Here is a 55,892-nt window from a genome sequence, read left to right on the forward strand (position 1 = left end):
GCCGATATAAACACGAAGCCAGCGGCAAGGCGTTCACTCACGATCGTCTGCGCGGCCACCGGCGCGATGCACGCGTGGCGTTTGTCAGTGGTGACGACGCGCGCTTGCAGCCGGGCATTGCTTTCGCACTCACGGGCCACCCGCGCGAGGACATGAACCGGAGCTGGCGTCCGGTGAGCCTGGTGCATCACGGCAAGCAACACACCAGCCAGGCGGAAGAAAGCGCCGACGCACAACACGGCACGTACTACAGGTACGAAGCGGTACTGGTGCCGGACGATGCCGAATGGCGCGCCGAGCCGCTGCCCCACCCGCGCATCGAGGGCCCCCAGCCGGCGGTGGTCGTGGGCCCGGAGGGTGAAGAGATCTACACCGACGAGTACGGCCGAGTGAAGGTGCAGTTTCCGTGGGATCGTCAGGGCCGGCACGACGAGCACAGCTCGTGCTGGATCCGCGTCGCGCAGAACTGGGCGGGGGCGCTGTGGGGACATATGGCGATTCCGCGCATCGGTCAGGAGGTGATCGTCGACTTCTTCGACGGCGATCCGGACCAGCCGGTCATCACCGGCCGCACCTACAACCGCTTGCAGCTACCGCCGTACGAACTGCCGCGACACAAGACGCGGATGACGATCAAGAGCCAGACGCACAAGGGCGAAGGGTTCAACGAGCTGCGTTTCGAGGACGAGGCCGGGCAAGAGGAAATCTACGTTCACGCGCAGCGCGATCAGAACATCCACGTCAACCACGACGAAACCACGTTCGTCGGTCACGACCGCAGCGAGCAGGTCGAGCACGACGAGACGATTGCGATCGGTAACGACCGCAAGGAGACGGTGGGGCATGACGAACAGGTCACGATCGGACGGGATTGCCGACACGACATTGGGCGGGATGATTTCCTCACCATTGGTCGCAAGCACACGATCACGACGGGCAAGGACCGCACGGAAGAGGTGGGCAATAACCGCCGCGACAAGACGGCTGCCAACCACACTGTGGACATTGGGGGACACCTGAAGCAGCAGGTACAGGGCCGTATCGACATCGAGGCCGGACAGACCATGACCACACGAACCAAGGTCATCGAGCTACAGGCCGGCGACGTGTTCCGGCTGCGCGGCCCGGGCGGCACCATCACGCTGGACGACCACGGAGTGGAACTCGACGGTGTGGCGATTCGCATAAAAGGCCCGATGACGCAAAACAGTAGTGGCGCGGGACAGGCTTTCTCCTTGTCCAGTGCGTCCTCGTTCGGCGATCCGCCCGACGATGCATTTCACCTAACCTTCTCGGGCGACGCCTGAGCGTACGGAACCACATGGCTGCATTCAAATACCCATTCAAGGACAAGGCTGGAAAGGACGTGGTTGACGCCGATGTCTACTACGGCGCGCTTGGTATGGCCACTGGTGGCTACTACGTGTTCGGACCATCCGGCGTGCACGGCGGTATTCACTATGAAGCTGCGATGGCCAATGTCCTGTCTCTCGATGACGGTATTGGCGCCATGACCAAGGGCGAAATCGTTGCGTACCGCATCAACCGCGACTATCCGACTGTCCCGGGGCCGGCTAAAGGGCCGGTGACTAACGAGTCCGCATCGGTTGCTTTTAGTACGGGCTTTGTCCTGACGCGGCATACGCTGGAGTATCCAGCGGGGAACACGCTGACCTACTTCTGTTTGGTCATGCACCTGCGTGCTTTCAACGATTACGAGCGCTTGGGTACCGCGGTCAAGCGGCCAGGCTACTGGCGGGCCAAGGTCTATCGAGTCAAGGAAGCCGCCAAGGAGCAGCAGGTCGTTGCGAAAGGCACTACCGATCAGCCTGTCATTGGTCTGAGTGTGCGCGAGAAACCTTCGGCTGCCAAAAGTTCACCAGCGCTCGGCATCCTTCCACACGGGGCACGTATTACCGTGCTCGAGACCGACAAGACCAGGCAGTGGGTCAGGATCAAACGCGTCATCGAAAAAGCGATCGTGCCTATCTCAACCGCGCAGACGGAGGTACCGGCCATCGCGCATAGCGGATGGGTTGCGGCCAGTGGGCTCCAGGCGCAAGGCCAGGCACCTGACGATTTCGACGTCGTGGTTACACCTGACAGCCCGCCGGGAGTCAAAGCTGGAGAACTGCTGGGTCATATGGGTGAATACCGTCGGGTCCAAGACCCGGGGCAATCCCGCAAGCTGATGCATCACGAGATCATCGCCGGTCCGGAACTGCGCTCCTTTCTGGATAAGAGTCGCGCCGCGGCGGTACAGGCCAGGCTCGAGCAGAAAACCCTGCTGAGAGTTGCGCCGGGTACACAACTACACAACGCTGTGCTGGCGCCACTACAAGCTGGCTTGCTACCGGTCAACACAATCGTCACATTGGATGGAAATCCGCACGCAGATGCTTTGTATATCAAAGTGAAACCGACGGGTACGGTGCAATGGATCGAACGCACCAGCAAACTACCTAAAGGGGCGCGGGAAACTGATCTATTCCGTCACGGCGATGGTGCCGCCTACACTGCGGCAGACATTATTCGTGTGCCTAGACAGGGGACAGTTGGCAAATCCGGGGCGACGCGTTTCCGCGGCGTGATGGCCGAAGCCACTGGTCAAGCGTCGGTCTGGATTGCAAAAGGCACATATGCTTCGCTGGTTGGTATGAAGTCAGGCAAGTTGCTGACTGCCGACCTGGCGCAAGGTTGGGTGGGCTTTCCGTTGACCTTCGCCGCAACGGGTTCCAAGACCGGCTCACTCCCTCACCACTTTTCGCGGCTCGCGTTGGAACAAGCGCGCCCCGACCAACAAAATCCTGCTGAATTACCGAAGATCTTTGCTCTGGATGATGCTGGCCATACGTGGTGGCAAGTGCAGTTGACTAGTGGCAGCACTACTGCCATCGGATGGGTCGGTGAGGTTGGACACACCGGCATTTCTCTGCATTCTCCGCATGAGTGGGTGGATTTCTCCCTGATTGAGACCGAGCCGACCACGGCGGCATACGGCAGCTACTTTGCCGACTACAGGCAAATGGAGGCATTTCAACGCGGGCAGATGGGATTGAAGGATGCGGATCTTGACGCTCCGCTGCGCGAAGTGCTTGCGATGCTCGATGCCAACCACGACGGACAACTGACGTTGGCGGAGTTGAAAGCGGCGCAGCGTGATCGCGATACCAGCCGCCAACTGTCGCGCGTCATTCTGCGCTATCCCTGTGAATGGAAAGCCGACAGGAAAGCATGGGATGCATACGATTCGCTGATACCGCCGGAATCGAAGAGCGTATGGGAAGCAGAGAAGGCGCGTATTGAGCGATTAATGTGGTGGGATGATGTGGTTGGAAAAATAAACTCGCTCCCTTCGGATTCTCTTGTTTTTCATTTTCATCCGATTGGATTTGTGGGGAATTTATTCTATCCCTCTCCGGAGATTAAGGCGGGGCAACTGACATTTGATGCGGAAGGCAATGACATTGAGGAGTCTCTATATTTTAGTAGAGTTGTGCACTGGCCGGGTAACGCTCTATCTGGGGTGACTCTTGGCAGAGGTTACGATATGGGGAGTCGTGACGGGCGAGAAATATCTTCTCATTTGATATCGGTGGGCTTGCTGGAGGAAAAGGTAAATAAAATATCGAAGGCTGCGGGGCTGAGGGGGGCAAAGGCTCGAGATTTCGTCGCGTCTAATAAGAGCGATATCGGGAAAATATCTTGGGATCAGCAAATTCAATTGTTTAATTTGATCTACCCGGAGTATGTGGCTAGGGCGGTCGCGAATTATGATCGCTGGACAGCTGGGGCATCTGGAAAGGTTGCTTGGGGGCAGCTCCATCCCTTGATAAGAGATGTCTTGGTTGACTTCGTCTATCAGGGTTTTACGATGGGCCCTAAACCGATGGAGGCAGGTATGGGGAATAATATCGATGAGTTGATTAAATATATCGAAAATACTCCTGCTATTAATCAGTATGAGCCGGGTCGGCGGCGGGCACGGTATTTGAGGGAAAATCGTTGACTGCTATGCACGGGATAAATTTATACGTTGTTGTGATGATATGTGTGTTTCTTATATTTTATGAGGAGGGGTGGGCGGTCGAGCCGGATTGCATGTGCACATATACTAGTCAGGAAATTTTCGAGTGCTCGCGGCTGACAAGGCAGGCAATGGAACGAGAGGTTTTGCTTTCCAAAAATAGTCTTCTGAAACGAATAAAAAAGCAATACGTCAACGAAGTATCGATCGGTATTGAATATTCTGAGGTTGTTATTGAATCGCAAAGACTGTGGGGGAGGCTGATGGATAAAGACTGCCGTGTGGAGGCTGCTGAAATTGAGTCGGGGACACAGGCGTATGAAACGACGAAAAATAATTGCTTTGCCCGAAAATTGAAGGAGCGTTCGGCGTATCTGGATTCTTTGATGAAATAGATTGAGCGCGATCGGTGATTATTGTGAGTTTTGTGTGGATTTTTTGAGGAGTCCGGCCACTTGAAATTGTATTAACATTGACGAGGGTTTGTTGTTGTGTGTGGTAATCAAGATGGGATGTCGCGGGGCCTCTATTATTTGACGTCCCTTGTGAGTGTATAGGGTGATGATGAGGATTTTTGGCTATATTGTGCTTGGTTGTCTTGTTTTTGTTTTTTGTTTTGGTAGTGCGCTTTCTGATGTTGGAGATGAGGTGATCGCGTTCAGCGGAAGCTCCACTAAAATCAAGGTTAGATGTCGAAATGCAAGTGATCGTATGGATTGCGGAATTTATATGTTTCGAGGCGGTGATGAGAGGAAAATATTAAATTTCCCAGGTAGGCCGAACATCGTATCTTTTGATTCGGGAGTATTTGTTATAGTGTTTTCATGTGGAACGCAATGTTCGGCAACCTATTTTTATAGCGAGCGAAATGGGCTGGGTGGGCCGTTCCCTTTCGTTGAGGCGTACGATGTGAGTCGAGGAGTGGTTCTGCTCAGCAAGAGGAATCCACTTCCTATGTATTCTATTTTTTCAAAGAAATCCCGCATCGTTGGGGAGATTAATTTGAATTTGCCTAAGGGGGTAGAGGCCTTTGCATCGATTAAGAGGGTTGTTGTTAATGATCATGGATTCATCGTTTACTATGTCGATCGCGGTGGGAGTGTTGTGAAGGTTAGTCGCCAGATTCCAATGTTGGAAGCTGGTTCGATGCGCTAGGGTAAGTGGTCTTATACTTGTTGGGATGACGGTTGATTTTTTTGAAATTTCTCGGAAATTTATTTCTGGGTTGGTGCGTCGGATTGTTGATGTGAGGTGGGGTTTGTATAAATTGCTTATTGTAATTTTTACTGCTTTATTGATTCCTGTGGCCAGCGCAGCGGGTCTCCCTCTTGCTTTGGTTGGGAAATGGAAGGTGATTGAAGTTCATGTCGATACGGCATCTGGACGTACGATGCATTATGGATGGAATGATCCGAGGCTTCGGTGGCGGATTTTCACCTTCAATAATGCAGAAATTTCCCATAATTCGCCGGAACAAGGGAGGTGCGCAGCGCCGACTACTTCTGCCGAGCGCGTCCATCTTGACGACTTCCTGAGTATGAATCTCGGTGGCTACGGGGAAGGTTCTTCGAGGTCGCCGTCAAAAGATTTTGGGCTAGGTTTGCCTGGAAATCGAGAAATAGAAGTGATACGTGTGCTTTGTGGACAAGAGCGTTGGAATGCCGCACTTGGTGCTGTCTACGATGAGGGAGACTCAGGTGGCTACGGATCGTGGCTGCTTATCATGAGCGGGAACCGTGTGATGTTGCGCTGGTACGATGAGACAATTCTGGTGCTCAAGAAGATAGAACCGCAAGAGGAGCCAGTACCTACTTTCGCTTGCGCAAAGGCGGTGCTCCTAACGGAGCGAGTCATTTGCGGATCGTTTGACCTGGCGGGTTTGGACAAGAGCGTTGATTTTTCTTATCGACAGGCATTGCGTGAAGCGCGGCAGAATCCAGCCGATGTAGTCGAAATTCGGCGACAGCAGAGCGCTTGGCTTGGTGAGCGGAATCGCTGCGGAAGTGACGCGGACTGCATCCAAGCGGCGATGAAAAGGCAACTCGAATGGTACGCGTCGAAATCTTTCTGATTGATGCGACGATCGAAAGTAGGGGCCGGCGGTGGAAGAATGCTGACCGTCAGGGGATTCTGTACGATTCGTCTCGGTTGTCGCGCGAGTGGGCGTGAACACGGGCTGTGAGCCAGCCCGTGTTCACGCCTATGCCTTACTTGTCGACCGGCCGTGTTAGCGCCGATGGCGCCAGCAGCCCGCAGCGCCGCGCAATCTGCCCCGAACGCCATTCAGCCTTCGAGCATGTTGTTGTTCGTTGCGGGCCGCGCTATGCACCGAGCTTGCGCAGCAGGTCGTCCTCGTTCGCGACGAACCACACCGATGCACCGCGATTGGACTCGCGAACGAGCGCGCGAAGCGCTTCGCTGCGCGCGAGCCAGCGGTCGATATCACCGACCACACCGAGCCGGACGCCGTAGTTGACGAGCTTCTGCAGCACCGCGCCCGCCAGCCCGCTGTCGAGCCGGTAGAAATCGTCGTGCAGCGCGTCGGCGGGGAGCGCGATCCAGTCGGCTTCATGCTCGTGCGCGAGCGCGACGAGGTCGAGCGCATCGCTTTCGCGCTGGACGAGGCTGGCGGCAGGATCGCGGACCAGCACGCGATGGCCGGCTGCCTGGACGATTCGGTGGTGCATGCGGGTTGGCTCCGTCGACATGAGAAATGCGAGCACGGTGTCGCGCTGCCCGCGGATGAAGTGGTGTTGATCGGGTAGAAACCTGACCTGCGCGTGCGGCACGAGACGCATCAGGCGATCGCACGTATCGCGCGAATCGAGCATGACGTCGCGACCGCCGACGATCGCCAGCATCGGCGGGGACAGCGTGCGCAGCGCGCCGTCGCTGAACACCGGGATCGTTTCGAGGCGCGGCCGAAGGCCGCGATCCACGGCACGCATGAGCGCGAATGCGTCGCGCTCGGCCGGCGTCGACGCGGGCGGCAGACGGCCGAGCACGCGCCGTCGTACGCACGCGCGTCCGGCATCGCCGAACAGCAACAGCGGCAACGCCCACCACAGAAACGGCTTCTGCCTGCCGATGCCGGACGGACAGAGCAGTGCAAGCCGCGTGACGCGCGCCGGCCGGCGCAACGCGAAATCGAGCGCGGTTCGCGCACCCAGCGAGATGCCGACGAACGCGGCGCGCGACACGCCCAGGGCGTCGAGCACGTCGTCGAGCCATTGCGCGTACGCGTCGCTCGCGAGCGATGGTCGCGACGGGGCGCTGGGTCCTGCTTCACCGATCACGTCGATCGCGTAGAGCCGGAAGTGCGTCGACCATTCGGCCGCGAAGTGCTGCCAGCTTGCCGCCGTCGTCTGCGCGCCGTGGATCAGCACGACCGGCGGCGCGTGCTCGGGGCCGCAGGCGATCATGTGCGTTGCGCCATGGCGCGTCTGCACCGTGACGCGCCGATGCCCGGCCGGCCAGTGCGACAGCGCCGCTTCGTAAGCCGCGCGAATCGCGCGGGCGTGGCGGGGCGACCTGAAGATTGCGCTCATGTCCCGCTTTGCTGCAGCAAAGCGTCGAGCGACGACATCAGCGCGGCCGTGTCGGCCGGCGTCGCGGCGACGATGATCTTGACCAGGCTCGCGGCGGGATCGAACGTGACGTCGATTCGCACCGGGTCGACGTACGACGTGCGGCCGGACGCCATCGCTTGCAGCGATCGCGACAGGTACTGGTGCAGCGATTGCGACGCGTCCGGAACGTCGACGATGCTGGTGACGCGCACCGCACGCGGCACGGGCGCGGCCGGCTTCGTTTGCGCGAACGCGGCGAGGTCGGTGTCGAGGATGCGGTATGCACGGCCGACCCGCGTGGCGTGCAGCTTGCCCTCGCGGATGAAGCGCAGGACGGTCTTCGGGTGGAGGCGCAGGTGTGCGGCGGACTCTTCGACGGTACGGAACATGATCGGCTAGCGGTGTTCAGAATGTTCCTCATTGTTCCATGATGAATGGAGTAATAGGGAATATTTTGAGAGAGGTGCATCACTATTGGCGAGTCACCGAACCGCATCGTCCGGGCGGCGTGCGTGGAAGCAGAAACGCCCCGCCGACCGGAGCGGTTCCGGCCAGCGGGGCGTTTCAGGTGCCGGTCATCAACCGGCGGGCGCCCGTGCGCCCTGCGTCATTTGTCGACCAGCCGCTTCGGCACCGACAGCGCCAGCAGCCCGCCGAGCACGAGGAACCCGGCGAGCATGTACATGCCCGAATCGTTGGCCCCGGTTGCCTGCTTGAGCCAGCCCATCATGTACGGGCTGAGGAAGCCGGCGAGGTTGCCGATCGAGTTGATCATCGCGATGCCGGCCGCGGCTGCCGTGCCGCCGAGGAACGCGGTCGGCAGGCTCCAGAACAGCGGCAGCGTCGTCAGGATGCCGATCGTCGCGAGCGTGAGGCCGAGCATCGCGAGCGCGGTCTGGTGCGCCCAGATCACCGACAGCACGAGCCCGAGCGCGCCGATCGCGGCCGGAATCGCGACGTGCCAGCGGCGTTCGCGGTGCTTGTCTGCGCTACGTGCGATCAGGATCATCGCGACTACCGCCGCTGCATACGGAATCGCCGACAGCAGGCCGATCATGAACGTGTCGGTTACGCCGGTGGCCTTGATGATCGTCGGCAGCCAGAAGCCGACGCCGTAGAGTCCCATCACGAACGAGAAGTAGATCAGCGCCATCAGCCACACGCGCGGGCTCGACATCACGGCGCCGAGCGGCAGGTCTTCCTTGGTCGCTTCTTCCGCATCGACGTTGCGCGTGAGCAGCGCCTTTTCGTCGTCGGTCAGCCAGTTCGCCTTCGCGATCCGCTCGTCCAGCTTGAGGAACACGATCACGCCGACCAGCACCGACGGGATCCCCTCGAGCAGGAACAGCCATTGCCAGCCGTGCCAGCCGCTCATGCCGTCGAACGCCTTCAGGATGAAGCCCGAGAGCGGCCCGCCGATCACGCCGGACAGTGCGACGGCCGTCATGAAGAATGTCGTCATCCGGCCGCGCCGGTGCGCGGGATACCAGTAGGTGAGGTAGAGGATCACGCCGGGGAAGAAGCCCGCTTCGGCGACGCCGAGCAGGAAGCGCATCACGTAGAACATCGTGGGCGTCGTGACGAACATCGTCAGGATCGAGATCACGCCCCACGTCGCCATGATCCGCGCGATCCACACGCGCGCGCCGACCTTGTGCAGGATGATGTTGCTCGGCACTTCGAACAGGAAATAGCCGAAGAAGAAGATCCCGGCGCCGAGCCCGTAGACGGTGTCGCTCAGGTTCAGGTCGCTCGCCATCTGCAGCTTCGCGAAGCCGACGTTCACGCGGTCGAGATACGCGACCACGTAGCACAGCAGCAGGAGCGGCACGAGCCGCCACGACACCTTGCGGTAGGTTGCTTCCTCGAATGCGCCGGACGAACCCGGCAGCGACTGCGTCGATATTGCCATGTTGTCTCCTGTCCTTGTAATTGACCGGGGCAGGCGTATCGGCGCCAGGCCCGGTTTCGTGCGAAGCAATGCGTGGATGTCGTGCCGGCCGGTGAAACCCGGCACGGCGCGCGAACAGCACGGTGTGGCTAGATGCAGCGCCCGCCGTCGACTTCGAGGCAGACGCCCGTGATGAATTCAGCTTCGTCGGATGCGAGGTAAAGCGCCGCGTTCGCGATGTCCTGCGGCGTCGAGAAGCGGCCGAGCGGGATCGTCGCGAGGAAGCGGCTGCGGTTCTCGGGGGTATCCTCGCAGCCCATGAATTCGGTCATCAACGCCGTCTCGCCGAGCACGGGGTTGATGCAGTTCACGCGGATGCGGTCGGCACCGAGCTCGGCTGCGAGCGACTTGCTCGCGGTGATCATCGCGCCTTTCGTGCTGTTGTACCAGACGAGGCCCGGCCGCGGCCGCACGCCGGCCGTCGATGCGACGTTCACGAACACGCCGCCGCCCTGTTCGCGGAAGTACGGCACGAAGGTTTGCACGCACCAGAACAGGCTCTTCATGTTGACCGCGTACACGCGGTCGAATTCGGCTTCCGTCACGTCGAGCACCGGCTTGTTGCGGTGCGTGGTGCCCGCGTTGTTCACGACGATCTGCACCGTATGGAAATCGTCGAGCGCGGCCTGCAGCAGCGCATGCCAGTCGTCCTCTTTCGATACGTCGCCAGCCACCGCGATCGCCTTGCCGCCCGCGAGCGCGATCTCGCTCGCGACGCGCTCGGCTGCCGCGCCGTTCAGGTCGTTGACGACGACGTTCGCGCCTTCGCGCGCATACGTCTTCGCGATGCCTTCGCCGAACCCCGAGCCGCCGCCCGTGACGATTGCCGTCTTGCCGCTCAACCGCATGGTGTGTCTCCTCTGCTGGATATGAGTGTCGTCGTGCTTCGGCATGCGGCCGGGCGCTGCCGGCCGCGTGCCGCTTGCCGTTTTCCGCGCGTTCAGCCGTGCCGGATCGCGATCGTCTTCAGCGCGGTGAAGCCGTACAGTGCCTCGAAGCCCTTCTCGCGGCCATGCCCCGAGTGGCCGACGCCGCCGAACGGCAGCTCGACGCCGCCGCCCGCGCCATAGTTGTTGATGAACACCTGGCCTGCGCGCAGTCGTCGCGCAAGACGCATCTGGCGCGCGCCGTCGCGCGTCCAGATGCCCGCGACGAGGCCGTACGGCGTGCCGTTCGCGAGCGCGACGGCTTCGTCTTCGTCGACGAAACGCATCGCGGCGAGCACGGGGCCGAACACTTCCTCCTGCGCGAGCCGGTGCGACGGCGGCACGTCGCGCAACAGCGCGGGCGCCTGGTAGAAGCCGCTTTCGGGCGCGTCGGCGACGACCTGCCCGTGCGCGGCCATCGGAATGCCGTCGTGCTGCGCGTCGGACAGGAAATCCCATACGCGCTGCTGCTGTTTCGCGTTGATCAGCGGGCCGCAGTCGAGATCGGCGCGGCTCGGGCCGACGCGCAGCCCGTTGAATGCGGTGGCGAGCCGCTCGACGAGCGGCTCGTACACCGCGCGCTCGATCAGCACGCGGCTGCCGGCCGAGCAGGTCTGCCCGCCGTTCTGCACGATTGCCGACACGAGCACGGGCAGCGCCGCTTCGAGGTCGGCGTCGGCGAACACGATCTGCGGCGACTTGCCGCCGAGTTCGAGCGTGACGGGCACGTGGTTCTCGGCCGCCATCTGCGTGACCAGCTTGCCGGTGGCCGGCGAACCCGTGAACGAGATGTGGTCGATGCCGGGATGACGAGCGAGCGCGGCGCCCGCTTCATGGCCGTAGCCGGTGACGATGTTGAGCGCGCCGGCCGGCAGCCCGGCCTCGGCGGCCAGCTCGGCGACGCGCAGCAACGACAGGCACGCATCCTCGGCCGGCTTGACGACGCAGGCGTTACCGGCCGCGAGCGCAGCGCCGACGCTGCGCCCGAAGATCTGCATCGGGTAGTTCCACGGCACGATGTGGCCCGTGACGCCGTGCGGCTCGCGCACCGTCAGCACGGTGTAGCCCGCTTGATAGGGGAGGGTTTCGCCGTGCAGCTTGTCGGCGGCGCCCGCGTAGAACTCGAAGTAGCGCGCGAGCGCGGCTGCGTCGGCGCGAGCCTGTTTCAGCGGCTTGCCGGTGTCGCGCGCCTCGATCGCGGCGAGTTCCTCGAGGGAATTAGCCACGCGCGCCGACAGTCGCATCAGCACGCGGCCGCGCTCGGCGGCGCTGGCGGCACCCCACGGGCCCGCGAATGCGTCGCGGGCTGCGGCGACCGCACGCTCGATGTCGGGCGCCGTGCCGCGGGCGATCGACGCGAATGGCTGGCCGTCGGATGGATCGACGACCGCGATGGTTTCCAGTTGTGCGGGCAACGTCCATTCGCCCGCGATGAAGTGCTTCGCCTCTTCCATGCCAGCTCCTGTCGACCCGAGTTAGCGCTTCAGCGCTTACTCGGGTCCCATGCTTCGCGGTCGACTCGAGTTAGCGCTTTAGCGCTTACTCGGGTCCCATGCTTCGCGGTCGGCCCGAGTTCGCGCTTCAGCGCTTACTCAGGTCCCATGCTTCGCGGTCGACCCGAGTTGGCGCTTCAGCGCTTACTCGGGTCCCATGCTTCGCGGTCGACTCGAGTTAGCGCTTCAGCACTTACTCGGGTCCCATGCTTCACGGTAGCCCCGAGTCAGCGCTTCAGCACGTACTCAAGCCCCAAAACTTCACGGTCACCCGGCGACGGCGCATCAGCGCCGACGCCGATTCCACATAACGCGGCCAGTGGTTCGACGGCCGGGCATCCGGAACGATTATCGGCCGATCGTCATTCGGACGCCACCGGTCGATTGGCTATAATGGCGCATTCCTTTGCGGGACGCCTGCGGCGATGCATCGGCCGCGGCGCCCTGTCCCGAATTCCCATCGACCTACAGAGAGTGCTCATGAGCTTCAATCATGTTCCGGCCGGCAAGGACCTGCCGCAAGATTTCAACGTGATCATCGAGATTCCGGCGCAAAGCGATCCGGTGAAGTACGAGGCGGACAAGGAACTGGGCCTTCTCGTCGTCGACCGCTTCATCGGTACGGGCATGCGCTATCCGGTGAACTACGGCTACATCCCGCAGACGCTGTCGGGCGATGGCGATCCGGTCGACGTGCTGGTGATCACGCCGTTCCCGCTGCTGGCCGGCTCGATCGTGCGTTCGCGCGTGCTCGGCATGCTGCAGATGACCGACGAGTCGGGCGTGGATGCGAAGCTGGTCGCGGTGCCGCACGACAAGGTCTGCCCGATGACGGCAAACCTGAAGTCGATCGACGACGTGCCCGAGTACCTGAAGGACCAGATCAAGCACTTCTTCGAGCAATACAAGGCGCTCGAGAAGGGCAAGTGGGTGAAGGTCGAAGGCTGGGCCGGCATCGAAGCCGCGCACAAGGAAATCACCGACGGCGCAGCGAACTACAAGAAGTAAGCGGCGTACCGGCCGACGGCCGGTTCGTGCGAAACGCAAACCGCGCGTGTCTCCTCAGGAGGCCGCGCGGTTTTGTTTTGTGCGCGGCGGGCGTTTGCGCGCGGCGGTGGGCACGGACGCTGGCGACGTGGCGGTGGACGGCGCGTCCTTCGTGCGCTTCGTGCGGCGAGGGGCAACGGAGGCCGCAGTGGTTTCGGCGGCTTTGGTTGCTTTCGAGGCAGACGGGCGGCGGCGGGCCGGTACGGGCGCGGCGCCTTCGCGTCCGTTCGTGGCGGGTTTGCGGCTGGCTGCCGATGTTTTTCCTTTCGACGAAGCGGGCACGGCCGGCTTGTCCTTTTTTACCGGGGTGTCGCGCGATGCAGTCTTTCTTGCGACCGCATCGCTGTCCGGCTTCGTGCGCTTCGTGACCGGTGTGGCTTTTGTTGCCTTGGGCGGCTTCGCGGCCTGCCGGGTCTTGGCGGTCTTTCCGGACTCGTCTACCTTCCCGGCTTTCCCGGCTTTCCCGGCTTTCCCGGCTTTCCCGGCTTTCCCGGCCTTTCCGGTGCTTTTATCCGTCTTCGCCGCGCGCTCGACGTTCTCCGCCTTCGCCTTCTTCCGCCCGCGCGCACCGACCTTCTTCAACCCGGCCGCATCACCACTCGTATCGACGGCCACCACGGCAGGCAGCACCGACTCCAGCGTTCGCACACCGGCGGCCAGTTCCCGCTTCTGCGCAGCCGTGAGCCGCTTCACCCAGTATTCGGCGCGCGACGCGCTCGACCGGTCGGGCAGCGGAAACGACGCGAGCACCGCACGCGGCTTGCGCGAGCGCGTGTAGCGCGCACCCTTGCCGGATGCGTGCTCGTCGAAGCGCGCGGCGACGTCGGTCGTGATGCCCGTGTAGACGCTGTCGTCGGCGCATTCGATCAGATACAGAAACCAGGACATGGGAGGGCGGCGGGATGCGAAGCCGCCAGTGTCTCAGAAAAATTGCCCGTCAACGCCACCGATCGCTGTGTCCGTCACGGAAGCGGCTCGGCGCCGCGCCGAGTTCGCGCGTGAAGAAGCGCGTGAACGCGCTCGTCGAGCGGAAGCCGACCCGCACGCCGATCTCGCCGATCGGCAGTTGCGTGTTCAGCAGCAGGTCGCGCGCTTCACCGAGCCGTGCCTGTGCGACGAGCGCGTGAAACCCGACCGCTTCGCGATGCAGCCGCCGGCGCAGCGTCCAGCGCGACATCGCGAAGCGCGTGCACACGTGCTCCATCAGCGTGTCGGCCGGCACGTCGACTTCGTCGGACGTGCGCAGCCAGTCGCGTACGCATTGCTCGACCGACGAGCCGAACGTCGAGCGGGCGCGCACGCGCTCGCGTGCGGTGTCGGCCGCGTGACGCTGGATGCCGGCGAGCGGCGCGTTGTAGCGCTCGAACGGCGTGTCGAAGCGCGTGGAGCGCAGCACGAGGCGGTTGTGCGCGGCGTCGAACGACACCGGCGCGCCGAGCATGTCGCGCAACGCGGCGGCGGGTGCGAACGCGCGGCCGGCGAATGCGGCGTCGTCGATGTACACGTGCGGATCGTACAGGCGCGCGAGCGCCGCAAGGATCGCGAGGTTGGCGAACGCGCTGCCCGCGTGCCGACCGTCCCCTTCGTTCACGTACTCGAGTGCGATCGCGTCGCCGTTGTCGTGCGCGAAGACCCAGTCGACGTTGCCGATCAGCTCGCGATAGTGCAGGTAGCCGTGCAGCGCGTCGCGCAGCGTCGCCGCGTTGCACGTGACGCCCGCGAGTTCCGGAAACGGCACGAGCCACGGCACGGCCTGCGGCGGCGGGCGATGCCACGACAGCGGCCATTCGCTCGTCAGCTGCATCGCGGCGACGTGCCGGTCGCCCGCGACGCGTCGCGTGTCGTCCGCCAACTCGGCCGGGCCGATGCCGAGCGTCTCGTAAAGCGGCGCGAGATCGATGCCGTTCGCGCGCGCGTCTTCGCACAGCCAGCGGTAGATCCGGACGGATACCGATTTCTGTCGCAACTCCATGTCTGTCTCCCTGTCGTCATGCCGTTCGGGTTTGTCCCCGCTGCGAGAGGTCAACGCATGCTCCTGCCGGTCAAGCATGGTGACCGGTCGATTTTTAGACTCGGACGCTGGAGTTTGGCGACAAGTACAACAGATCGATTCAGGAGGATCAATGAAAACTTCGCTGTTCCGGTGTTCGACGATTGCGTCCGCGTGCGCGCTCACGGTGCTGCTCGCGTCGTGCGGCGGCGACGACATTCACGCAAGCCCGGCCGCGCCGGCCGACCCCGATGCCACGGCCGACCAGCGCGCGGCCGCGCTCGTCGCGCAACTGACGACCGACGAGAAACTGCAGCTCGTACACGGCACGGGCATGCCCGCGCTCGACATGGGCGGCCCGTTCCCGGCCGACGCGCTGAACGGCGCGAGCTACATCCCGGGCGTGCCGCGGCTCGGCATTCCGGCCGTCAGCAGCGCTGATTCGGCAGGCGGCGTGAACGTGAAGAACGCGCGCGTGACCGCGCTGCCCGCGCCGGTCGCGCTCGCCGCGACGTGGGACCCGGCGCTGGCCGGCACCTACGGCACGCGCATCGCGCTCGAGTTGCGCGCGCTCGGCTTCGCGGAAGGGCTCGGCGGCGGCGTGAATCTCGCGCGCGAGCCGCGCAACGGCCGCACGTTCGAATACATGGGCGAGGATCCGGTGCTGGCAGGCACGCTGAGCGTCGCGCGCACGCAGGCGACGCAGGCGCAGAAGGTGATCGCGACGATCAAGCATTTCGCGTTCAACGACCAGGAAACCAACCGGATGACGATCGATTCGGTCGTCGACGAGCGAACCATGCGCGAGGCCGAACTGCTCGCGTTCGAGATCGGCGTGAAGGACGGTCAGCCGGGCAACGTGATGTGCTCGTACAACAAGCTGAACGGCGTGTATGCGTGCGAGAACCCGTATCTGCTGACCACGGTGCTGAAGAACGAATGGGGCTTCAAAGGCGTCGTGCAGTCGGACTGGGGCGCGACGCATTCGACGGTCGCGGCCGTGCAGGCGGGGCTCGACGAGGAGGAGCCGGGCGCGGCGGACGACAACAACGCGCCGCTCGGCTCGTTCTTCAACACGAAGTTGCGTGCCGCGCTGCAGGCCGGCAGCGTGTCGGCCGCGCGGCTGAACGACATGGTGCAGCGCAAGCTGCGCACGCTGATCCGCATCGGCGTGATGGACGCGCCGCCGAAACCGGGCGGCGCGATCGACGAAGCGGCCGGCAACGCCGATGCGCTCGCGATCGCGCGGCAATCCGCGGTACTGCTGAAGAACGCGGCCGCGCCGGGCGATGTGCAGCCGGTGCTGCCGCTGGCGGCCGGCGCGCTGAAGTCGGTCGTCGTGATCGGCGGGCATGCGGACGCGGGCGTGCTGTCGGGCGGCGGCTCGGGCGCGGTGCCGGCGATCGACGGCAATGCGGTGACGTCCTGCCAGCAACCGGCCGACATGCTGTTCGGCGGCTGTGCGACCTGGTACAAGTCCGCGCCGCTCGCGGCGATTCGCGCGAAGGCGCCGAACGCGTCGGTCAGCTATCTCGACGGGACCGACGCGAATGCTGCGGCGAGCGCGGCCGCGCAGGCCGATGTCGCAATCGTGTTCGCGACGCAGTGGCAGACGGAAGGGCTCGACCTCGCGAGCCTGTCGCTGCCCGATGCGAAGGCCGATCCGTACAACCAGCAATACGACCAGAACGCGCTGATTGCCGCGGTCGCGGCGAAGGCGAAGCGCGTGATCGTCGTGCTCGAGAACGGCAGCCCCGTGCTGATGCCGTGGCTCGCGAACGTGCATGGCGTGCTCGAAGCGTGGTATCCGGGCGCGCAGGGCGGTCAGGCGATCGCCGACCTGCTGTTCGGCGACGCGAACCCGTCGGGCCGGCTGCCGCTGACGTTCCCGAAGCAGGAGGCCGACCTGCCGCAGGCGACGATCGATCCGGCGCGCACGCAGACCGTCTATGCGGAAGGGCTCGCGTATGGCTATCGCTGGTTCGACGCGAAGGCGATCGAACCGTTGTTCCCGTTCGGCTACGGGCTGTCGTACACGACGTATGGTTTGTCGGCGATGTCCGCGCAGGCCGATGCAGCGGGCAACGTGACGGTCGGCGTGACGGTGAAGAATACCGGCGCGCGAGCCGGGGCGCAGACGGTGCAGATCTACGCGGCGCTGCCCGCGTCGCTCGGCGAGCCGCCGAAGCGGCTCGTCGGCTGGACCAAGGTTGCGCTGCAGCCGGGCGAGGCGCGTACCGTCAGCGTCGCGGTGCCGGCGCAGCGCTTCGCGGTCTGGGATGCGAATGAGCATGCGTGGCGGATCGCGGCGGGCAGCTACGGGCTGTCGGTGGCGGCTTCGTCGCGCGATCCGCAGGCGTTGTCGCAGACGGTGACGCTCGCCGCGCACTGAACCTGACGCGGCCGTATGGCTTGCGGCGAGGCCGGTCGTGGTCTCGCCGCAGGCCGGTGGGCGTAATGACGCTACGCGGTGCCGCGCCGGAACGGATCGTGTTCGCGCAATTCGTCGACGTATGCGTGGATATGATCGGTCTCGCGTTCGAGAAAGCGCGCGACGGCGTCCGAGAACGCCGGGTGCGCGAGCCAGTGCGCAGAGTGCGTGACGGTCGGCAGGAAGCCGCGCGCGAGCTTGTGTTCGCCCTGCGCGCCGCCTTCGAACGTGTCGAGCCCGGCCTCGATGCAGAATTCGAGCAACTGGTAATAGGCCGTTTCGAAATGCAGGCACGGCACGTGTTCGACCGCACCCCAGTAGCGGCCGTACAGCGTGCCGCCGCCGTGTTCGCCGCGCCGGTAGACGGCGAGCGCACTCGCGATCGGCTGGCCGCCGGCTTCCGCGATCACGAGCAGCAGGTTCTCGGGCATCGTCGCGCCGATCGTGCGGAAGAAGTCGAGGTTCAGGTACGGGCTCGAATAGTGTTCGCGATAGGTTTGCCGGTAGCAGCGCGAGAAGAAACGCCAGTCGGCGTCGGTGATCTGGTCGCCGGTGAGCCGCCGGAACGTCACGCCCGCGTCGTGCACCTTGCGCCGCTCCGCGCGGATGTTCTTGCGCTTCTTCTGCTCGAGCGTGCCGAGGAAATCGTCGAAGTGACGGTAGCCGTCGTTGATCCAGTGGAACTGCACGCCTTCACGCAGCATCATCCCCATCGATTCGAGCAGTGCCGCTTCGTCGCCGGTCGGGAACAGCACGTGCAGCGACGACACGTCGCTCTGCTCGGCGAACGCGAGCAGCGTGGCCGCGAGCCGGCGGCGCGCGTCGTCGTCGGCCGCGAGCAGGCGCGTGCCCTGCACGGGTGTGAACGGCACCGCGCACAGCAGCTTCGGGTAGTAGGGCAGGTCGTTGCGCTGGTACGCGTCGGCCCAGGCCCAGTCGAACACGTATTCGCCGTACGAATGCTGCTTCGCGTAGACGGGTGCGGCGGCCGCGAGGCGGCCGGTGCGCTCGTCGGTCAGCGTGACGAAGTGCGGCGACCAGCCGGTATCGTCGACTGCGCAGCGCGCGACGTGCAGCGCGTCGAGGAATTCGTGGCGCAGGAAGGGCGTCGGCTGCGCGTCGCGGGCGAGCAGCGCGTTCCATTCGTCGGCCGGCACCTCCGCGGGGGACGACAGGATGCCCGTGCGATAATCGATGCGTTCGTGTTTCAAGCGTGAATCCGTACTGTTCTGTGTCACCGGATGCGACGGCCTGCGTGGCCCGCACCGGGACGATTTCGTCAGCCGTTCAGGGCGCGCCGCCGGGCTGCGCCGATCCCGCCATGAAGACCCGACTCGCTCTCGCCCAGATCAACGTCACCGTCGGCGACTTCGCCGGCAACGTCGCGCGGATCGTCGCGGCCGCGCGCGCCGCGCACAACGATGGTGCGCAGCTGATGGTCGCACCCGAACTCGCGCTGTCCGGCTATCCGCCGGAAGACCTGCTGCTGCGGCCCGCGTTCTATGCGGCGGCGGCCTCGGCACTCGACGCGCTCGCCGATGCGCTGAAGGCGTTCGACGGGCTCGCGGTGCTGGTCGGCCATCCGCTGCGCGGCGCGGGCGACGGCGCGCACGCGTCAGCCGTCGATGGTAATGCAAACCGCCCGATCGAGCGCGGCGTACCGCCCGTCGATACCTACAACGCGGTATCGCTGATCGTCGGCGGCAAGATCGTCGGTACCTACCGCAAGCAGGATCTCCCCAACGCCGAGGTGTTCGACGAGAAGCGCTATTTTGCGACGGACGCCGAGCCGCTCGTGTTCGAGCTGAACGGCGTGAAATACGGCGTGATCATCTGCGAGGATGCGTGGCACGCATCGGCCGCGCAGATCGCGAAGGCGGCCGGTGCGCAGGTGCTGCTGATCCCGAACGGCTCGCCGTACCACATGAACAAGGAAGCGGTGCGCATCGACATCCTGCGCGCGCGGATTCGCGAAACCGCGCTGCCGATGGTGTACGTGAACCTCGTCGGCGGCCAGGACGAGCTCGTATTCGACGGCGGCTCGTTCGTGCTCGACGCGCAGGGCGCGCTCGTCGCGAAGATGCCGCAGTTCGACGAAGGGCACGCGATCGTCGAATTCGACGGCGCGCGGCCGCTGCCGGGTGCGATCGCGCCCGAGCTGTCGACGGACGCGCAGGTGTACCGCGCGCTCGTGACGGGCGTGCGCGACTACATCGGCAAGAACGGCTTTCCGGGCGTGCTGATCGGGCTGTCGGGCGGCGTCGATTCGGCGCTGGTGCTGGCCGTCGCATGCGATGCGCTCGGGCCCGAGCGCGTGCGCGCGGTGATGATGCCGTCGCGCTTCACGGCCGACATCTCGACCACCGACGCGGCGGAAATGGCGCGGCGCGTCGGCGTGCGCTACGACGAGATCGCGATCGCACCGATGTTCGATGCCTTCCGCGCATCGCTCGCGGGCGAGTTCGCGGGCCGCGCGGAAGACGCGACGGAGGAGAACATCCAGGCGCGCATTCGCGGCACGCTGCTGATGGCACTGTCGAACAAGTTCGGCTCGATCGTGCTGACGACCGGCAACAAGAGCGAGATGGCGGTCGGCTACTGCACGCTGTACGGCGACATGGCCGGCGGGTTCGCGGTGATCAAGGATCTCGCGAAGACGCTCGTGTACCGGCTCTGCCGCTATCGCAATGAAACGGCCGACTACCCGCTGCGCGACGTGATTCCCGAGCGGATCCTCACCCGCGCGCCGTCGGCCGAGTTGCGCGAGAACCAGACCGACCAGGACAGCCTGCCGCCGTACGACGTGCTCGACGCGATCATGCGGATGTACATGGAAGAGGATCGGCCGCTCGCCGAGATCGTCGCGGCCGGTTATGCGCAGGCCGACGTCGAACGCGTGACGCGGCTCATCAAGATCAACGAATACAAGCGCCGCCAGGCGCCGATCGGCATTCGCGTCACGCATCGCGCCTTCGGGCGCGACTGGCGCTACCCGATCACGTCACGTTTTACCGAACGTCTCGATTGAGCCGTGCTGGGCCGCATGCGGCTCGCAGGCTTACAATCGGGGTCGCGATTTTTCATCCAAACGAGCATTGGGGGACAACCACCATGAAACGCATCACTGCCATCATCAAGCCGTTCAAGCTGGACGAAGTCCGCGAAGCGCTCGCCGAAGTGGGTCTCACGGGCCTGACCGTGACGGAAGTGAAGGGCTTCGGCCGCCAGAAGGGGCATACCGAGCTGTATCGCGGCGCCGAATACGTCGTCGACTTCCTGCCGAAGATGAAGATCGAGGTGGTCGTCGCGGAAGCGCAGGTCGACCAGGTGATCGACGCGGTGATCGGCGCGGCGCGCACCGGCAAGATCGGCGACGGCAAGATCTTCGTGTCGGACGTCGAGCGCGTGATCCGCATCCGCACCGGCGAAGAGAACGAAGCGGCCGTCTGAGCGCGGCCTTCGTCAACGGGCCGCGCAAAGGCGGCCCGCCAATAAAAAACGGTGCGATACCCGGTTGGGTACCGCACCGATACGCGCCTCTCGCAGCAGCGTGGAAAACGTCGTTGAATCGATTCTTTGAGAACGGCGCCTGATCAGAACAGGTGCTGGATACCCGCGTAGACGCCGGTCTGGCTGCCGCCCGGATTCGGGTTGCCCGTCGACACGGCCGTACCGGCGCCGTTCGCGTTCAGGCCGAAGTTGGCGTTCTTGCTGTTGCGCACCGTCGCAACCTGCAGGTCGAACAGCGTGCGCTTCGAGATGTTGTACGAGCCGCCGAGCGTGTAGATGTTCGCGTTGCCGCCGCCGTGGTTCGCGTTCACGTGATACACGGCCGCGATCAGCGCCGCTGCCGGCGTTGCCTGCCACGTCACGCCGCCCCAGACCTGCTGGGTGCCCGTCACGCCGGCGTTCACTGCCGGGCCGCCGCTGCCGTCCGCGCGCGATGCCTGGTAGGCCGCTTGCACCTTGAACTGGCCGAGGAACACGTTCACGCCCGCGAAGTATTCACGCGAGTAGTTGAACACGTCCGAGAAGCGGCCATTGCTGTCGCGCGTTTCGTCGTAGATGCCGCGCAACTGGAACAGCGAATTCGTATAGGTGACCTGTGCGCCGGCTGCACGGCCCGGTTGGCCGGCCGTCGTGTTGCCGTTGAAGCTGGTCGAGTTCGAGAACGAGAACTGGCCGTAGAAGTCGAGGCCGTAGAACTGCGGCGACTGGTACGACACGTTGTTGCTGGTCTTGTTCCAGTTGCGGCCGCGCACCAGCGATGCCGTCGACCAGGCCGACTGGCCGAACGGGTCGAAGTCCCACACGCCGTTGGCGATCGCGAGCTCGCGACCCAACAGCAGCGTACCGTAGCGGTCGTTGGAGATGCCGACCGTCGCATAACGATCCCAGATCGAGCCGCTGAAGCCGCCCGTCATCGTGTTGAACGCGCCTTCGAGGTGGAACAGGACCTTGTTGCCGCCGCCGATGTCCTCGGTGCCCTTCAAGCCCCAGAGGCTCGTGCCCCAGTCGCCGCTTTCCGCGCGCACTTGGTGGCCGTTTTGCAGGCCGTTCATGTACTCGATGCCGGCATCCAGGCGGCCATACAGCGTGACGCTGCTCTGCGCGTGCGCCGTCACCACCCCAGCAGCCATCAGCGCGGCCGCGACCAAAGCTTTCTTCATCATCTCCTCCATACCCTGTCAAAAAGTCAACCCAGACTGCACGAGATGCCCGGAGCGCGAGCGCCGGGCAAAAGCGGGATAACCAGGGAGACCTCGTGCAGGGCCGGTAAGCGCAGCACGCGGGCAAGCGGACGGAAAACCGTTGAGCGGTCCCGCGCAGCCGGGTCGGCCTGCGGGGTCTCCTTGTAGTGTCGTGAAGCTAAACTACATTTCACGAACTTCGTTTTGCTACTTTGGTTACTAATTTAGCAAAAATACAATTTTGTGGCGATGGAAATCGTTGTTTGACTAACACCTGTCGTCAAATTGCCATGCAACACGGTGCGCAACAGGTGGGGCAAGGGTTTGCAATTAACGGAAAACCCTTGTCCCGCAAGGGAGACACGAATTTCGCAAACAGGGGTCAAGGATTGCCACTATTGACGTTGCAGGGGGCGCGGGCGTAAGCGCCAAATACGAGGAATTGGTAAGTATTTCGTAATGTCCGGGCGGTTGCCGGACGTCGTCGGCCGCAGCCTGTAGCGCTTGCCAGGCAACGCGCAGCGCGGTGTACCAACGTGTGCCGGTCAGGCGGTGGCCGGCCTCGCGTCGAGCAACTGCGCGCGAATCCAGCGATGCGCATCGGTGCGCGCATGCTTCGCGTGCGAGTAGACCTTCACGGTGTAGCGGGGGATCTCGAACGGCGCGGGAAAGATGCGGATCGGCGCCGCGTGCCGCAGCGCCTGCGCGGCGCGGTTCGGCAGGGTCATCAGGAATGCAGATTCGGCGATCACGAACGGCGCGGCCAGCACGCTCGGCAGCTGCACGGCGACCTGCCGCGCGAGGCCGAGCCGGTCGAGCACGTGGTCGACGACGCCGCGCGACTCGTTCCACGGCGTGACGACCACGTGGCGTGCCGCCAGGTACTGGTCGAGCGTCAGCCGCCGATGGATGTCCGGATGCGTGGCGCTCGCGATCACGACGTAGTCGTCGGAGAACCAGTCGAAGTCCTCGATGCCCGGCGCGTCGGCCGCCGATTCCTCGTGGTAGCCGAGCGCGAAATCGATGCGGCCGGCCGCGAGTTCGTCGACCGAGATCTTCCGGTCGGAATGGACGACGCGGATCCGCAACTGTGGCGCGACATGCTGGATACGCGCGAGAAATGCCGGCAGCACCGCGAATGCCGTGTAGTCGGTCGCCGCGAATACGAACGTGCGGTCGCTTTGCGCGGGATCGAAGCGGCGCGCGCGGGCGAGCCCCTTCGACATCGCGTCGAGCGCGTCGCCGGCCCAGGTGGCGATGTCGTCGGCGCGCACGGTCGGCTGCATCTCGTTGCCGAGGCGCACGAACAGCGCATCGCCGATCGCGTCGCGCAGCCGCGCGAGCGCGTGGCTCAGGGCGGACGGGCTCAACGCGAGCTCGTGCGCGGCCGCGGCGACGGACCGGTGGCGGTACAGCGCGTCGAACACGAGCAGCAGGTTCAGGTCGAGGCGGCGCAGATCGGGATGCATCATGTTCAGGTCTGGATGAAGAAACTGCACTTCCTGCAGGAGCAGCATGAACGTAGCATGACGATCTGATTGGCGCCAGCGCGGGTGCGCGGCGCCGCTTTCCGTTTCAAGTCCGGGCCGTAGGAGGGCTCAAATCGTGCAAATCGACATCCGTTCCGCCACCGTCGCCGACGTGCCGCAGATCCTGCGTTTCATTACCGAGCTGGCCATCTACGAGAAGGCGGAACACGAGGTGATCGCGACGCCCGCGTCGCTCGAGCGCAGCCTGTTCGGCGAAGGCTCGCCGGCGCGCGCGCTGATCTGCGAGGTCGACGGCGAGCCGGCTGGCTTCGCCGTGTATTTCTTCTCGTATTCGACGTGGCTCGCCCGGCAGGGGCTGTATCTCGAGGATCTGTACGTGTCACCGCGTTTTCGCGGCGCGGGCGCCGGGCTGCGGCTCTTGAAGGCGCTCGCGCGGATCGCGGTGGAGTCGGGCTGCGGGCGTTTCGAGTGGAGCGTGCTCGACTGGAACGAGCCGGCGATCCGCTTCTACGAGAGCGTCGGTGCGGCGCCGCAGAGCGAATGGGTGCGTTACCGGCTCGCGGGCGACGAGTTGCGCGCGTTCGCCGACGCCGCGCCGGTCGACGCCGCATAACGCCGCGTCAATGCAAAACGGGCGCCGCGCGGCGAACCGTGGGGCGCCCGTTCACGCGTCGCGACGCGTGGCGTGCTGCATGCGATGTTACTTGAGGCTGCCCGACAGGAACCCGCGCAGGCGCTCGCTCTTCGGGTTCGCGAACACCTCGGACGGCACGCCTTCTTCCTCGACGCGGCCCTGGTGCAGGAACATCACGTGGTTCGACACGTTGCGCGCAAAGCCCATCTCGTGCGTGACGACGATCATCGTGCGGCCTTCCTCGGCCAGCTTCTGCATCACCTTCAGCACTTCGCCCACCAGCTCCGGGTCGAGCGCGGAAGTCGGCTCGTCGAACAGCATCACGTCCGGATGCATCGCCAGCGCGCGCGCAATGGCCACGCGTTGCTGCTGGCCGCCCGACAGGTGCGACGGATACTGCTTTTCGACGCGCGGCGCGAGGCCGACTTTCTCGAGATACGTGCGCGCACGTTCCTCGGCTTCCTTCTTCGGGATGCCGAGCACGTTCACGGGCGCTTCCATGACGTTCTCGATCACGTTCATGTGCGACCAGAGATTGAAGTGCTGGAACACCATCGACAGCTTGGTGCGCACGCGCTGCAGCTGCTTCGGATCGGCCGCGCGCAGCGCGCCGGTCTTGTCCTTCGTGGTGCGCACTTCCTCGCCGTCGACGACGATGCGGCCGGCGTTCGGCTGCTCGAGGAAGTTGATGCAGCGGAGCATCGTGCTCTTGCCGGAGCCCGACGAGCCGATCACGCTGATCACGTCGCCCGAGTTCGCCTTCAGCGATACGCCCTTGAGCACCTCGTTGTCGCCGTACCGCTTGTGCAGATCGTCGACGAAAAGCTTTTGAGTCTGGGAATTCATCAATAGTCCTGCGAAAACTTACTTGCCTTGCGGGCGCAGATACGCGAGCCAGCGGCGCTCGGCCTGGCGGAACAGCCAGACGAGCGTGAACGAGATCACGAGATAGAGCAGGGCGGCGATGCCGAACGCATGGAACGACATGTAGGTCGCCGAGTTCACGTCGCGGGCGATCTTCAGGATGTCCGGTACGGTCGCCGTGAACGCGACGGTGGTCGCGTGCAGCATCAGGATCACTTCGTTGCTGTACAGCGGCAGCGCGCGGCGCAGTGCCGACGGCAGGATCACGCGGCGGTACATCGTGAAGGAGGACATCCCGTACGCGCGCGCGGCTTCGATCTCGCCGTAGGAAGTCGCCTTGATCGCGCCGGCGAAGATTTCGGTGGTGTACGCGCAGGTGTTCAGCGTGAACGCGAGCAGCGTGCAGTGCATCCCGTCGCGGAAGAACGCGTCGAGCATCGGCGTGCCGCGCACGACCTGCAGGCTGTAGAGGCCCGTGTAGCAGAGCAGCAGCTGCACGTAGAGCGGCGTGCCGCGGAACACGTACGTGTAGAGCCACACGGCGCCCGACAGCCACTTCTTCTTCGACACGCGCGCGACCGCGAGCGGCACCGACAGGCAGAAGCCGAGGCCGATCGACACGACCAGCAGCCACAGCGTGATCGCGACACCGGTGATGCGGTAGCCGTCGGTGAAGAGATAGTTGCGCCAGTATTCTTGGATGAGGTCGATCATAGGTCAGCCTTGCGGACGCCGGTCGAGTAGCGCTTTTCGAGCCACATCAGCACGAAGTTCGAGATCGTCGTGATCGCGAGGTAGACGGCCCCCGCGATCAGCGTGAAGAAGAAGAACCGCAGCGTGCCCTTGCCGGCGTCCTGCGACGCCTTCACGACGTCGGCCAGGCCGATGATCGACACGAGTGCGGTCGACTTCACGAGCACCTGCCAGTTGTTGCCGATCCCCGGCAGCGCGAAGCGCATCATCTGCGGGAACATGATCCGCGTGAACACCTGCCAGTTCGTCATCCCGTACGCGCTGCCGGCCTCGAGCTGGCCGCGCGGCACCGACAGGAACGCACCGCGGAACGTCTCGGTGAAGTACGCGCCGTAGATGAAGCCGAGCACGAGCACGCCGGCGAGGAACGGGTCGATGTCGATCTGGTCCCAGCCGAGCGCGTCGGTCGCCATGTTCAGCCAGATCTGCAGGCTGTAGAACAGCAGCAGCATCAGCACGAGGTCGGGCACGCCGCGGATCAGCGTCGTGTAGACGGTGCCGACACCGCTCGTGAAGCGGTTGCGCGACAGCTTCGCGCCCGCGCCGAGCAGGCCCAGCAGGAACGACAGCGCAAGCGAAAGCACCGCCAGTTTGACGGTTTGCCAGGTGCCAGCGAGGATCAGCGGGCCGTAACCTTGTAGAAACATTGAGTGGTCCCTGGTGTGGTCCTTTAGGGCGCACGCGGTGCGCCGCGAAAGACGCGCCCGCCAAGCTGCGCGGAACGCCCCGTACGTATCATGACCGTCCGCCCCGGCGTCGGTGCCGGGCCCGCCCGCCGCGCGAGCGGCGGGCAAGGGGGGGGCGGGCGGCGCGTGGTTGACTGCCTGTACTGCGCGGATACGGGGCCGCCCCCGCATCCGTTGTCTCTTCTTTTCGTCGCTCAGCGGGCCGAAGCCGAATAGACGCTGAACGCGAAATACTTGTGCGACAGCCGGTCGTACGTGCCGTCCTTGTGCATGTCGGCCAGCGCCTTGTTGATCTTGAGCTTCAGGTCCGTATCTTCCTTGCGCAGGCCGATCGCGGTGCCGTCTCCGATCGTCTTCGGATCCTTCACTTCCGGCCCGGCGAACGCGAAACCCTTGCCGCGCGGCGTGCGCAGGAAGCCGTAGTCGGCCTGCAGCTCGTCCTGCAGCGTCGCGTCGAGGCGGCCCGAGCCGAGATCGGCGTAGACCTGGTCCTGGTTCTGGTAAGGAATGATCGTCACGCCCTGCGGCTCCCAGTAGGTCTTCGCGTAGGTTTCCTGCGTCGAGCCCTGCTCGACGCCCACGCGCTTGCCCTTCAGCGAGGCGATCGTCGGCAGCAGCGGCGAGCCGGTTTTCGCGATCATCCGCGCCGGCGCGTCATAGACCTTGTCGGAGAAGTCGATCTGTTCGCGGCGCTTGTCCGTGACGGTCAGCGACGACACGATGACGTCGTACTTCTTCGCCTTCAGCGCCGGGATGACTCCGTCGAGATCCTGCGCCACCCACACGCATTTCACGTTGATCCGCTTGCAGATTTCCTTGGTGAGATCGACGTCGAAACCGACGATCTCGCCGCTCGGCGCGGTCGACTCGAACGGCGGGTAGCTGGCGTCGACGCCGATCCGCACGGTCTTCCACTCCTTCGCGAAGGCGCTGCCCGCCATGAGGGCGAGGGCGGCGCACAGGGCGGCCTTCTTCATTTCCATCCTTCTGTTGCTGACTTTCCGGGAGCGCTCGCGGCCGGTCGAACCGGGCGCCGCGGCGTATTCTAGACGGCCAAAATTCGCCGATCGGCGCTCTGGCGATGGCGGCCACCGGAACGGCGAACGCCAAAAGGGCGGTATTTTACCCGAACGCGATACCCGCAAACCGGCAATCCGGGCCGACCGATCGATTCTTCGACGCATTGATCCGGTTGTTGCGACAATCATCGTATTTGCAATGGACATTGCATTGATTGCATTCGCAGGTGCAACGATGCGGTGCGCAGGCGGCGGATTGTGGCGCGATTGGCACACCCATACAGTGGCGGCATGCCACAACAACGCATCTCACGGAGTGTCCGTCCCATGTTCCAGATTCGCCGCGCCGCCGATCGCGACCAGCGCAGCCAGGGCTGGCACGAATTCCTTCACAGCTTTCCCGGAGCGTCCGGCCCGGGCGGGCCGCCGGTCTTCGGCGCGTTGCGCGAACTGAACGAGGAATGCATCGCGCCGACCCGCGGCTACGGGATGCGGCCGTACCGGGACGCGGAAATCGTCACCTACGTGCTCGACGGTGCGCTCGCGCATCGCGACAGCCTCGGCAACGGGGCGATCGTCCGCGCGGGCGGCGTGCAGCGCATGAGCGCCGGCTCCGGCGTGATGCTGAGCGAAACCAATGCATCGTGTGACGAGCCGTTGCACCTGCTGCGGATCTGGTTTGCGCCGGCCGGGTCGGGCGGCCGGCCCGGCTACGTGCAGACGCGCTTCGCCGACGACGAGAAACGCGGCCGGCTGCGGCTCGTCGCGGCGCCGGATGGTCGCGACGGCGCGCTGCCGATGTGTGCGGACGCCCGCATCTTTACGGGGCTGATCGACGGCGACGAGGCGACGGCGTTCGACGTACCGGCCGGGCGCCGCGCCTATGTGCATGTGGTGCGCGGCGACGTCGAGGTGAACGGTCGCGCGCTGGCCGCGGGCGACGGCGCGCGGATCGGCGGCGTGGACGCGGTGGCGTTCGCGCGCGGCCGGGCGGCCGAGGTGCTGCTGTTCGACGTCGCCTGAAACGCAAAAAGGGGACGCGGGCCGGTGCCCGCGTCCCCTTCGATGCCGCTCCACGGAGCGGCCCGCCGGCTTACTGCGCCGGCGCCGACGCGGCCTTGGCCGCGCGATGCTGCTCCCAGCGCTCCTTCATCTTCTCGTGGCGCTGTTCCATCTTCGCGAACTGCTGCTTGAGCGCCGTGCTGACCGTGGTCTTCTGCTGGTCGTTCAGCCCGTTGTAGAACGCGAGCCATGCGGCGGACGTCTGCTCGCGCAGTTGCGCGTTCTGCTGCTCGGCCTGCTGGCGGGCGGTGTGCATCGCGTTCAGGTCGAGAATCGGCTGGTTCTGCTGCGCCTTGAACTGCTCGCGCATCTGCTCGTGGCTCTTGCGCATCGCATCACGGTTCTGCTTCATCGTCTTGATGGCCGTCTGCCATTGCTGTTCCTGCGACGCGTTGAGCTTCAGCTGGTCGTGCAGCTTCATGATCACGCCGAACGGGCCGCCGTCGTGCCCGCCGTGCATCTGGTGGGCGCCGGGGCCGCCCGGAGGCGGCATGTCGTTGGGCTGCGCGGCGTGCGCGGTGCCGAATGCGAGAGCGAGCACGGTGGCGGCCGCGATGGCCACGCGGGAAGTCTTCTTATACATTTCAGAAACTCCTTGTATCCAAAGGGTCCGGCGATGCGGTACCGGGCAAGCCGTGTACCGCATCCGGTAAGACGCAGGTTAGCGATGCGGGCCCCGGCAGGTGTTACGTGGGGCGGTGGCCGGGTTACCGCGCATTACAGTTCCCTTGCGCCGTAACCCGCAGTAACCCTTTCGTCCCTTTGTTTCGTTCTTTGACTCCGCCCTCGCGCGGTAAACTTCGAGCCATGACTACCCAGATCCTCATCGTCGACGACGACCAAGAACTCCGAGACCTGCTGCGCGACTACCTCGTGCGCCAGGGGATGGAAGTGTCCGTGCTGCACGACGCGGCCACGCTCGAGAAGCGCCTCGAGCGCGAGCGGCCCGACCTGATCGTGCTGGACCTGATGATGCCGGGCGTCGACGGCCTGACCGCGCTGCGCCAGCTGCGCGCGGCCGGCGACGACATCCCCGTGATCATGCTGACCGCGCGTGCGGACGACGTCGACCGCATCGTCGGGCTCGAGCTCGGCGCGGACGACTACCTCGGCAAGCCGTTCAACCCGCGCGAGCTGCTCGCGCGCGTGCAGGCCGTGCTGCGCCGCCGCCGCGCGACGCCGTCGGCGGCAGCGCCCGAACAGCGCGAGCCGTTCGCGTTCGGCCGCTTCGTGCTCGACTTCCAGGCGCGCACGCTGTCGGTCGACGGCAAGCCGGCCACGCTGTCGAGCAGCGAATTCGCGCTGCTGAAGATCTTCGTGAACCATGCGCTGCGCACGCTCACGCGCGAGCGGCTGCTCGAGCTGCTGCACGGGCCCGAGTACGACGGTACCGACCGCGGCATCGACGTCCAGGTATGGCGTCTGCGCCGCATCCTCGAAACGGATCCGTCGACGCCGCGCTTCATCCAGACGGTCCGCGGGCGCGGCTATGTGTTCGTGCCCGACGGCGAGGCCCATGCGCAAGCCCATTGATTCACTGTTCGGGCGGCTGGCGCTGCTCGTCATCGGTGTCCTGCTCCTGTCGCATTTCGCGTGGTTTTTCGCGATGCGGCTCGAGCGCAGCCAGATGCAGACGCGCTACGCGGTCGAAGAGGCCGCGTTCCTGGTCGACGCGGTGCGCCAGCACGTCGAGCGCACGCCCGACCAGCCGTTGCCGTCGCGTGTGCGGCTCGTGACGCCGGGTAGCGCCGACGTGCCGAATGGCGATCCGTCGAACCTGCCGGCGGCGCTCAAGCGGTTCCGCGACGACGTGAGCGAGCGGATGCCGCCCGGCACGCGCGTCGAGATCGGCGCGCCCGGCCATCCGCCCGTGCTGTGGGTGAAGGAGCCGACCGACCGCAACTGGATCGTGGTGCCGGTGCAGCCGCTGCGGCCGCCGCGCTCGCTCGACCGGATGCTGCTGTGGCTCGGCACGATCTTCTCGGCGGGCGTGATCGCCGCGCTGTTCGCGGCCTGGCAGCTGCAGCAGCCGCTGCGGTCGCTCGCACGTGCGGTCGCGCGCTTCGGCCGCGGCCAGCCGGTGCCGCCGCTGCGCGAGCGCGGCCCGCGCGAGCTGCGCCAGCTCACGCATGGCTTCAACCAGATGGTGGAACAGGTGTCGCAGGCCGAGAGCGACCGGGCGGTGATGCTGGCCGGCGTGGCACACGACCTGCGCACGCCGCTTGCGCGGATGCGGCTGCGGGCGGAAATGATGGACGACGTCCGGTTGCGCGACGGGGTGGTGCGCGACGTCGATTCGATGTCGCACATCGTCGATCAATTCCTGGTGTTTGCACACGGCGGCTCCGATCGCAGCGAGCCGGTGCCGGTCGATCAGGCGTGCGAGCGGATCGCGCGCAGCTATCGCGCGGTCGCGCCGAACGCGCCGACGGTCCAGACCCGGCTCGACGCCGATCCGGGCTTCCGGCTGCCGACGGCGACGCTCGACCGGATCCTGTCGAACCTGCTGGACAACGCGCATGCGTACGGTGCGCCGCCCGTGCTGGTGGAGACGGCGCGTACGCCGGCCGGCTACGTGCTGTCGGTCAGCGACAGCGGCGGCGGGATCGCGCCGCGCGACCTCGCGGCGGCGACGCGGCCGTTCGTGCGGCTCGACCCCGCGCGCGGCGGGAACGGCCACAGCGGGCTCGGGCTCGCGATCGTCGAGCGGCTCGTACTCAGGCTGGGTGGGGCGTGCGACATCGGCAACCGCCCCGAAGGCGGCCTGCGCGTCTCGATGACGTTCCCGTTCGAGGTCGTGCCGAAGGACGAGCCCCACGCACAGGCCGCATAAGCGGCTGCGGCGCCAACCCGGCCGGGCTGGCGCCGCGCGGCATCATTCGAACAGCGTGCCGAGCGTCTCGGCCGCGTTGCTGTCGATGGTGTTGTAGGTCACGGTGGTGGCCTCGAAGATGTAGACGGTCGTGTACCGGCCGAGGCGCTCCAGGATTTCCTCCTGCAGCGATTCAGGCACGACGTTCATGTTCAGGTACCACGCCGTCGACGACAGCCGCGTCTGGAACGACCCGTACTCCTGCATCAGTTCATAGAACGCGTCGGCATCCTGATCGCGGCAGACGATCACCAAGTTTCCTGCCATTCCCTTTCCTCCCGCTCGTCGATCGATCCCCAGGGCCTGCTGACAGAAGGAACGCGCATGCGTTGCCATCAGAACGGCCGCCACCGACCCCAAGGGCCAGCCCCGATCATACCCGCATAGTCGTATCCGGCTGGTGACGCTGGACAGGGTTTGCGCGCGTGTGCGGCTGGCGGGTTCCCGGCCGGGCCGGATCACGGCATAATTCGGGCCTGCATGCCGGCCGAAGGACTGCGGCCGGGCTGCTCGAACCGCGCACCCGCCATCCGCCCGCGCGCCAGGCACGATCCGTGCGCCGCCTGCGCCGTTCCCGGACGGTTGTACCTGAAATACAGGTTGGTGTAGTGTCGTGCCGTCGCGGGCCGACTCGTCGGGGCGCGGCAGCGCACGCACGCACGGCGCCTCGCGCTCGCGCGCGATCGTCAGTCAATCGAATTACCGCATCCGTGCGCTTTGCCATGAATCAACATCGACTGCCGGCTTCGTTCGGCCTTACCGGGGAGGGCGCCTGATGGACGTCGGATTCTTCAATCCGAACCGGACCGCCAATGCGTCCGCGTGGCGCGTTCTGCCGAACCGGTGGGACTTCATCGCGTTTCCGCTGATCATCTGCCTGATCGCGATGGCGGTCGTCGGTTTCCACGAAACGATGGCGCCGATCGGCACCCTGCAGACGCAGAAGATCTCGCTCGACCCGTCGAACCTGCCCGAATACGCGTTGCGCACCACGCTGCGGATGCTCGCCGCGATGGTCGCGTCGCTCGTGTTCACGCTCGTCTACGGCACGCTCGCGGCCAAGAGCCGGCGTGCGGGCATGGTGCTGATCCCGATCCTCGACATCCTGCAGTCGGTGCCGGTGCTCGGCTTCATCTCGTTCACCGTCACGTTCTTCCTCGCGCTGTTCCCGAGCCGCGTGCTCGGCGCCGAGCTCGCGGCGATCTTCGCGATCTTCACGAGCCAGGCGTGGAACATGACGTTCAGCTTCTACCAGTCGCTGCGCACGGTGCCGCGCGACCTCGACGAAGTGTCGCGCGGTTTCCACCTGACGTCGTGGCAGCGCTTCTGGAAGCTCGAGGTGCCGTTCTCGATGCCGGGCCTGATCTGGAACATGATGATGTCGATGTCGGGCGGCTGGTTCTTCGTCGTCGCGTCGGAGGCGATCACCGTCGGCAACCAGACCATCACGCTGCCGGGCGTCGGCGCGTATCTCGCGCAGGCGATCTCGGACAAGAACCTCGGTGCGATCGGCTGGGTGATCCTCACGATGACGGTCGTGATCGTCGCGTACGACCAACTCCTGTTCCGCCCGCTGATCGCATGGGCCGACAAGTTCCGGATGGAGAACACCGCGTCGGGCGATGCGCCGCAATCCTGGCTGCTCGACCTCGTGCGCCGCACGCGCCTGATTCATCAACTGCTCGTGCCGGCCGGCTGGTTCTTCGCGAAGGCCGCGCGGATTCCGCTGCGCCTGCCGCTGTCGGGTGCGATGCGCTTCTCGCTGCCGAAAGTCGAGAAGAAGGCGTCACGCACGGTCGACATCGCGTGGGCGATCCTCGTGCTGATCGGCACGGCCTATATCGTGTGGCGCGTCATCAGCTTCGTGTCGACCGGCGTGACGATGGCCGAGGTCGGCCATGTGCTCGTGCTCGGGCTCATCACGCTGCTGCGCGTGGTCGTGCTGATCGCGATCGCATCGGTGATCTGGGTGCCGATCGGCGTGTGGATCGGGCTGCGCCCGCGGCTCGCCGAGAAGCTGCAGCCGCTGGCGCAGTTCCTCGCCGCGTTCCCGGCCAACCTGCTGTTCCCGGCGTTCGTGATCGTGATCGCGCGCTTCCACCTGAACGCCGATATCTGGCTGTCGCCGCTGATCGTGCTCGGCACGCAGTGGTATATCCTGTTCAACGTGATCGCCGGCGCAACGTCCTATCCGAACGACTATCGCGAAGCGGCGACGAACTTCCGCATCCGTGGCTGGCAGTGGTGGCGGCAGGCGATCCTGCCCGGCATCTTCCCGTACTACGTGACCGGTGCGATCACCGCATCGGGCGGCGCGTGGAACGCGAGCATCGTGTCGGAAGCCGTGCAGTGGGGCAATACCAAGATCGAGGCGCACGGCCTCGGTGCCTATATCGCGCAGACCACCGCCGCTGGCGATTTTCCGAAGATCATCCTGGGCATCGCCGTGATGTCCCTGTTCGTCACCCTGTTCAACCGCCTGCTGTGGCGTCCGCTGTATGCCTTCGCGGAAGCGAAGCTGCGGCTCGACTGAGACCGATTGAGAGCGAAACGCGATGCACAATCCGAATGCTGTAAACGCCCCCGTCCAGACGAACCAGCCGCCGCGCCTCGGTGAGGAAATCCTGCGCGTCGATCACGTCTGTCGCGGCTTCAACAAGACGCAGGGCGAACTGCTCGTGCTCGACGATGCGAACCTGTCGCTGCGCGAGGGCGAGATCGTCGGGCTGCTTGGCCGCTCCGGCTCGGGCAAGTCGACGCTGCTGCGGATCATCGCCGGGCTGATCGAGCCGACCGGCGGTGAAGTGACCTATCTCGGCAAGCCGCTGACCGGCCCGGCCGAAGGCGTCGCGATGGTGTTCCAGACCTTCGCGCTGTTCCCGTGGCTCACCGTGTTGCAGAACGTGGAAGCCGGTCTCGAGGCGCTCGGTGTCGGCGCGCGCGAGCGGCGCGAGCGTGCGCTCGCCGCGATCGACCTGATCGGTCTCGACGGCTTCGAAAACGCGTACCCGCGCGAGCTGTCGGGCGGCATGCGCCAGCGCGTGGGCTTTGCGCGCGCGCTCGTCGTCGATCCGACGATCCTGCTGATGGACGAGCCGTTCTCGGCACTCGACGTGCTGACCGCCGAGACGCTGCGTACCGACCTGCTCGACCTGTGGACGCAGGGCCGGATGCCGATCAAGTCGGTGCTGATCGTCACGCACAACATCGAGGAAGCGGTGTTCATGTGCGACCGGATCCTCGTGCTGTCGTCGAATCCGGGCCGCGTGATCGCCGAGATCAAGGTGCCGTTCAAGCATCCGCGCAACCGGCTCGACCCGGCGTTCCGCAAGCTGGTCGACGACATCTACGCGAAGATGACCGCCCGCCAGACCGGCGAGGCGACGAAGAAGGGGCTGGAACTCGGCAGCTGGCTGCCGCAGGTGTCGACCAACCTGATGGCCGGCCTGATCGAGACGCTCGCGATGGCGCCGTACCATGGCCGCGCGGACATGCCGGAAATCGCGCGCACGCTGCATCTGGAGGTCGACGACCTGTTCCCGATCGCGGAAGTGCTGCAGTACCTCGGCTTTGCCGATGTGCGCGAAGGCGACGTGTTCCTGACGCCGCCGGGACGCGTGTTCGCGGAATTCGGCACGCAGGAGCGCAAGCTGATGTTCGCGGATCACCTGTTGAAGCACGTGCCGCTCGCGGCGCGGATCAAGAAGGTGCTGAACGAACGCCCGGGGCATCGTGCGCCGCGCGTGCGCTTCGAGCAGGAGCTGGAGGATTTCCTGTCGGACGGCGCCGCCGAGGAGACGCTCGACGCGGTGATCGACTGGGGCCGTTACGGCGAGATCTTCTCGTACAACGACCAGACGGAGATTTTCAGTCTCGAGGACGTCGAGTCCTGAAGTCGGCGAGGCATTCGGGCGCATGTCGCCCGAATGCCGGTTTCGCGGTTTCATTCGATCGCTTCGAGTCAATGCGAACGCGGCCTATCCGTGGCGCCGGGTTCGTTGGCGTAGCAGGACGCTGTGTGCGTTGCGGCCGGGACATCTGCCGGAGATGCGCATCGCTGATGCGCTGACAGGAAAGAGGCCGGAGGCTGGCGCAACGAATCCCTGCGATTGCGTCGCTGATTCGATGCCTTCGTACCTCGTCAACGATCCCAAAGGCACCCATGAGCGAGAAGCAGGGGCTTTATACCGTCGCGGCGGAAACGTTCGATCTGGTGCTCATAGCCGTTCTCGATTCTCCGCGCCCGCAAGTTTTTCGTGCGAAGGTCGAGCACATCTATTCCACTGGAAAGTGCATCACACAGGACCATCTCGGGGCAGAGATCGAGTTCGTCGGCGGTCCACCGACCTGGGGTAACGTACCGCTGCAAGTCGGGGAGCGTGCCCTCATGTTCGTCCGAACGCTATCCGGTTCGTTCCACGAATATCCGTGGTGCGGACACATGGTTCTTGAGGAAATCGCGGGCGGGACGTACACCAGGCTGCACGTTCCGGAGATGTGGCTGAGGGATGATTTGCCGGTCGACGTCAGGGCCGCGGCGAGTCCGCATCCGACGTGGCGGAATGCGTCGATCGTCCGGTTCAGCGTGCTGGAGCGCTATCTGAGCGATCTGATCGGGAAAGCCGTCCGCTGAGCCGGATCGATTGTCCGGAATCCGGACGATGCATTGTCTGCCGGAATCGAGGGCAGGGTGATGGGGGTTCGTGCGAAGTCCGGGGCAGCGGGGCTGCTTACTGCAAATTCCCCCACCGATCGACCGCCGGTTCCGCCGACGCCCACTTCCAGTGCGTGCCTTGCTGGCAGGCATTCGCGAAATACCAGTCGGCCTTGTTGCCGTCCTTCACCGAGAACGCGAATTCCTTGCACAGCGCGAGCGGCGTCGAGTAAGCGCGCGCGACGCGCACCTCGCCTTCGCCGTTTTCCAGCGGCAGCGTGTTTTTCACCTTCCACGGCTTCACTTCGCCGACGGCCAGGCTGCCGACCACCTTCGCGATCGCGTCCTGCTGTTTCTGATGGAGCTGCTTCATCGTGCGGTTGACGGCTTCGTCGGTCGCGGCCTGCACGGCAATGCCGACGCCGACGCCGACCGCCGGATTCGCGGTGACGAGGCCCGTCGCCGCGCCGGCGAGTGCGCCGCTCGCTGCACCGACCGACCCGCAGCCCGACAGCGTGGCCGTCGCCGCGCACAGTGCGCCGATGGCCGCGATACGGAGCGCGACGCTCATTGCAGCGCGCCCCAGCGTTCGGTCGCCGGCTCGGCCGACGCCCATTTCCACACGGGGCCGTCGCGGCAGATCGTGGCGACGTAGAACGCCGATTGCGCGGCCTTGTCGGGTTTCGCGGGCGTGTCGACCGCGAACACGATTTCCTTGCAGTCGAGCGGGCCGACACTGATCATCCGGCTGACCGTCACGCGACCCTGCTCGTCGTCCTCGATCGGGAACGAGTGGTGCGTCGACCACGGCGCGACGCCGCCCACGTCGAGCGGGCCGGCGGCCTTCGCGATCTGTTCCTGTGTGTAACGGTGTGCGACGCGCTGCGTGTACTGGACACCCGCACGCGCGCCGGCGACGGCGCCGAGACCGATGCCCGTCGCGACGGCGGCGTTGTTGGTGACCTTGGAGGCGATCGCGGCGCCCGCGATACCGGCGCCGGCTGTCGCGCCCTCGCTGTACAGCGAGTTGCAGCCGGACAGCAGTGCGGCCGTGGCGATCGCGGCCAGCACGACGCGCGCCGGCATGGCCCGACGCGGCGATTCGAAACGAATGTTCATCCCTGAGTGCAAGTCCTGTCTGGGTGAGCGGCAACGCGTGCGCGCCCTCATGCCGCGTCATTGTTTCGCAATTGTCATAGGAAAACTGCAAAGCTTTGACAAATCGCCGGACGGCATGCCGCGCGCGTGCGCGCGGCGCTATTGTCGGATAGATGAATCGTGAGGGGTCGAAACGTTACAAATTGAAGGCAATTGTTACTCTGACGTGCAAGGAAGCGACCTAGACTGTTCAGTTATGGAATGTTTCTACGACGGCCTCGGGCCGCGCCGCACATGAGACACCCAGCCATGCGCCGTTCGAAACGGTTTTCGCCTCGGCCGCCCGATGCTGGGGCGGACCGGCCGCGTCCGCAGACCGACGCGCCGTCGGCACCGCCTGCCGGCGCGCCCGGCGAGACGCCGTCCGATGGCGATCACAACCAGGGCGGCGCCCGCCCGGAAGGGCTCGACTATCAGCGCGATCTCGGCCAGGAGCAGGACGCCTGATGCCGTTGCCGCCGAATTCCGCTGCTGCCTTTCACACCTGCATTGCTCACAACTGAATCGCCGCATGGCCGCCTTCGGGCAGCCGTGTCCGCCTTGGCGCGCGCCGCGCGCCAGCCAATCGAATCGAGGAGGGGAAGCCGCATGAGCAGATTGATCGTGGTATCGAACCGTGTCGCCGCCGGCGAGGACACGCGCCCGAGCGCGGGCGGCCTGGCGGTCGGCGTGATGGACGCGCTGAAGGAAACGGGCGGCGTCTGGTTCGGCTGGAACGGCGAGATCGTCGGCGCCCCTGACACCGAGCCCGCGATCCAGCGGGACGGCAACGTCACCTATGCGACGGTCGGGCTGACCCGGCGCGACTACGATCAGTATTACCGCGGCTTCTCGAACGCGACGTTGTGGCCGGTGTTCCATTACCGCGGCGATCTCGCGCGCTTCGATCGCCAGGAGTACGCGGGCTATCTGCGCGTGAACGCGATGCTCGCGAAGCAGCTCGCCGCCTTGCTGCGTCCCGACGACCTGATCTGGGTGCACGACTATCACCTGTTGCCGTTCGCGCATTACCTGCGCGAGCTCGTCGTGAAGAATCCGATCGGCTTTTTCCTGCACATTCCGTTTCCGTCGCCCGACATGCTGCGTCTCGTGCCGCCGCACGAGGAGCTCGTGAAGTTCATGTGCGCGTACGACGTGGCCGGCTTCCAGACCGAGGCCGACAAGCAGGCGTTCACCGACTACATCGAGCGGCGCGGGATCGGCGCGGCGAGCGACGACGGGATGCTGCATGCGCACGGTCGCGTCGTGAAGGTCGCCGCCTATCCGATCGGCGTGCATCCCGACGCGATCGCGCAGGCGGCCGTCCAGTACGGCACGCGCAAGCCGGTGAAGATGCTGCGCGAGGCGCTCGACGGCCGCAAGCTGGTGATGAGCGTCGACCGCCTCGATTATTCGAAGGGGCTCGTCGAGCGCTTCCAGTCGTTCGAGCGGATGCTCGCGAACGCGCCGGGCTGGCAGGGGCGCGTGTCGCTCCTGCAGATCGCGCCGCCGACGCGTTCCGACGTGAAGACGTACCAGGACATTCGCGAAACGCTCGAAGGCGAGGCCGGTCGCATCAACGGTCGCTTCTCGCAACTCGACTGGACGCCGATCCAGTACCTGAACCGCAAGTACGAGCGCAACCTGCTGATGGCGTTTTTCCGGATGTCGCAGGTCGGCTACGTGACGCCGTTGCGCGACGGGATGAATCTCGTTGCGAAGGAGTACGTCGCGTCGCAGGACCCGGCCGATCCGGGCGTGCTCGTGCTGTCGGAGTTCGCGGGCGCGGCGGCTGAGCTGACCGGCGCGCTCCTCGTCAACCCGTATGACCTGTCGCAGATGGCCGAGGCACTCGAGCGCGCGCTGTCGATGCCGCTCGCGGAGCGGCAGGCGCGCCACGAGGAGAACCTCGCGCGGCTGCGCGGGAACGACCTGTCGGTCTGGCGCGATACGTTCGTCGCCGACTTGCGCAGTGTCGCGGCCGCCGCGTCGGTCACGCGGCGCGCGGGCCGGCGGATCGCGCATGCGTGAGTTCGTGCAGGCGCCCGGCGGCGCCGACGACGCGACCCGCCGCTTTTTCGTCGTGACCGGTGGCCCGGGATCGGGCAAGAGCACGTTGCTCGACGCGCTCGAGCACGCCGGTTTCGCGCGCTCGCAGGAAGCCGGGCGCGGCGTGATCCGCGACCAGATGGCGATCAACGGCCAGGCGTTGCCGTGGCGCGACCCGGCTGCGTTCGCCGAACTGATGCTGAGCTGGGAGATGCGCTCGTACGATCTCGCGCACCACGCACGCGGGCCCGTGTTCTTCGATCGCGGCGTGCCGGACGTGGTCGGCTACCTGCGGCTGACGGGGCTGGCGGTACCCGCGCATGCGGAAGCCGCGGCCCGCCGTTTCCGCTATCACGGGCGCGTGTTCATCGCACCGCCGTGGCCAGACATCTATGCGCAGGACACCGAGCGCCGCCAGGATTTCGCGGAAGCCGTGCGTACCTACGACGCGATGGTCGAGTGCTACACGTCATATGGCTACCGGCTGATCGAACTGCCGCGCGAGAGCGTGCAGGCGCGCGTGCGTTTCGTGTTGGACGCGCTCGACGCCGAATGACGCGCGGATCGGCGGGCGGTGTGCGCCGGTGTCAGGTCGCGGCGTCCGGCCGTGGCGACGCGATGCGCAGCATGCTGACGACTGCGGCCACTGCCGCGAATGCCGCGGCGACATAGAGCGCAATCGTCGGCCCGCGATCGGGCACGAGCCCGAAAATCAATGCAACGAGCGCGGCGCCAAGCGTCTGCCCGGTCAGCCGCGCGGTGCTCAGCATGCCACCCGCGCCACCGCTGCGTTCGCGCGGCGCCGACGACAGCATCGCGCGGTTGTTCGGCGACTGGAACAACCCGAAGCCCGCACCGCACAGCGCCATCCGCCACACGATGTCGACGGTGCCCGGGTGCGCGCCGATCGTCGCGAGCGACAGCAGCCCGGCTGCGAACAGCGCGAGCCCGATCCCGCCGAGGATGCCGGCCGAATAGCGATCCGACAGCACGCCCGCGAGCGGCGCGGCGAACACGATCACGAGCGGCCATGGCGTCATGTAGAGGCCCGTCTCGACCTGCGAGAAGCCGAGCGAGTTCTGCAGCCAGAACGGCAGCGCGACGAACGCGAGCATCTGCGACGTGAACGACGCCATCGACGTATAGACCGACAGCGCGAACATCGGGATGCGCATCAGGTCGACGGGCAGCAGCGGCGCCGGCTGCGACAGCTGGCGCTTCACGAAGAAGTAGCCGACGACGAACGCGACGGCCAGCTCGGCTGCGACGTACGCGTGGCCTTCACCGTGGCCGAGGCCGTCGACGGCCGTGATCAGCAGGCCGAATACGCATGCGTTCATCAGCGCGCTCGCGAAATCGTACGGCGCATCGTGCAGCGTGTTGGCCGGCAGCGCGCGCAGGCTACCGAATACCGCGGCGATGCCGATCGGCACGTTGACGGCGAAGAGCCAGGGCCACGACGCGAACGACAGGATCGCGGACGCGACCGTCGGCCCGATCGCCGACGACAGCGCCACCACCATTGCGTTGATCGACAGCCCGCGCCCGAGCATCGACGACGGGTAGATCATCCGCACGAGCGCCGCGTTGACGCTCATGATGCCGGCCGCGCCGAAACCCTGGATCACGCGCATCACGGCCAGCATCGGCAGCGAGCCGGCAAGCGCGCAGCCGAGCGACGCCGCGGTGAACAGCGCGAGCCCGGCGATGTAGACGCGGCGATAGCCGATGCGTTCGCCGAGCGACGCGAGCGGCAGCAGCGTGATCGTGACCGCGAGCTGATACGCGTTGACGATCCAGATCGATGCGGCGTCGGATGCGTGCAGGTCGCGCGCGATGGTCGGCAGCGCGACGTTCGCGATGGCACCGTCGAGCACGGCGAGCGTGATGCCCAGTGCGACGCAGAGGATCGCCCAGTAGCGTTGCGGAAGCGGCAGGCCGGTATCGGCGTTCATGGCGGGAGCAAATGCGTGGTTGTCCGCGCGCCCGGTTGCCGGTTGCGTGCGCAACCATGCGGAAGGGTGGTGGCGGCGATGAGCGGCCCGGCCGGCGCAACGGCACCGGAGCGGGGCCGGTCGAGTGTATCACCGGGCCGCATTGCGCGACGCCGGCACTCAGCCTTCGAAGTCGAGGCCGCCGAGCCGCACGAGCGGGTCGGCCTGCGTGCGCGACAGGAGATCGATGTCGCGTGCGCCCTGCCACGCGCCCAGTTTTTTCGGCAGTGCGGCCAGGTAGTGCTCGAAGCGCTGCGGGCCGTCCGGTTCCATCAGCCGCTCGATTTCGTCGGTGTCCCAGGTCAGCTCGAGGTTCAGCGGATGATCGAAGCCGCTGACATGCTCATGCGGCGCGCTGCGGATCTGCACGCGCGTCGGGTGCCCGTGGCCGCCATACGGGACGACGTCGGTCAGCACGTGTTCGGCGAAGAAGGCGGCGATCGCCTGCGCGATGCGCGGGGCGAATTCGGTATCGAAACGGCGGGCGGTTTCGGGCTGCATGAAGGCGTCTCCTGTATGCCGAAAATCGTAGCACGGCGGCGGCGCGTTTCGGTGTGCGTGATACCGGTAATCGCGCGTTACCACTTGCTGCATCTATTACGGCCGCGTGCCGCCACAATGCATCGCATCCAGTACCACTTCGCGTGGGAGTCCATCATGAAAAAAATTGCCGCAGTGTGTGTCCTCGCCGGTTCGCTTGCCGTGGCAGGCCCGGCGTCCGCGCATGGCCGCGACGGCGGCGCCGTCATCGGCGCATTGATCGGCGGCGCGGTGCTGGGCGCGATCGTGACGTCCGCGATGAATCCGCCCGTCGCGTATCAGGCACCCGCGTACCAGGCACCGGCCTATCAGCCGCCGACGTACTACCAGGCGCCCGCGTACCAGCAGCCCGCCTATCCGACCTACCAGCAGGCGCAGTACCAGGACGACGGCCCGAACTATTGCTACGACCGCTACCAGCGCGCGTATGTGTGCGGCGCGCCCGTGTCGGGCGGCTACGCGCAGCCGGCCGGCTGGTAAGCGGACGGACGCGTGGCGCGTGAGCGGTCGGCGCCGGACGGCCGGCGCCGCTGACGATCACTTCTCCGCAGTGGACGACAAAAGGCCCTCGCTTGATGCGAGGGCCTTGGTCTTTTGCGCAGCCGTTCGTTCGCCTGCATGACGTGTCGGCCGTCGGCGGGCCGTGCACGGATACAAACGGTTGCAAATGCGCGTCAGTGGCGATGGCCGCCGCCTCCGCCGCCATCGTTCCAGTCGCCTCGGCGCCCGTCGCCGTGCCCCCAGCCATTGCCGCGATTGCCGCGGTCGCCATGATCGCCACGGTTGCCGCGATCGCCGTCCCAGCGATGGTAATCGCGCCGGCCGCGATCCCAGTCGCGTCCGCCGCCGCCACCGCCCCAGATATTGACCGTGCCGTACACGGGCGACGGCGCGTACCCGTAGCCGGGATCGGAATAGTAGGGCTGCCCGTAGCCGTATCCGGCGTCCGGGGCGACGACGCAGCCGGCCAGCAGGGTCGCTACGCCGGCGGCAGCAATGAGCTTCAGCATGATGTTCTCCGTTGGTTCCCCTATAAGTACCGCGCAAGGGAATTGCCAGCTGTTTGCAATTGTGTCTTCAAATTACAGCGTCGTAAGGTCGTGCGACGAAAGTGTTAGCATCCGGGGCTCATTTGTTTTCAGGAGTACATCGATGAAATTCGCGATCCGGGCCGCGCTGGCCGCCTTCTGCGTGACGACTGCCGCCGCCTGCGTGGCCGGGCCTGCATCGGCGCCCGCCGTGCCGGCCGAGTCGATCAAGATGTTTCCGCAAGCAGCGGCCGGCCAGCAGCGCGTCGTGATCGCGCTGCCCGCGCTCGAGAACGAAGGCGATGTGCGCGTCGAGCTGATGATCGGCAAGACGCTGCAGACCGACTGCAATCAGCAGTGGTTCGGTGGCGAGCTGACCGCCGAGGACGTGAAGGGCTGGGGCTATACGTACTACCAGCTCACCGACGTGAAGGGGCCGGCATCGACGCTGATGGCGTGCCCGGGCCAGGCGCCGCAGCAACGGTTCGTGCAGGTGCGCGGTGACGGCCAGCTGCTGCGCTACAACAGCCGCCTGCCGCTCGTCGTCTATGTGCCGGATGGCTTCGAGGTGCGCTATCGCGTGTGGCATGCGTCGAAGGACGTGCAGCACGCGGCAAAGCAGTAACGTGCCGGCGCGGCGCGCGGCGGCGTCCTGCCGTTACGCGCCGCTCGCGCCACCCGTGCCGACGAGTGCCGGCCACGCGGCCAGTGCGGCTTGCGCGACGGCCTCCAGATCGCGACGGCTCGCACCGTCGCGAGCCTGGATCGACATCCCCTGCTGGACCGTCACGTAGTACCGCGCGATCGCGTCGAGGTTCGCTTGCGCCGCAATCTCGCCGGTCGCGACACCTTGCGCGAGGCGTTCGCGCAGATTCTCGACCGTGCGCTCGCGCATCGCGATCAGCGTTTGCCGGACCGTATCGGAACGCTCGGCCGGGTGCAGCGCCGACAGCACGATCAGGCAGCCTGCCGGCTTCGACCGCCGCGTGAACACGCGTGCGGTATCCATCAGGTAATTCCGCACGGCGTCGTGCGCGCTACCGGCCCGTTCGACGCCCCCCCAGATTTCCCGCCCTTCCGTTGCGCCGTAGTGCTCGAGCGCCTGCCGGAACAGCGCTTCCTTGCTGCCGAACGCCGCATACAGGCTCGGCGACGCGATGCCCATCGCGGCCGTCAGGTCGGTCATTGATGCGCCTTCGTAGCCGAGGCGCCAGAATACCTCCATCGCGCGATCCAGCGCCGCTTCCTTGTCGAAGCTTCTCGGTCGGCCTCGCTCAGCCATTGCGTCCGTTCCTTCATCGATATCTGTATCGATCGATAAATTAAATCAATTGACTGTGGCGCGCAACTTGCCACATTCTGTGTCGGTCGTTACATAAATGAGGAAAGGAACCGACATGAACCGACTTCAGGGCAAGCGTGTACTCATCACGGGCGGCAGCCGCGGCATCGGTGCGGCGATCGCGAAACGGCTGGCGGCCGATGGCGCGGACGTCGCGATCACCTACGAGAAATCGGCCGAGCGGGCGCAGGCCGTCGTCGCCGGCATCGAGGCGCTGGGCCGCCGCGCCGTCGCGATCCAGGCCGACAGCGCCGATCCGGTGGCCGTGCGCGACGCGGTCGATCGTGCCGCGGAGGCGTTCGGCGGTCTCGACATCCTCGTCAACAACGCGGGGATATTCCGGGCCGGCGCGCTGGACGACCTCACGCTCGACGATATCGACGCGACGCTGAACGTGAACGTTCGCGCGGTGATCGTCGCGTCGCAGGCGGCGGCGCGGCATCTCGGGGAGGGCGGGCGCATCGTGTCGACCGGCAGTTGCCTCGCCACGCGCGTGCCCGATGCGGGGATGAGCCTCTATGCGGCGAGCAAGGCCGCGCTGATCGGCTGGACGCAGGGGCTCGCGCGCGATCTCGGCCCGCGTGGCATCACGGTCAATATCGTGCATCCGGGGTCGACGGATACCGACATGAATCCGGCCGACGGCGAACATGCCAGCGCGCAACGTTCGCGGATGGCGATTCCGCAGTACGGCAAGGCGGACGACGTGGCGGCACTCGTCGCGTTCGTGGTCGGGCCGGAAGGGCGGTCGATCAACGGGACCGGGTTGACGATCGATGGCGGCGCGAACGCGTGAAGGCACGGACGCCCGGCGTGAAATGACCGGGCGGCGTTGCGTTCGTGATTAGCAGCCGAGCCGGTGATGCTCGGTTTCGAGATCGGCGCGCTTGTCGTAAGCGCGCAGTTCGTTGCGCGCCTTGCCGTCCGGGCCCATCCCGCGCACGACCTTCTGGCCGCGGTCGGGGGCGTGCGTGACGGCGTCGATGCCGGCGGCCAGTTCACGGCAGCGTGAGTTGGAAGAGGGGTGTTCCGCGCGCGGTGCCGCTGCGCCCGTGATGTTGGCAATGCCGGGGCTGACATAGCGCGGCTTCGCAGGCGCGGTGATGGTATCGGCGGCGGTAGCCGTGCCGGTCATCGCTGACAGCGCGGCGAGTGCCGCGATCGCTCGAATCATTGCGTGAGTCCGGATGCTGAAGAAGGTTCGGAATTCTACGCAATGTGCGGTGTGGGGCCGTGGCGATCGGACGGGTTGCGATCGTGTGTCGCAGGGGACGCCGGCGGCTGAATGTGCGCCGACTCGTATGCGATGCTGGCAGGCAGTGCGCACGCAGCAGTGCATGCGGAAAGCAAGAAGCCCGCTTGCTTTCGCAGAGCGGGCTTCGGTATTGGTTGCGGGGGTAGGATTTGAACCTACGACCTTCGGGTTATGAGCCCGACGAGCTGCCAGACTGCTCCACCCCGCGGCGCGAAGTGTACTAGGGCTGATGTTGAGAGTCAATCGATCTTTGATCGCAAGTCGAACGGAACCGGTGGTCTACCGAGCGCGACGAGTCGATTTGGCGAGTGTGTTGAATACTCGTGCTTCCCGATCAGCTTCAACGTCAGGCGCTTTTCGTCGCTGTCGTTGCCGTACTTGATCGTGGGAAAGTAGATGAAGGCTGGCGACTTGTCCGCCGTGGAGGCGATGCTGTTAACGCAGGCGAACACGCTGCACATGGTTTTCAATCAACTGGCGCGCAAATCGGCGCACTGCGAGTATCTGAACCAGATGGAGGCGAACCTACGGCTAGCGCTCAAAGCGCAATCTCAATGCCGCGCGACGCTCGAGGCGCTGGCCGAGATCAAGAACCCGCGCAACATCCACATTGTGTAGCGGACCAACATCGCGGCGGGTCATCAGCAGGTCAACAATACTTATGCAGGTATGCAGCCGCATACGGATGCCATGCGCACGGGAAATTTTGAGCGTGCGCCAAACGGGCTATTAACCGACAACAGGGCGGCGCGACATGCCGCGACACGGGGCACCGGAGCAACGGAAAGCGCAAGCCGAGGCAATCAGGCGCTGGCAACCGTGGACGAAAGCGACCGCACCTAGGGCGCAAGCAGGTAAAGCCAAGGTGTCCCTGAACGCCTACAAGGGCGGACACCGTGAGTATCTGCGGGCGCTATCGCGGCAGGTCACCGCCGAGCTGTGGGCGGCACGCGAGATGGTCCGGCAACTGCGCAAGACCGAAGGGTTCGAACCTTCGCCCCTCTGGTCCCGAATCAGATGATGAAACGAACCGCAGAAGCGCGCCAGATAAAGCGATCCGCGATGCAATCCCTCACAAGTTGCACAGAAAACAAGCGCGCAGCCATGCGGGTTTGCGGTCGACTTGAGGGCAATTATTAGGGAAATATAGCGGGAGCAAACGAGCCTAGCCGCGCCAGGCCTCGACCATCCCTGCCATCGCCTCGCCCCGGCGACGTCGTATAGAATCCGTCGACACGATTCCTCATATCAGTCGTATGGCCCAAAAAAACAACTTCGACTTCGTCCGGATCGTCGCTGCGCTCGCCGTGCTCGTGAGCCATGCGCGGCCGATCCATGACGCGACCTATCCGCTGGGAGATCTGGGCGCCGCCGCCGTATTTGCTTTCTTTGCGGTCAGTGGTTATCTGGTGAGCGCGAGCTGGGAGCGCGACCCGCATCCGTTCCGTTTCCTGCTGCGCCGCGCGCTGCGCATCGTGCCCGGCTTCTTCTGCGCGATCCTGCTTGCCGCCTGCGTGGTTGGCCCGATGCTCACGACACTGCCCGGGGCGGGTTATCTCACCGACCCACGGTTCGCACTGTACCTGCGCTCGCTACTGCTTTACCCGATGGGCTTCGTATTGCCGGGCGTGTTTGAGCACAATCCGCTCGCGAACAATGTGAACGGTTCGCTGTGGACACTGCCGCTAGAGGCGACGATGTACTTCGGCTTGTGCGCGCTCGGCAGGGCGCTCTACTTTGTGCGCAGGGCTACCGTGCCAGTTCTTGTCGCTCTGCTCGCGGCCGGATGCTGGTTGGAGATTCACCCGCCATCGGGAAACGTCTGCATGATGAACGCGCATGAGTTGGTGCGCGCCGGGACCAGCTTCGCGACTGGCGCGCTGCTCTGGCATCTGCGTAAGCGCATCCCGCTCTTCTCATGGGCATGGCTCCCTGTCGCAGCCGCGATCATCATGACTCGCGGCTCGGCGGTCGAGATATGGCTGCTGATGCTTGCGATCCCTTACGCCGTCATCTCGTTTGCCGTGACCGAGACGCCCTATCTCAGCCGGATCGGGGCGCTAGGCGACCCGTCCTACGGCATTTATGTCTACGCCTTCCTGATCCAGCAAACCTTGATGGCGCTATTCCCGCACATCGAGTTCGGGCCATTCGTGCTTGCGTCGATCATTCTGTCGGTCGCCTCCGGTTACATGTCTTGGCACATCATCGAGAAACCTGCGCTACGGCTTAAAAACTTCGCGGCGCAACCGAACACGGCGAGCGGTAACAAAACCAACCGCAGTGCAAGTGCTGGTTGAAAACGACGCGTACGCGAGCAGATAGACCGTAGTTGTCGACGCTGCCCGCGTTTGCGTTGTTGGTCGTCGTGCCGACTATGCCGGATGTTTGCGAGGGCGTGATGGCGCCGGTCGCCGTCAGCGTCGTGACGGTATTGCCGAACGACGGATGGGTCGAGGGGCCATTCGAAATCAGGGAGCCGCCCGATGATCCGGGCGAGATGAACGTGAGCCCGGTCGAATTGCCGATCGCGACATCGTATTGCGTGACGTCCGTGAGGACCGCCGCAGACGGACCGCCCCAGGCCGGCGCGCTCGATGCGCCGGTCGAGACGATCGCTTGACCAGGCATTGCGTATTGCCATGTCGGTAAGCGCCATGTCCGCTCCTCTGCTGGGGGCCGTTTGAGCGATGTCGGGGTTGCGGTTTGGGGGCTGAAGAACCCCGGAAAGAACCCCTGCCGATGCGTTGCTTTGGCTGAGGGGGCTTTGCAGAAGTTCGCAGCAAAGAACCCGCAAAGCTATGCTGGGCGCGGTTTTTGTTGTGAGACGTGGGAGGTACTTGGAACTGAGATGGTCCCCCCGACAGGAATCGAACCTGTATCTAGCGCTTAGGAGGCGCTTGTTCTATCCATTGAACTACGGGGAGAGCCATGTCCGGGTAACACGCATAAAAAACGCGAACCGGACGGCGGTGTGGACAGCGCGCAGAGTATAGCAAACGCGCGGCGCATCGGCGGGGCGGAATGCACGCCGACGCGCGCGATCGCGCAATCAGCCGCGATCAGAAAACCAGGGAATCAGCGAGTCAGCGAATCAGAAATCGACGACGACGAAATCTTCCTTGCCCACATCGCACAGCGGGCAGCGCCAGTCGGCGGGGATGTCGGCGAAACGGGTGCCGGGCGCGAGGCCTTCGTCGGGCAGCCCTTCCGCTTCGTTGTAGACCCACCCGCAAATCAGGCAGACCCAGCTCTGGTATTCGGTTACTTCGCTCATGTAGCGCTCGGGAAAAGGGAAATTCGGTGATGCCGTCCGCAGCGTCGCCGGCGGACGAAAGGCGCAATGGTACCGGAATTTCGCCGAACGGCTCCGCAACGTCGTTTTAAACGTACGCATCGCGAACAATGCAACCGAAACACGGTTGCCGTTCGCGAGGTGTATGCTTCCGGGGCTGTCCAATCATAAGGAGAATGCGATGCTGAACAGAAAGTGGATCGCAGGTGCGGTATGCGTGGCGGCAATGGCCGTGTCGACGGTCGCACGGGCCGAGGCGCGCGTGTATTTCGAAGCGCCGAGCGACGGCGCGACGGTGTCGAATCCGGTGCACGTGAAGTTCGGGCTCGAAGGGATGGAGCTCCGGCCCGCCGGCGACATGACGCCGAATACCGGCCATCATCACCTGCTGATCGACGGCCGGCCGATTCCGAAGGGCGACGTGATTCCCGCAAGCGAGCGCTCGCTGCACTTCGGCAAGGCGCAGACCGAAACCGATATCAAGCTGCCGCCCGGCCAGCATACGCTGACGCTGCAGTTCGGCGACGGCATCCACCGGTCGTACGGCCCCGAAATGAGCTCGACGATCACGGTCAACGTGAAGTAATCACGCGTGCCGCGTACGGGCGCCCGAGGCGTCCGGCGCGGGATGGTCGATCGGCCGGCCGCAGGCATCCGGCCGACGTTGGCTTTCGCTCGGAACCCGCGGCGCGGCTCCGCTACCGAAAGCCGGGTGCCCCCGGCGCGCCATCGCATCGCGTCGCTGCGCTTCGATGGCCGCCTGCCTGCCGTCAAAAGCGCGTTCCAACCCGCCTCTCAGCCCGTTTCCCGGCCTAGTCCGTCCAGCCATAGCGGTGGCGGCGCTCGCGACCGGTACAATGGGCGCTTCCGATTTCTCTCTTCGCCGTCTCCCCATGTCGCTCTATTCCATTTCCGGCGCGCAGCTCGCGTTCGGTCACGTCGCGTTGCTCGATCACGCGGATTTCTCGCTGGAAGCCGGCGAGCGCGTCGGCCTGATCGGCCGCAACGGCGCGGGCAAGTCGTCGCTGCTGAAGATCGTCGCCGGGCTCGCGAAGCCCGACGACGGGCTGGTCACGCGCCAGCAGGAACTCGTGACCGTCTATGTGCCGCAGGAGCCCGAATTCGAACCGGGCGCGACGGTGTTCGACGCGGTCGCGTCGGGGCTCGCACACACGCGCGAACTGCTCGAAGAATACGATTCGATCGCGCACCGCCTCGCGGATATTCCCGAAGGCGCCGAACACGATGCGCTGCTCGCGCGCATGAACGCGCTGCAGTCGTCGCTCGATGCGCACGACGCATGGAGCTGGCGCACGCGCGTGTCGATGACGCTCGCGCAGATCGGCCTGGCGGACGTCGACGCGCCCGTCGATGCGTTGTCGGGCGGGATGCAGAAGCGCGTCGCGCTGGCGCGCGCGCTGGTGCTGCAGCCTGACGTGCTGCTGCTCGACGAACCGACCAACCACCTCGACTTCGACGGCATCCGCTGGCTGGAAGAACTGCTCGTTTCGCAGCGCGCCGGCCTGCTGTTCATCACGCACGATCGCGCGTTCCTCGACCGCGTCGCGACGCGCATCGTCGACCTCGACCGCGGCCGGCTGCTGTCGTACCCGGGTAATTTCTCCGCATACCAGACACGCAAGGAGCAGCAGCTCGAAATCGAGCGCGTGGAAAACGAGAAGTTCGACAAGCTGCTCGCGCAGGAAGAAGTGTGGATCCGCAAGGGTGTCGAAGCGCGCCGCACGCGCAGCGTCGGCCGCATCGCGCGGCTCGTGCAGATGCGCAACGACCGCGCGGAGCGCCGCAACACGCAGGGCAACGTGAAGCTCGACGTCGCGCAGGGCGAGAAGTCCGGCAAGATCGTCGCGGAGCTGACCGACGTGACGAAGCGCTACGGCGGCCGCGCGGTCGTCGATCGCTTCTCGACGACGGTGATGCGCGGCGACAAGATCGGCTTCATCGGCCCGAACGGTGCCGGCAAGACGACGCTGCTCAAGCTGATTCTCGGCGAACTGAAGCCCGATGAAGGCACGGTGCGTATCGGCACCAACCTGCAGGTCGCGTATTTCGACCAGATGCGTGCGCAGCTCGACCAGGAAAAGAGCCTCGCGGATACCATCAGCCCCGGCAGCGAATGGGTCGAGATCGGCGGCGTGCGCAAGCACGTGATGAGCTATCTCGGCGATTTCCTGTTCGCGCCGGAACGCGCGCGTTCGCCGGTGAAGTCGCTGTCGGGCGGCGAGCGTAACCGGCTGCTGCTCGCGCGCCTGTTCGCGCGTCCGGCCAACGTGCTGGTGCTCGACGAACCGACCAACGACCTCGACATCCAGACGCTCGAACTGCTCGAGGAGCTGCTGGCCGACTACGACGGTACGGTGCTGCTCGTCAGCCACGATCGCGCGTTCCTCGACAACGTCGTGACCTCGGTGATCGCGGCCGAGGGCGACGGCAAGTGGCGCGAATATGTTGGCGGCTTCAGCGACTGGCAGATCCAGAGCGCGCGCGCGGATCAGCTCGCGCAGCAGGAAGCCGCGAAGCGCGCGGTCAAGGACGCGGCACCCGTCAAGGAAGAGCCGGCGAAGAGCGCCGCGGGCCGCAACACGCAACGCACGGTGAAGTTGTCGTTCAACGAGCAGCGCGAACTCGATTCGCTGCCGGAGAAGATCGCCACGCTCGAAGAGGAGCAGAAGACGATCAACGCCAAGCTCGAAGACGGTTCGATTTTCGCGAAGGATCCGCAGGAAGGCACGCGCCTGACCGAGCGGTTCGCGGCGATCGACGACGAATTGCTCGCCGCGCTCGAACGGTGGGAAACGCTCGAGGCGAAGCGCAAGCCCGCGTAATACGCAGACGCGTCGCGCGGCCGGTGGCCGCTGCGCGCGATTCCGCGATTGGCGTGCCACGCGGAACCAGTAAAATACCGCGCGTCCCGGGCAGCGCAGCGCACGCCGCGCGCCCGCTTTCGGAGCAGTCCAAGCACACCGTTGTTTCGATTCGCTTTTTTACGGAACTCAACGTTTTGTCCACGACGTTATCCACACGAGGTGTGGACAACGTCCCGATGAATGACGAAATTCAGCGCCTATGTCAACGAAGAAACCCAGCGCGGCCTATAGCGAAGCATCGATCAAGGTGCTCAAGGGTCTCGAGCCGGTCAAGCAGCGGCCCGGCATGTACACCCGTACCGAGAATCCGCTGCACATCATCCAGGAAGTCATCGACAACGCGTCCGACGAGGCGCTCGGCGGCTACGGCAAGCAGATCACGGTCACGCTGCACGCCGACCAGTCGGTCTCCGTCGAGGACGACGGCCGCGGCATTCCGTTCGGCATGCACCCGGAAGAGGGCGTGCCGGTCGTCGAGATCGTATTCACGCGCCTGCACGCGGGCGGCAAGTTCGACAAGGCCGCCGGCGGCGCCTACACGTTCTCCGGCGGCCTGCACGGCGTCGGCGTGTCGGTGACGAACGCGCTGGCCACGCGCCTCGACGTGACGGTCTGGCGCGACGGCAAGATCGCGGAGCTCGGCTTCGCCGAAGGCGATGTCGTGAAGCCGCTCTCGACGCAGGGCGCGGGCCGCGGCGAGAAGAAATCCGGCACGCGCGTGCAGGTGTGGCCGAACCCGAAGTACTTCGATTCGCCGAACCTGCCGCTCGGCGAGCTGCAGCGCCTGCTGCGCTCGAAGGCCGTGCTGCTGCCGGGCGTCGAGGTCGTGCTCGTCAACGAGAAGAGCGGCGAGCGCCAGGTGTGGAAGTATGAAGACGGCCTGCGCGGCTACCTGCTCGACGAAATGAACGGCAGCGAGCTGCTGATCCCGCTGTTCGAAGGCGAGCGTTTCGCCGATTCGCGTTCGGGCGACGACACCTTCGCCGAAGGCGAGGGCGCGTCGTGGGTCGTCGCATGGAGCGAGGAAGGCTCGCTCGTGCGCGAGTCGTACGTGAACCTGATCCCGACGCCGGCCGGCGGCACGCATGAATCCGGCCTGCGCGACGGTCTCTACCAGGCAGTGAAAAGCTTCGTCGAACTGCACAACCTGCAGCCGAAGGGCGTGAAGCTGCTCGCGGAAGACGTGTTCGCGCGCGTGTCGTTCGTGCTGTCCGCGAAGGTGCTCGATCCGCAGTTCCAGGGGCAGATCAAGGAACGTCTGAACAGCCGCGACGCGGTGAAGCTCGTGTCGTCGTTCTCGCGTCCTGCGCTGGAGCTGTGGCTGAACCAGCACGTCGAGCACGGCAAGAAGCTTGCCGAACTCGTGATCAAGCAGGCGCAGGCGCGCACGCGTGCGGGCCAGAAGGTCGAGAAGCGCAAGAGCTCGGGCGTCGCGGTGCTGCCCGGCAAGCTGACCGACTGCGAGACGGAAGATATCGCGCGCAACGAACTGTTCCTCGTCGAGGGCGATTCGGCGGGCGGCTCCGCGAAGATGGGCCGCGACAAGGAATACCAGGCGATCCTGCCGCTGCGCGGCAAGGTGCTGAACACGTGGGAAACCGAGCGCGACCGCCTGTTCGCGAACAACGAGGTGCACGACATCTCCGTCGCGATCGGCGTCGATCCGCACAGCCCCGATGAAAGCGTCGACCTGTCGAACCTGCGCTACGGCAAGATCTGCATCCTGTCGGACGCGGACGTCGACGGCTCGCACATCCAGGTGCTGCTGCTCACGCTGTTCTTCAAGCATTTCCCGCAACTGATCGAGCGCGGCCATGTGTGCGTCGCACGCCCGCCGCTGTTCCGTGTCGACGCGCCCGCGCGCGGCAAGAAGGCCGCGCAGAAGCTCTATGCGCTCGACGACGGCGAACTCGAGGCGATCCTCGACAAGCTGCGCAAGGACGGCGTGCGCGAGACGCAATGGAGCATCAGCCGCTTCAAGGGTCTCGGCGAAATGAGCGCCGAGCAGCTGTGGGATACCACGATGAACCCCGACACGCGCCGCCTGATGCCGGTGAAGCTCGGCGAGCTCGACTACGAGGCGACCGTCGCGCGCATGACGATGCTGATGGGCAAGGGCGAGGCAGCCGCGCGGCGCGGCTGGCTCGAGGAAAAGGGCAACGACGTCGAAGCGGACATCTAAGCCGAGCACCTGCGCGGCCGGGCATGACACCCGGCCCGGCCTCACGCCACTTACGAATACGGAATTCAGATGGACGACAACACTTCCGATCTCTTCGCCGGCCCCGATGCACCGGATGCCGAAGCGCTGACGCTCGGCAACTACGCGGAGCAGGCGTATCTCAGCTACGCGGTCAGCGTCGTGAAGAGCCGCGCGCTGCCCGACGTGTGCGACGGCCAGAAGCCGGTGCAGCGCCGGATCCTGTTCGCGATGAACGAAATGGGCCTCGGCCCCGACGCGAAGCCGGTGAAATCGGCGCGCGTGGTCGGCGACGTGCTCGGTAAATACCACCCGCACGGCGACCAGTCGGCGTACGACGCACTGGTGCGTCTCGCGCAGGATTTCTCGCTGCGCTACCCGCTGATCGACGGGCAGGGCAATTTCGGCTCGCGCGACGGCGACGGCGCGGCGGCGATGCGATACACCGAAGCCCGCCTCACGCCGATCGCGAAGCTGCTGCTCGACGAGATCGACCAGGGCACGGTCGACTTCATGCCGAACTACGACGGCTCGTTCGAAGAGCCGAAGACGCTGCCGAGCCGCATGCCGTTCGTGCTGCTGAACGGCGCGTCGGGCATCGCGGTTGGTCTCGCGACCGAAATCCCGTCGCACAACCTGCGTGAAGTCGCAGCGGCGGCGGTTTCGCTGATCCGCAATCCGAAGCTCACGCACGCGGAACTGATGAACCTGATCCCCGGCCCGGATTTCCCGGGCGGCGGCCAGATCATCTCGAGCGACGCGGAAATCGCGGCGGCCTACGAATCGGGCCGCGGCAGCCTCAAGGTGCGCGCGCGCTGGAAGATCGAGGATCTCGCGCGCGGCCAGTGGCAACTGGTCGTCACCGAGCTGCCGCCGAGTACGTCGGGCCAGAAGGTGCTCGAGGAAATCGAGGAGCTGACGAACCCGAAGCTCAAGCTCGGCAAGAAGACGCTGACGCCCGAGCAGCTCAACACGAAGAAGGCGATGCTCGACCTGCTCGACGCGGTGCGCGACGAGTCGGGCAAGGAAGCGGCGGTGCGGCTCGTGTTCGAGCCGAAGTCGCGCACGATCGACCAGACGGAATTCGTGAACACGCTGCTCGCGTACACGAGCCTCGAATCGAACGCGACGCTGAACCTCGTGATGATCGGCGCCGACGGCCGGCCGGGCCAGAAGGGCCTGCTGACGATCCTCGACGAATGGGTGAAGTTCCGCCAGCTGACGATGACGCGCCGGTGCCGCCATCGTCTCGCGAAGGTCGACGACCGCATCCACATCCTCGAAGGGCGGATGATCGTCTTCCTGAACATCGACGAGGTGATCCGCATCATCCGCGAGTCGGACGAGCCGAAGGCTGCGCTGATGAGCGCGTTCGGCCTCAGCGAACGGCAGGCGGAAGACATTCTCGAAATCCGGCTGCGTCAGCTCGCGCGGCTCGAGAAGATCAAGATCGAGAAGGAACTCGAAGCGCTGCGCGACGAAAAGGCGAAGCTCGAGGAACTGCTCGCAAACGAAAGCGCGATGAAGCGGCTGATGATCAAGGAGATCGAGGCCGACGCGAAGCAGTACGGCGACGAGCGCCGCACGCTGATCCAGCAGGAAAAGCGCGCGACCTTCGAGGCGAAGGTGGTCGACGAGCCGGTGACGGTGGTCGTGTCGCAGAAGGGCTGGGTGCGTGCGCTGAAGGGCCACGGGCTCGACCCGGCCAGCTTCTCGTTCAAGGCCGGCGACCATCTTTACGCGGCGTTCCAGTGCCGCACGCCGGATCGTCTGATCGCGTGGGGCAGCAGCGGCCGCGTGTACTCGGTCGACGTGTCGGTGCTGCCGGGCGGGCGCGGTGACGGCGTGCCGGTCACGTCGCTGATCGAGCTCGAATCGGGCTCGCACCTGATGCACTACTACGCGGCGCCGGCCGACCAGCAACTGCTGCTCGCGTCGAGCAACGGCTTCGGCTTCCTTGCGAAGGTCGGCGACATGGTGAGCCGCGTGAAGGCCGGCAAGGCGTTCA

At 65.3% G+C, this 55,892-nt stretch carries 53 protein-coding genes and 2 tRNA genes (1 of these 55 running past the window's edge); 29 read left to right on the forward strand and 26 right to left on the reverse strand.

Features of this window, described 5'->3' with window-relative positions; translation table 11 throughout:
- The 5 genes from tssI to G3N61_RS13260 form a co-directional block, all read left to right on the forward strand.
- A partial coding sequence (gene tssI, locus G3N61_RS13240; RefSeq protein ID WP_205822657.1) for a type VI secretion system tip protein TssI/VgrG occupies positions 1-1,307 on the forward strand: 1,307 nt, incomplete at its 5' end.
- Between the two features lie 14 nt (positions 1,308-1,321).
- Entirely contained in the window at positions 1,322-4,009 is a 2,688-nt protein-coding gene (locus tag G3N61_RS13245) for a hypothetical protein (protein ID WP_205822659.1), read from the forward strand.
- Positions 4,010-4,101: 92 nt separating this feature from the next.
- Entirely contained in the window at positions 4,102-4,422 is a 321-nt protein-coding gene (locus G3N61_RS13250; RefSeq protein WP_346778570.1) for a lysozyme inhibitor LprI family protein, read from the forward strand.
- A 166-nt stretch (positions 4,423-4,588) separates the two neighbouring features.
- Complete coding sequence (locus G3N61_RS13255) at positions 4,589-5,182, forward strand: hypothetical protein (RefSeq protein ID WP_143331026.1); 594 nt, start codon at positions 4,589-4,591, stop codon at positions 5,180-5,182.
- A gap of 25 nt (positions 5,183-5,207) precedes the next feature.
- On the forward strand, positions 5,208-6,098 hold the full coding sequence (locus G3N61_RS13260; protein WP_205822661.1) for a hypothetical protein: 891 nt from the start codon (positions 5,208-5,210) through the stop codon (positions 6,096-6,098).
- Between the two features lie 250 nt (positions 6,099-6,348).
- Here the strand turns inward: G3N61_RS13260 and G3N61_RS13265 are convergent, their stop codons facing one another.
- The 5 genes from G3N61_RS13265 to G3N61_RS13285 form a co-directional block, all read right to left on the reverse strand.
- On the reverse strand, positions 6,349-7,575 hold the full coding sequence (locus tag G3N61_RS13265; RefSeq protein WP_205822663.1) for an alpha/beta fold hydrolase: 1,227 nt from the start codon (positions 7,573-7,575) through the stop codon (positions 6,349-6,351).
- Positions 7,572-7,985, reverse strand: a complete 414-nt coding sequence (locus tag G3N61_RS13270; RefSeq protein WP_089451098.1) for a helix-turn-helix domain-containing protein — start codon at positions 7,983-7,985, stop codon at positions 7,572-7,574. The genes G3N61_RS13265 and G3N61_RS13270 overlap by 4 nt, the downstream gene beginning before the upstream one ends.
- A gap of 218 nt (positions 7,986-8,203) precedes the next feature.
- Positions 8,204-9,508: an MFS transporter gene (locus G3N61_RS13275; protein WP_043189766.1), complete on the reverse strand. Its 1,305-nt coding sequence runs from the start codon at positions 9,506-9,508 to the stop codon at positions 8,204-8,206.
- Positions 9,509-9,636: 128 nt separating this feature from the next.
- Complete coding sequence (locus tag G3N61_RS13280) at positions 9,637-10,395, reverse strand: SDR family oxidoreductase (RefSeq protein WP_043189764.1); 759 nt, start codon at positions 10,393-10,395, stop codon at positions 9,637-9,639.
- Positions 10,396-10,487: 92 nt separating this feature from the next.
- Positions 10,488-11,927 (reverse strand): aldehyde dehydrogenase family protein, encoded by a 1,440-nt coding sequence (locus tag G3N61_RS13285; RefSeq protein ID WP_043189762.1) that lies wholly within the window; start codon positions 11,925-11,927, stop codon positions 10,488-10,490.
- A 519-nt stretch (positions 11,928-12,446) separates the two neighbouring features.
- Here G3N61_RS13285 and ppa point away from each other — a divergent pair.
- On the forward strand, positions 12,447-12,974 hold the full coding sequence (ppa, locus tag G3N61_RS13290) for an inorganic diphosphatase (protein ID WP_011352863.1): 528 nt from the start codon (positions 12,447-12,449) through the stop codon (positions 12,972-12,974).
- A 54-nt stretch (positions 12,975-13,028) separates the two neighbouring features.
- Here ppa and G3N61_RS13295 read toward each other — a convergent pair whose 3' ends face one another.
- Both G3N61_RS13295 and G3N61_RS13300 read right to left on the reverse strand, forming a co-directional pair.
- Complete coding sequence (locus tag G3N61_RS13295) at positions 13,029-13,901, reverse strand: GIY-YIG nuclease family protein (protein ID WP_205822665.1); 873 nt, start codon at positions 13,899-13,901, stop codon at positions 13,029-13,031.
- Between the two features lie 49 nt (positions 13,902-13,950).
- Positions 13,951-14,985 carry a helix-turn-helix transcriptional regulator gene (locus tag G3N61_RS13300; protein ID WP_205822666.1) on the reverse strand — a complete coding sequence of 345 codons (1,035 nt, stop codon included), beginning with the start codon at positions 14,983-14,985 and terminating at the stop codon, positions 13,951-13,953.
- Positions 14,986-15,136: 151 nt separating this feature from the next.
- On the opposite strand from G3N61_RS13300, the gene G3N61_RS13305 reads away from it, so the two are divergent.
- Positions 15,137-17,395, forward strand: coding sequence for a glycoside hydrolase family 3 C-terminal domain-containing protein (locus G3N61_RS13305; protein WP_205822669.1), 2,259 nt, complete (start codon positions 15,137-15,139; stop codon positions 17,393-17,395).
- A gap of 71 nt (positions 17,396-17,466) precedes the next feature.
- Here G3N61_RS13305 and G3N61_RS13310 read toward each other — a convergent pair whose 3' ends face one another.
- Positions 17,467-18,645: a GNAT family N-acetyltransferase gene (locus G3N61_RS13310; protein ID WP_043189752.1), complete on the reverse strand. Its 1,179-nt coding sequence runs from the start codon at positions 18,643-18,645 to the stop codon at positions 17,467-17,469.
- A gap of 110 nt (positions 18,646-18,755) precedes the next feature.
- On the opposite strand from G3N61_RS13310, the gene G3N61_RS13315 reads away from it, so the two are divergent.
- Positions 18,756-20,462 (forward strand): NAD+ synthase, encoded by a 1,707-nt coding sequence (locus G3N61_RS13315; protein ID WP_205822671.1) that lies wholly within the window; start codon positions 18,756-18,758, stop codon positions 20,460-20,462.
- 83 nt (positions 20,463-20,545) lie between these two features.
- Positions 20,546-20,884 (forward strand): P-II family nitrogen regulator, encoded by a 339-nt coding sequence (locus G3N61_RS13320; protein WP_006398637.1) that lies wholly within the window; start codon positions 20,546-20,548, stop codon positions 20,882-20,884.
- A gap of 143 nt (positions 20,885-21,027) precedes the next feature.
- Here G3N61_RS13320 and G3N61_RS13325 read toward each other — a convergent pair whose 3' ends face one another.
- Complete coding sequence (locus G3N61_RS13325; RefSeq protein WP_043189747.1) at positions 21,028-22,107, reverse strand: porin; 1,080 nt, start codon at positions 22,105-22,107, stop codon at positions 21,028-21,030.
- Positions 22,108-22,670: 563 nt separating this feature from the next.
- Positions 22,671-23,597, reverse strand: a complete 927-nt coding sequence (locus G3N61_RS13330) for a LysR family transcriptional regulator (protein ID WP_205822691.1) — start codon at positions 23,595-23,597, stop codon at positions 22,671-22,673.
- Positions 23,598-23,730: 133 nt separating this feature from the next.
- Between G3N61_RS13330 and G3N61_RS13335 the strand changes: the two genes are divergently transcribed.
- Positions 23,731-24,228, forward strand: a complete 498-nt coding sequence (locus G3N61_RS13335; protein WP_043189745.1) for a GNAT family N-acetyltransferase — start codon at positions 23,731-23,733, stop codon at positions 24,226-24,228.
- Positions 24,229-24,315: 87 nt separating this feature from the next.
- Here the strand turns inward: G3N61_RS13335 and G3N61_RS13340 are convergent, their stop codons facing one another.
- From G3N61_RS13340 to G3N61_RS13355, 4 genes are all read right to left on the reverse strand, one after another.
- On the reverse strand, positions 24,316-25,095 hold the full coding sequence (locus tag G3N61_RS13340) for an ABC transporter ATP-binding protein (protein WP_043189742.1): 780 nt from the start codon (positions 25,093-25,095) through the stop codon (positions 24,316-24,318).
- 18 nt (positions 25,096-25,113) lie between these two features.
- Positions 25,114-25,827 carry an ABC transporter permease gene (locus G3N61_RS13345; protein WP_043189740.1) on the reverse strand — a complete coding sequence of 238 codons (714 nt, stop codon included), beginning with the start codon at positions 25,825-25,827 and terminating at the stop codon, positions 25,114-25,116.
- Positions 25,824-26,513 (reverse strand): histidine ABC transporter permease HisQ, encoded by a 690-nt coding sequence (gene hisQ, locus G3N61_RS13350; RefSeq protein WP_011352852.1) that lies wholly within the window; start codon positions 26,511-26,513, stop codon positions 25,824-25,826. The genes G3N61_RS13345 and hisQ overlap by 4 nt, the downstream gene beginning before the upstream one ends.
- Before the next feature lie 233 nt (positions 26,514-26,746).
- Entirely contained in the window at positions 26,747-27,529 is a 783-nt protein-coding gene (locus G3N61_RS13355) for an ABC transporter substrate-binding protein (protein ID WP_043189736.1), read from the reverse strand.
- Positions 27,530-27,898: 369 nt separating this feature from the next.
- On the opposite strand from G3N61_RS13355, the gene G3N61_RS13360 reads away from it, so the two are divergent.
- Positions 27,899-28,594, forward strand: coding sequence for a pirin family protein (locus G3N61_RS13360; RefSeq protein WP_205822673.1), 696 nt, complete (start codon positions 27,899-27,901; stop codon positions 28,592-28,594).
- Positions 28,595-28,664: 70 nt separating this feature from the next.
- Here G3N61_RS13360 and G3N61_RS13365 read toward each other — a convergent pair whose 3' ends face one another.
- Complete coding sequence (locus G3N61_RS13365) at positions 28,665-29,216, reverse strand: periplasmic heavy metal sensor (RefSeq protein WP_043189733.1); 552 nt, start codon at positions 29,214-29,216, stop codon at positions 28,665-28,667.
- 224 nt (positions 29,217-29,440) lie between these two features.
- Here G3N61_RS13365 and G3N61_RS13370 point away from each other — a divergent pair, with 224 nt between their 5' ends.
- Entirely contained in the window at positions 29,441-30,166 is a 726-nt protein-coding gene (locus tag G3N61_RS13370) for a response regulator (RefSeq protein ID WP_006755678.1), read from the forward strand.
- On the forward strand, positions 30,150-31,466 hold the full coding sequence (locus G3N61_RS13375) for an ATP-binding protein (RefSeq protein WP_089451089.1): 1,317 nt from the start codon (positions 30,150-30,152) through the stop codon (positions 31,464-31,466). Before G3N61_RS13370 ends, G3N61_RS13375 begins: the two co-directional genes overlap by 17 nt.
- A 42-nt stretch (positions 31,467-31,508) precedes the next feature.
- Here G3N61_RS13375 and G3N61_RS13380 read toward each other — a convergent pair whose 3' ends face one another.
- Positions 31,509-31,772 carry a hypothetical protein gene (locus G3N61_RS13380; protein ID WP_011352846.1) on the reverse strand — a complete coding sequence of 88 codons (264 nt, stop codon included), beginning with the start codon at positions 31,770-31,772 and terminating at the stop codon, positions 31,509-31,511.
- 508 nt (positions 31,773-32,280) lie between these two features.
- On the opposite strand from G3N61_RS13380, the gene G3N61_RS13385 reads away from it, so the two are divergent.
- The 3 genes from G3N61_RS13385 (at position 32,281) to G3N61_RS13395 (ending at position 36,138) form a co-directional block, all read left to right on the forward strand.
- Entirely contained in the window at positions 32,281-34,038 is a 1,758-nt protein-coding gene (locus tag G3N61_RS13385) for an ABC transporter permease subunit (protein ID WP_089451088.1), read from the forward strand.
- A gap of 22 nt (positions 34,039-34,060) precedes the next feature.
- A complete protein-coding gene (locus G3N61_RS13390) occupies positions 34,061-35,398 on the forward strand; it encodes a nitrate/sulfonate/bicarbonate ABC transporter ATP-binding protein (protein ID WP_039368511.1) in 1,338 nt (445 codons plus the stop codon).
- Between the two features lie 269 nt (positions 35,399-35,667).
- Positions 35,668-36,138, forward strand: a complete 471-nt coding sequence (locus G3N61_RS13395) for a hypothetical protein (RefSeq protein WP_205822674.1) — start codon at positions 35,668-35,670, stop codon at positions 36,136-36,138.
- Positions 36,139-36,235: 97 nt separating this feature from the next.
- Here the strand turns inward: G3N61_RS13395 and G3N61_RS13400 are convergent, their stop codons facing one another.
- Positions 36,236-36,730 (reverse strand): hypothetical protein, encoded by a 495-nt coding sequence (locus tag G3N61_RS13400; protein ID WP_205822676.1) that lies wholly within the window; start codon positions 36,728-36,730, stop codon positions 36,236-36,238.
- Positions 36,727-37,278, reverse strand: coding sequence for a hypothetical protein (locus tag G3N61_RS13405; RefSeq protein ID WP_043189694.1), 552 nt, complete (start codon positions 37,276-37,278; stop codon positions 36,727-36,729). The genes G3N61_RS13400 and G3N61_RS13405 overlap by 4 nt, the downstream gene beginning before the upstream one ends.
- A gap of 288 nt (positions 37,279-37,566) precedes the next feature.
- Between G3N61_RS13405 and G3N61_RS13410 the strand changes: the two genes are divergently transcribed.
- The 3 genes from G3N61_RS13410 (at position 37,567) to G3N61_RS13420 (ending at position 39,901) form a co-directional block, all read left to right on the forward strand.
- On the forward strand, positions 37,567-37,764 hold the full coding sequence (locus G3N61_RS13410) for a hypothetical protein (RefSeq protein ID WP_043189690.1): 198 nt from the start codon (positions 37,567-37,569) through the stop codon (positions 37,762-37,764).
- Between the two features lie 141 nt (positions 37,765-37,905).
- Positions 37,906-39,327 carry an alpha,alpha-trehalose-phosphate synthase (UDP-forming) gene (gene otsA / locus G3N61_RS13415; protein ID WP_205822678.1) on the forward strand — a complete coding sequence of 474 codons (1,422 nt, stop codon included), beginning with the start codon at positions 37,906-37,908 and terminating at the stop codon, positions 39,325-39,327.
- Complete coding sequence (locus G3N61_RS13420; RefSeq protein ID WP_205822679.1) at positions 39,320-39,901, forward strand: AAA family ATPase; 582 nt, start codon at positions 39,320-39,322, stop codon at positions 39,899-39,901. The genes otsA and G3N61_RS13420 overlap by 8 nt, the downstream gene beginning before the upstream one ends.
- A gap of 31 nt (positions 39,902-39,932) precedes the next feature.
- Here the strand turns inward: G3N61_RS13420 and G3N61_RS13425 are convergent, their stop codons facing one another.
- Positions 39,933-41,300: an MFS transporter gene (locus tag G3N61_RS13425; protein WP_043189681.1), complete on the reverse strand. Its 1,368-nt coding sequence runs from the start codon at positions 41,298-41,300 to the stop codon at positions 39,933-39,935.
- Positions 41,301-41,459: 159 nt separating this feature from the next.
- Positions 41,460-41,840 carry a DUF5594 family protein gene (locus tag G3N61_RS13430; protein WP_043189678.1) on the reverse strand — a complete coding sequence of 127 codons (381 nt, stop codon included), beginning with the start codon at positions 41,838-41,840 and terminating at the stop codon, positions 41,460-41,462.
- 117 nt (positions 41,841-41,957) lie between these two features.
- Between G3N61_RS13430 and G3N61_RS13435 the strand changes: the two genes are divergently transcribed.
- A complete protein-coding gene (locus G3N61_RS13435; protein ID WP_011352835.1) occupies positions 41,958-42,359 on the forward strand; it encodes a hypothetical protein in 402 nt (133 codons plus the stop codon).
- Positions 42,360-42,553: 194 nt separating this feature from the next.
- Here G3N61_RS13435 and G3N61_RS13440 read toward each other — a convergent pair whose 3' ends face one another.
- Complete coding sequence (locus G3N61_RS13440; protein ID WP_122945987.1) at positions 42,554-42,889, reverse strand: hypothetical protein; 336 nt, start codon at positions 42,887-42,889, stop codon at positions 42,554-42,556.
- A 142-nt stretch (positions 42,890-43,031) separates the two neighbouring features.
- On the opposite strand from G3N61_RS13440, the gene eco reads away from it, so the two are divergent.
- On the forward strand, positions 43,032-43,532 hold the full coding sequence (gene eco, locus G3N61_RS13445) for a serine protease inhibitor ecotin (protein ID WP_205822680.1): 501 nt from the start codon (positions 43,032-43,034) through the stop codon (positions 43,530-43,532).
- Between the two features lie 33 nt (positions 43,533-43,565).
- On the opposite strand, the gene G3N61_RS13450 is transcribed toward eco, so the two are convergent.
- Complete coding sequence (locus G3N61_RS13450; RefSeq protein WP_205822681.1) at positions 43,566-44,189, reverse strand: TetR/AcrR family transcriptional regulator; 624 nt, start codon at positions 44,187-44,189, stop codon at positions 43,566-43,568.
- Positions 44,190-44,304: 115 nt separating this feature from the next.
- On the opposite strand from G3N61_RS13450, the gene G3N61_RS13455 reads away from it, so the two are divergent.
- Positions 44,305-45,045 (forward strand): SDR family NAD(P)-dependent oxidoreductase, encoded by a 741-nt coding sequence (locus G3N61_RS13455; protein ID WP_205822682.1) that lies wholly within the window; start codon positions 44,305-44,307, stop codon positions 45,043-45,045.
- A 48-nt stretch (positions 45,046-45,093) separates the two neighbouring features.
- Here G3N61_RS13455 and G3N61_RS13460 read toward each other — a convergent pair whose 3' ends face one another.
- Together G3N61_RS13460 and G3N61_RS13465 are read right to left on the reverse strand one after the other, a co-directional pair.
- Positions 45,094-45,423, reverse strand: coding sequence for a hypothetical protein (locus G3N61_RS13460; protein WP_089451081.1), 330 nt, complete (start codon positions 45,421-45,423; stop codon positions 45,094-45,096).
- A gap of 212 nt (positions 45,424-45,635) precedes the next feature.
- Positions 45,636-45,712 (reverse strand) — tRNA-Met (locus G3N61_RS13465).
- Positions 45,713-45,900: 188 nt separating this feature from the next.
- Here G3N61_RS13465 and G3N61_RS13470 point away from each other — a divergent pair.
- The 3 genes from G3N61_RS13470 (at position 45,901) to G3N61_RS13480 (ending at position 48,127) form a co-directional block, all read left to right on the forward strand.
- Positions 45,901-46,122 (forward strand): hypothetical protein, encoded by a 222-nt coding sequence (locus G3N61_RS13470; protein ID WP_241017730.1) that lies wholly within the window; start codon positions 45,901-45,903, stop codon positions 46,120-46,122.
- Between the two features lie 638 nt (positions 46,123-46,760).
- Positions 46,761-47,804, forward strand: coding sequence for an acyltransferase (locus G3N61_RS13475; RefSeq protein ID WP_205822683.1), 1,044 nt, complete (start codon positions 46,761-46,763; stop codon positions 47,802-47,804).
- Positions 47,805-47,836: 32 nt separating this feature from the next.
- Positions 47,837-48,127 (forward strand): hypothetical protein, encoded by a 291-nt coding sequence (locus tag G3N61_RS13480; RefSeq protein WP_205822684.1) that lies wholly within the window; start codon positions 47,837-47,839, stop codon positions 48,125-48,127.
- A gap of 229 nt (positions 48,128-48,356) precedes the next feature.
- Here the strand turns inward: G3N61_RS13480 and G3N61_RS13485 are convergent.
- Both G3N61_RS13485 and G3N61_RS13490 read right to left on the reverse strand, forming a co-directional pair.
- A tRNA-Arg gene (locus G3N61_RS13485) sits at positions 48,357-48,431 on the reverse strand.
- 167 nt (positions 48,432-48,598) lie between these two features.
- The gene (locus G3N61_RS13490) at positions 48,599-48,781 is read right to left on the reverse strand and encodes a rubredoxin (RefSeq protein WP_011352822.1); all 183 of its coding nucleotides are present in this window, start codon (positions 48,779-48,781) and stop codon (positions 48,599-48,601) included.
- 199 nt (positions 48,782-48,980) lie between these two features.
- On the opposite strand from G3N61_RS13490, the gene G3N61_RS13495 reads away from it, so the two are divergent.
- The 4 genes from G3N61_RS13495 to parC all read left to right on the forward strand — a co-directional run.
- The gene (locus tag G3N61_RS13495) at positions 48,981-49,385 is read left to right on the forward strand and encodes a DUF4399 domain-containing protein (RefSeq protein ID WP_043189656.1); all 405 of its coding nucleotides are present in this window, start codon (positions 48,981-48,983) and stop codon (positions 49,383-49,385) included.
- A gap of 271 nt (positions 49,386-49,656) precedes the next feature.
- Positions 49,657-51,642 (forward strand): ATP-binding cassette domain-containing protein, encoded by a 1,986-nt coding sequence (locus tag G3N61_RS13500; protein ID WP_179258712.1) that lies wholly within the window; start codon positions 49,657-49,659, stop codon positions 51,640-51,642.
- A gap of 241 nt (positions 51,643-51,883) precedes the next feature.
- Positions 51,884-53,866 (forward strand): DNA topoisomerase IV subunit B, encoded by a 1,983-nt coding sequence (locus G3N61_RS13505; RefSeq protein WP_205822685.1) that lies wholly within the window; start codon positions 51,884-51,886, stop codon positions 53,864-53,866.
- Between the two features lie 69 nt (positions 53,867-53,935).
- Positions 53,936-55,892, forward strand: the 5' portion of a protein-coding gene (gene parC / locus G3N61_RS13510; RefSeq protein ID WP_205822687.1) for a DNA topoisomerase IV subunit A. 365 nt of this gene lie beyond the right edge of the window; 1,957 of the gene's 2,322 nt are visible here — the first part of the coding sequence; the start codon lies at positions 53,936-53,938; its stop codon lies beyond the right edge, outside the window.

The sequence above is a fragment of the Burkholderia sp. Ac-20349 genome, from assembly GCF_017104865.1.
Classification (GTDB): Bacteria; Pseudomonadota; Gammaproteobacteria; order Burkholderiales; family Burkholderiaceae; genus Burkholderia; species Burkholderia aenigmatica.

Coding starts and splice junctions, on each gene's coding strand:
- G3N61_RS13390 (WP_039368511.1), top strand. CDS start 34,061: ATGCACAATCCGAATGCTGTAAACGCCCCCGTCCAGACGAACCAGCCG.
- ppa (WP_011352863.1), top strand. CDS start 12,447: ATGAGCTTCAATCATGTTCCGGCCGGCAAGGACCTGCCGCAAGATTTC.
- G3N61_RS13320 (WP_006398637.1), top strand. CDS start 20,546: ATGAAACGCATCACTGCCATCATCAAGCCGTTCAAGCTGGACGAAGTC.
- G3N61_RS13405 (WP_043189694.1), bottom strand. CDS start 37,278: ATGAACATTCGTTTCGAATCGCCGCGTCGGGCCATGCCGGCGCGCGTC.
- G3N61_RS13365 (WP_043189733.1), bottom strand. CDS start 29,216: ATGTATAAGAAGACTTCCCGCGTGGCCATCGCGGCCGCCACCGTGCTC.
- G3N61_RS13455 (WP_205822682.1), top strand. CDS start 44,305: ATGAACCGACTTCAGGGCAAGCGTGTACTCATCACGGGCGGCAGCCGC.
- otsA (WP_205822678.1), top strand. CDS start 37,906: ATGAGCAGATTGATCGTGGTATCGAACCGTGTCGCCGCCGGCGAGGAC.
- G3N61_RS13345 (WP_043189740.1), bottom strand. CDS start 25,827: ATGATCGACCTCATCCAAGAATACTGGCGCAACTATCTCTTCACCGAC.
- G3N61_RS13375 (WP_089451089.1), top strand. CDS start 30,150: ATGCGCAAGCCCATTGATTCACTGTTCGGGCGGCTGGCGCTGCTCGTC.
- G3N61_RS13475 (WP_205822683.1), top strand. CDS start 46,761: ATGGCCCAAAAAAACAACTTCGACTTCGTCCGGATCGTCGCTGCGCTC.
- G3N61_RS13255 (WP_143331026.1), top strand. CDS start 4,589: ATGATGAGGATTTTTGGCTATATTGTGCTTGGTTGTCTTGTTTTTGTT.
- G3N61_RS13370 (WP_006755678.1), top strand. CDS start 29,441: ATGACTACCCAGATCCTCATCGTCGACGACGACCAAGAACTCCGAGAC.
- G3N61_RS13380 (WP_011352846.1), bottom strand. CDS start 31,772: ATGGCAGGAAACTTGGTGATCGTCTGCCGCGATCAGGATGCCGACGCG.
- G3N61_RS13340 (WP_043189742.1), bottom strand. CDS start 25,095: ATGAATTCCCAGACTCAAAAGCTTTTCGTCGACGATCTGCACAAGCGG.
- G3N61_RS13295 (WP_205822665.1), bottom strand. CDS start 13,901: ATGTCCTGGTTTCTGTATCTGATCGAATGCGCCGACGACAGCGTCTAC.
- hisQ (WP_011352852.1), bottom strand. CDS start 26,513: ATGTTTCTACAAGGTTACGGCCCGCTGATCCTCGCTGGCACCTGGCAA.
- G3N61_RS13300 (WP_205822666.1), bottom strand. CDS start 14,985: ATGGAGTTGCGACAGAAATCGGTATCCGTCCGGATCTACCGCTGGCTG.
- G3N61_RS13440 (WP_122945987.1), bottom strand. CDS start 42,889: ATGCTGAAGCTCATTGCTGCCGCCGGCGTAGCGACCCTGCTGGCCGGC.
- G3N61_RS13505 (WP_205822685.1), top strand. CDS start 51,884: ATGTCAACGAAGAAACCCAGCGCGGCCTATAGCGAAGCATCGATCAAG.
- G3N61_RS13425 (WP_043189681.1), bottom strand. CDS start 41,300: ATGAACGCCGATACCGGCCTGCCGCTTCCGCAACGCTACTGGGCGATC.
- G3N61_RS13270 (WP_089451098.1), bottom strand. CDS start 7,985: ATGTTCCGTACCGTCGAAGAGTCCGCCGCACACCTGCGCCTCCACCCG.
- G3N61_RS13280 (WP_043189764.1), bottom strand. CDS start 10,395: ATGCGGTTGAGCGGCAAGACGGCAATCGTCACGGGCGGCGGCTCGGGG.
- G3N61_RS13470 (WP_241017730.1), top strand. CDS start 45,901: ATGAAGGCTGGCGACTTGTCCGCCGTGGAGGCGATGCTGTTAACGCAG.
- G3N61_RS13495 (WP_043189656.1), top strand. CDS start 48,981: ATGCTGAACAGAAAGTGGATCGCAGGTGCGGTATGCGTGGCGGCAATG.
- G3N61_RS13260 (WP_205822661.1), top strand. CDS start 5,208: ATGACGGTTGATTTTTTTGAAATTTCTCGGAAATTTATTTCTGGGTTG.
- G3N61_RS13275 (WP_043189766.1), bottom strand. CDS start 9,508: ATGGCAATATCGACGCAGTCGCTGCCGGGTTCGTCCGGCGCATTCGAG.
- G3N61_RS13285 (WP_043189762.1), bottom strand. CDS start 11,927: ATGGAAGAGGCGAAGCACTTCATCGCGGGCGAATGGACGTTGCCCGCA.
- G3N61_RS13355 (WP_043189736.1), bottom strand. CDS start 27,529: ATGAAGAAGGCCGCCCTGTGCGCCGCCCTCGCCCTCATGGCGGGCAGC.
- eco (WP_205822680.1), top strand. CDS start 43,032: ATGAAATTCGCGATCCGGGCCGCGCTGGCCGCCTTCTGCGTGACGACT.
- G3N61_RS13410 (WP_043189690.1), top strand. CDS start 37,567: ATGCGCCGTTCGAAACGGTTTTCGCCTCGGCCGCCCGATGCTGGGGCG.
- G3N61_RS13500 (WP_179258712.1), top strand. CDS start 49,657: ATGGGCGCTTCCGATTTCTCTCTTCGCCGTCTCCCCATGTCGCTCTAT.
- G3N61_RS13435 (WP_011352835.1), top strand. CDS start 41,958: ATGCATCGCATCCAGTACCACTTCGCGTGGGAGTCCATCATGAAAAAA.
- G3N61_RS13430 (WP_043189678.1), bottom strand. CDS start 41,840: ATGCAGCCCGAAACCGCCCGCCGTTTCGATACCGAATTCGCCCCGCGC.
- G3N61_RS13460 (WP_089451081.1), bottom strand. CDS start 45,423: ATGATTCGAGCGATCGCGGCACTCGCCGCGCTGTCAGCGATGACCGGC.
- G3N61_RS13250 (WP_346778570.1), top strand. CDS start 4,102: ATGTGCACATATACTAGTCAGGAAATTTTCGAGTGCTCGCGGCTGACA.
- G3N61_RS13315 (WP_205822671.1), top strand. CDS start 18,756: ATGAAGACCCGACTCGCTCTCGCCCAGATCAACGTCACCGTCGGCGAC.
- G3N61_RS13360 (WP_205822673.1), top strand. CDS start 27,899: ATGTTCCAGATTCGCCGCGCCGCCGATCGCGACCAGCGCAGCCAGGGC.
- G3N61_RS13395 (WP_205822674.1), top strand. CDS start 35,668: ATGAGCGAGAAGCAGGGGCTTTATACCGTCGCGGCGGAAACGTTCGAT.
- G3N61_RS13325 (WP_043189747.1), bottom strand. CDS start 22,107: ATGATGAAGAAAGCTTTGGTCGCGGCCGCGCTGATGGCTGCTGGGGTG.
- G3N61_RS13490 (WP_011352822.1), bottom strand. CDS start 48,781: ATGAGCGAAGTAACCGAATACCAGAGCTGGGTCTGCCTGATTTGCGGG.
- G3N61_RS13305 (WP_205822669.1), top strand. CDS start 15,137: ATGAAAACTTCGCTGTTCCGGTGTTCGACGATTGCGTCCGCGTGCGCG.
- G3N61_RS13450 (WP_205822681.1), bottom strand. CDS start 44,189: ATGGCTGAGCGAGGCCGACCGAGAAGCTTCGACAAGGAAGCGGCGCTG.
- G3N61_RS13265 (WP_205822663.1), bottom strand. CDS start 7,575: ATGAGCGCAATCTTCAGGTCGCCCCGCCACGCCCGCGCGATTCGCGCG.
- G3N61_RS13245 (WP_205822659.1), top strand. CDS start 1,322: ATGGCTGCATTCAAATACCCATTCAAGGACAAGGCTGGAAAGGACGTG.
- G3N61_RS13420 (WP_205822679.1), top strand. CDS start 39,320: ATGCGTGAGTTCGTGCAGGCGCCCGGCGGCGCCGACGACGCGACCCGC.
- G3N61_RS13385 (WP_089451088.1), top strand. CDS start 32,281: ATGGACGTCGGATTCTTCAATCCGAACCGGACCGCCAATGCGTCCGCG.
- G3N61_RS13400 (WP_205822676.1), bottom strand. CDS start 36,730: ATGAGCGTCGCGCTCCGTATCGCGGCCATCGGCGCACTGTGCGCGGCG.
- G3N61_RS13330 (WP_205822691.1), bottom strand. CDS start 23,597: ATGATGCATCCCGATCTGCGCCGCCTCGACCTGAACCTGCTGCTCGTG.